This window comes from Streptomyces sp. NPDC002958 (assembly GCF_055563255.1).
In genome coordinates this window covers 1-57,223 of the sequence record NZ_JBVHDS010000024.1, presented here as the reverse complement: position 1 = coordinate 57,223, position 57,223 = coordinate 1, and the positions used below count along the sequence as shown (strand labels likewise).

Below are 57,223 nucleotides of genomic sequence, written 5' to 3'. Positions count from 1 at the left end.
GCGAGAAGACCGTGCTCGACATCGACACGTCGATGGGCGACGGGGCGCAACTCGGCCATACGTCCACGCTGTACAGCGGCCAGGTAGTCCCGGACGGCCAGCGCTGGCACGGATCCCCGGCACAGCTCACGGAGCATGACTACCTGAGGGTCGCACCGGCCAAGTGCGGCACTCTGCGCCGGGCCGGCTTCGGCCTCATCACCGTGCTTCAGCTGTTCTTCCTCTACGTGCCGCTGACTGTCGGGGGCGCGTACATGCTGGTGACCCTGGTTCCGGCGGTCCACGACCGGCTGGGCCCGGGCGCGGCAGGGTTCACATCGCCGGATCTCTACATCGACGCGCTGATCCTTTCGTCCGTGCTGTTCTTCGGATTCGTCGTCGTGGGCCTGGCCGTATTGTTCACCGTTCCGCGCCTGCTGAACCTGGTCATCGAGCCGGACAAGGTCTATCCGCTGTACGGGTTTCATTACTCGATACACCGGGCGATCGGGCGCATGACCAACGTAAAGTTCTTCAAATGGCTGTTCGGCGACAGCTCCTACATCGTCCACTTTTTGCGCGGCCTCGGATACGACTTGTCCCGGGTCGAGCAGACCGGGTCGAACTTCGGCACGGAAGTGCAGCACGAGACCCCGTATCTGTGCTCTGTCGGCAGCGGAACGATGGTCGCTGACGGGCTCTCCATCGTCAACGCCGACTTCTCGAGCACGTCCTTCCGGGTGTCCCGGGCCTCGATCGGGCCGCACAACTTCCTCGGGAACAACATCGCCTTTCCCTCCGGGGCCAGGACAGGCGAGAACTGCCTCCTCGCGACGAAGGTGATGATTCCGCTCGACGGCAAGGTACGCGAGGGGGTGGGCCTGCTCGGCTCGCCGTGCTTCGAGATTCCCCGGTCGGTTGAGCGCGACTCCCGGTTCGACCATCTCCGGAACGGCGACGCGCTGCGTCGCAACCTCGCCGCGAAGAACCGCTACAACATCCGCTCGATGATCTTCTTCCTGCTCGTGCGGTGGCTGCACTTCTTTGTGCTCACCCTGGTCGGCCTGGCGAACGCCGAACTGTACGACTCCTACGGGCAGGTGCTGATCGCCGTGTTCCTGGTGTTCAGCCTTGGGTTCACCGCTGTCTACTTCGTCCTCGTGGAGCGCGGCATCGCGGCATTCCGCGCGCTGCGACCGCGGTTGTGTTCCATCTACGACCCGTATTTCTGGTGGCACGAGCGCCTCTGGAAGGTGCCTGACACGTACCTCGAAGTCTTCAACGGCACCCCGTTCAAGAACGTGATCTGGCGGATGCTGGGGGTTCGGCTCGGCAGCAGGGTCTTCGATGACGGCTGCTATCTGACGGAGCGGACCTTGACCACCATCGGGAACGACTGCACGCTCAATGCGGGTAGCAAGATCCAGTGTCATTCGCAGGAGGACGGCACCTTCAAGTCCGATCACAGCACCATCGATGCCGGCTGCACCCTCGGTGTGGGAGCCCACGTCCACTACGGCGTGACGATGGGCGACGGCGCGGTGCTCGCCCCCGACTCCTTTCTCATGAAAGGCGAGGAAGTCCCACAGCACGCACGCTGGGGAGGAAACCCCGCCACGGAAATGAGAGATGCCCCCTATCAGCCCGAGGCACTGACGCGGAAGCGGTAGCGGTGCCGACCTTGTCGGCGCTGAACAGCTCGGTAGCGAAGGTGAATTGGAGAGTAGCGACCAGATGAAAAAGCACGTACAGGCCGACCGGGAGTTCTGGCGCGCTGTGCTCGTCGCCGGTGGATTCACCGCAATCCCGCGGTGGACGCCCAATCCGGTGACGGGCGTCGGCGAACACGAGGCGACCATCCCGGACGACGTCGTGACAGCGCTGGGCCGGTTGGCCAAGGACCTGGCGGTGCCGCTCGACTCGGTACTGCTGGCCGCGCACGCCAAAGTGCTCGCCGCGCTGTCCGGCGAGCACGAGGTCGCGACCGGCTACGTCACTGTGGACGGCGGCCGACCGCTGCCCTGTCGGCTGACGACCGAACCCGACTCGTGGCGAACGTTGCTGCTGGACACCCATCGAGTCGCGTCAGAGCTGCTGGTGCACAAGGACTTTCCGGTCGATGAGCTCAGGCGCGAGCTGGGCCTGGCCGAACCGTCGATCGAGACCGTGTTCGATTCTCACGGCTTGAGCGGCGAACCAGCCGGTAGCACCCTGCTGTGGGTGGGATTCTCACAACGCGGCGGCCACCTCGTGCTTCGGCTGCGATACCGGACCGACGCGCTCGACGCGGACTGCGCCGTCAGGATCGCCGGATACCACCTCACCGCGCTCGCGCTGATCGCCGCCGATCCGGACGCCGAGCACGGACGGCAGAGCCTGCTCTCCGCCGAGGAACTCCGCTTCCAGCTCGAGGGGCTCGCCGGTCCGCGCCGAGAGCTGCCGGACCGCCGGTTCCACGAGCTGTTCGAGCAGCGGGTGGCGGCGCACCCGGACGCCGTCGCGGCGGTGCACGGGGAGCGGCAGCTGACCTATCGGGAACTCAACGCGCGTGCCAACCGGGTGGGACGAGCCCTGCTGGCGCGGGGGCTGCGCCCCGAGGGCGTCGTCGCGGTGGTGACCGAGCGCAATCTGGACTGGATGGCCGCCGTCCTCGCGGTATTCAAGGCCGGCGGCGTGTATTTGCCCATCGAGCCGCATTTCCCGGCCGATCGCCTCACCGCCATGCTCTCCCGTGCCGCATGCGGGTTCGTGCTGACCGAACCCGGCAGCACCTCCACGCTCGACCAGGCCCTCGACTCGCTGTCCGGGGTCCAGAAGCTCTACGTCGGCGCAGCCTATGCAGAGGACCATGCCGACGACGACCTGGGCCTCCGCGTCGCACCGGATCAGCTCGCCTACATCTTTTTCACCTCCGGCTCCACAGGTGAGCCCAAGGGCGCGATGTGCGAGCACGCGGGCATGCTCAACCACCTCTACGCCAAGATCGACGACCTGGGGATCGGCGAGGGACAGGTGGTCGCCCAGACCGCGCCCCAGTGCTTCGACATCTCGCTGTGGCAACTGGTGTCCGGGCTCCTGGTCGGGGGGCGGACCCTGCTGGTGGAGCAGGAGGTGATCCTGGACGTCCAGCGGTTCGTCGACAAGATCATTGACGGCCGGGTCGCCGTCCTCCAGGTCGTACCCTCCTACCTGGACGTCGTCGTGTCCTGTTTGAACCAGCACCCCCGCGAACTGCCGGACCTGCGGTGCGTATCGGTCACCGGCGAGGCGCTCAAGAAGGAGCTCACGCAGCGCTGGTTCGCCGCCCAGCCCGGGATCAAGCTGGTCAACGCCTACGGGCTGACCGAGACCTCGGACGACACCAACCACGAGGTCATGGACCGCGTGCCCGACGGAGACCGGGTCCTGCTGGGTCCCGCGGTCAACAACGTGCACGTCTACGTCGTCGACGAGCACCTGACCCCGGTGCCGCTCGGCGCCCCCGGTCTGATCGTCTTCTCCGGCGTCTGCGTCGGACGCGGATACGTCAACGACCCCGAGCGCACCCGGGAGACCTACCTGGCCGATCCGCACCGTGCGGGCGCCCGGCTCTACCGGGGCGGCGACTACGGCCGCTGGCAGCCCGGGGGCAAGCTGGAGTTCCTCGGGCGCCGGGACACCCAGGTAAAGATTCGCGGCTTCCGAATCGAGATCGGCGAGATCGAGAACACCCTTTTGCGGGTGCCCGGTGTTCGCGACGGTGCTGTGGTGGTCGCCGAGCGGGCCGACCAGAGCAAGCACCTGGTGGCGTTCTACTCCGGTCGGCGGCCACTCGAGGTCGACTTCCTGCTGGAGCGGCTCGGTGAGTCGCTGCCCGAGTACATGCTCCCGTCGGCCTTCCACTGGCGGGAAAGTCTGCCGCTGACGGCCAACAGCAAGATCGACAGGAAGACGTTGCGGGCGCTCGCCGGAGAACTCGGCGCCGTCCAGGACGACTACCGCGCGCCGAATACGCCGACCGAACAGCAACTGGCGGCCGCATGGGCGAAGGTGCTCGGCATCCCGCAGAACCAGATCGGACGGCGGGACCACTTCTTCGACCGGGGCGGCACGTCGCTGTCGGCGGTGAAACTGGCGATCACCCTGGACCGTGCGGTGTCCCTCAAGGACGTCACCCGTCACCCGATCCTTGCCGATCTGGCCGGGCTGGTCGACGGCAGGTCCGAACGGCGCTCCGGGCTGCTTCAGCCTCTGTCGGAATCGGACGGCGCACCGGCGACTGCCCTGGTGTGCTTCCCCTACGCCGGCGGCAACGCGGTGAACTTCCAGCCGCTGGCCAGGGCGCTGACGGACGGTGGGTTGGCGGTCTACGCCGTCGAGCTGCCCGGTCACGACGTGGCCGCCGAGAGCGAGCCGCTCGCGCCCATGGCACAGGTGGTCGAGCAGGTCGTCGTCGAGATCATCCGGCGTGGCCTGACCAGGGTCCTGCTGTGGGGCCACTCCTCGGGCACCGTGTTGGCCGTGGAGACGGCAAGAAGGCTGCAGGAGCGCGGGGTGGACGTCCAACGGGTGTTCCTTGGCGCGCAACTGCTCGGCGACGCCGCAGACCGGCGCGCCACCATCGCCGAGCTCACCGGGCGAAGCGACGCCGAGATCGCCGCGGAGCTGAGCGCAGACGGCGGGTACACCGAGCTCGGCGAGCTGGATGCGCGGCACGCCGAACACGTCGGTGCCGCCTACCGGCACGACTGTGTATCGGCACACCGCTATTTCGCCGACGCCCTGGACAGCCCGCCGATGCTGAAGCTGTCCGCGCCGGTCACCGTGGTCGTCGCCGCCGACGATCCGAGCACAGCGGAGTACCGGCGCCGCTACCGCGACTGGGAACTCCTGGCCGAGCATGTCGACCTGCACGAACTCACCGACGGCGGCCACTACTTCCTGCGCACCCGTCCGACCGAAGCGGCACATGCCGTGCTGTGCGCCGCCGAACTGTTCGCTTCTTCCTGAGTGGCAACTGAAAGGAAATCGAGATGTCGTTCATTTCCACGGCGTCGCTGGCCGACGTGGAACGGAAACCCGGCAGACCTCCGCTGCTGCGGGTCGAGGCCATCGGCGACGCGCCGAGCTGGGCGGCCGAGCACCGGGACGCGCTGCGCGCTGTAGTCGCCGAGCACGGTTCGGTCCTGGTCCGCGGCCTCGGGCTGCGCGACGCGGCCGAGACCGGCGCCGTCTTCTCAGGGCTGGCCACCGGTCTGATGACCGAGAAGGAGGTCTTCGCGCCCCGACAGACCTATTCCGACGGCGTGTACTCCTCTTCGAAGTGGCCGCCGAACCAGCCGATGTGCATGCACCACGAACTGAGCTACACGCTTGAGTTCCCCGGCCTGATGATGTTCGCGTGTCTCAGCGCGCCCACCGACGGCGGGGCGACCGCGGTGGCCGACTCACCGACCGTGCTCGACGCGCTGCCCGCCGAGTTGACCGAGCGGTTCGAGCGGGAGGGCTGGCTGCTCACCCGCAGCTACAACGACGAGATCGGGGCGTCCGTCGCCGAGGCGTTCGGCACCGAGGACCGTGGCGCCGTCGAGAGCTACTGCCGCGCCAACGCGATCACGTTCGAGTGGCAGCCCGACGGTGGACTGCGCACCAGACAGCGCCGCAGCGCCGTGGTGCGTCACCCGGTCACCGGCCGGCGCTGCTGGTTCAACCAGATCGCTTTCCTCAACGAGTGGACGATGGCCCCCGAGGTGCGTGAGTACCTGGTGGAGATCTACGGCGCCGACGGGCTGCCGTTCAATACCCGTTTCGGCAACGGCGACCCGATCGGCGGGGACGTCGTGGAGCTGCTCAACGGCGTCTACGAGGCCAACACCGCACGCGAGCCGTGGCAGGCCGGCGACCTGATGCTTGTCGACAACATCCGCACCGCGCACAGCAGGGAGCCCTTCGAAGGACCCCGCGAAGTGCTCGTCGCCATGGCCGACCCGGTGCGCCTGGCCGACTGTTCACCGACCGTCGAGGTGACCGCAAAATGATCACCATCGCTTCCACCGCAACAAGGCCCGCGATGGCCGCGCCGATCACCGTGCCACCGTTCGCGGTGATCTCCGGTGCCCAGGTCCAGCGCGCTCTGGACGGACGCGAGAAACGGATCGTGGAGTTGATCGAGGCCACCTACCGGGTGCACGGCGGCGGTGATTCGGTGAACCCGCCCTCGTACTTCCTGCGTTTCCCCGACCGCCCGTCCTCCCGGATCATCGCGCTACCCGCCTCGATCGGCGGGGAGGTGCGGGTGGACGGCCTCAAGTGGATCTCCAGCTTCCCGGAGAACGTGAAGGCCGGCATTCCCAGGGCCTCGGCCGTGCTGATCCTCAACGACCACGACACCGGCTACCCGTTCGCCTGTCTGGAAAGCTCGATCATCAGCGCCACCAGGACAGCCGCGTCGGCGGCGTCGGCGGCCGACCGGCTCAGCCGCGACCGGCCGCGACCGACGCGCATCGGGTTCTTCGGGACAGGTTTGATCGCCCGCTACATCCACTCCTTCCTGGCCGGCACCGGCTGGTCGTTCGAAGAGATCGGCGTGCACGACCTGTCCGCCGACAGCGCAGCAGGCTTCCGGTGCTACCTGGAGCAGTCGGGCACCACCGGCCGGATCACCGTGCACGACAGCGCCGAGCAGTTGATCCGAGTCAGCGACCTGGTGGTCTTCGCCACCGTCGCCGGTCAGCCACATGTCAGCGACCTGTCATGGTTCGCACACAATCCGCTGGTGCTGCACGTGTCGCTGCGCGACCTCGCGCCGGAGATCCTGCTCGCCTCGACCAACATCGTCGATGACGTCGAGCACTGCCTGAAGGCCAACACCTCGCCGCACCTGGCCGAGCAGCTCACGGGCAACCGGGACTTCCTGCACGGCACGTTGGACGACGTGATGGCCGGGCGGGTGGCGGTACCGGCGGACCGGCCGGTGGTGTTTTCGCCCTTCGGCCTCGGGGTGCTCGACCTCGCGGTGGGCAAGTACGTCTACGACGAAGTGGTCCGCAGCGGAGAGTTGCACGTCGTCGACGACTTCTTCCACGAACTGAGCCGGTACGGATGAGCCGCCCAAGAGCTCAGGAGGCTTGTCCAGGGCTGATCCCAGGAGAGATCAGCGGTCATGTCGCAGCATGCAGGACGTACGAGACAGCGGCCCTTGACGCAGGGCCCCCGTCCGGCCCGGTTGGCCACAGGATCCCGCCCGCACAAGCGAGCAGCCCGCCCACGGTCGGACGGACGTTCCGATAGTGCCCTGCTCCAGATAGAGGAGACCATCGTGCCCGTCATTTCCGTTCCCTACGCCTTCAACGAAGAGGATCTCTATGTCGACCTACGGTCGATCTGCGGGCACTCGCTCTTCCTGAAGTGTGAGGGCTTCAACTTCGCCGGCTCGATCAAGTTGAAGGCCGCCACCGAGATGGTGGAGGCCGCCGAGCGGGATGGAATCCTGACGCCGGAATCGATCCTGGTCGAGTCCTCGTCCGGAAACCTCGGCGTGGCGCTGAGCATGGTCGCGGCGAGCAAGGGCTACCGGTTCCTGTGCGTGACGGACTCCCGCGGCAACCTGTCGACCAGAATGATAATGGAGGCGTTGGGCAGCCAGGTGCATGTGATCGCCGGGCGGGAAGCCAACGGCGGCTTCCTCGGCGCGCGGATCGAGTACATCCGTGCGCTGTGCGCCTCCGATGACCGGTACGTGTGGCTCAGCCAGTACACCAATCCGAGCAACTGGAAGGCTCACTACCGCAAGACAGCGCCGGAGATCGCCCGCCAGTTCCCGCGGCTGGACGTGCTGTTCGTCGGGGCCGGCACCACCGGAACCCTGATGGGCTGCGCGCGCTACTTCCGGGAGTGGCACCGGCCGGTACAGGTCATCGCGGTGGACTGCGTCGGATCGGTGTCCTTCGGCGGTGCGCCGGGCCGCCGGATGATTCCCGGCCTGGGGATGAGCATGCGCCCGCCGCTGCTCGACGAGTCGTATGTGGATGAGGTGATACATGTCGAGGAGGCGGACACCATCCGTACCTGCCATCGTCTGGCCAGGCGCGGATTCCTGTTCGGCGGCTCCACCGGCACGGTGGTCAGCGGCGCGACGGACTGGTTGGCCCGGCATGACGCACGCGAACTCACCGCGGTGGCCATCGGCCCGGACCTCGGCGAGCGCTACCTGGACACCGTTTATCACACCAACTGGCTGCAGGATCTCTACGGCGAGGACGTGCTCAATTCCGGCGAGGTGGCAGCCGGTTCCTGGGCACCTTCCCTCTCCCGCCCCACCGACACGGTGGGGCCGACGGCTGGACCTGCAGACCGGCGACCGCAGCCAACACCATCAGCTCCAGGATCGTAGGAGCTAGATGTTCTGTCCATGCAGCCGGGCGGCAGCCCGGCGGGCGTCCGTCACGACGGCCGGGTCGTCAGACTCCCGCGGCTCGCGCCGCCTCGTACACCTCGGCCGCCACGTCGGTCAGCTCCGCGGCGTCGCGCGTCGTGCCCTGGAGATCCAGCACGAACTCCGCTACTCCCGTTTCGGCGTGTGCCACCAGGTCCTCGACGATTTGCGCCACGCTCCCGTGGAAGGGCTGTCGACCCGCGCCCTCGAACGGCTTGGCGCTGTACCGCGCGTTGGCACGGGCGCAGACATCGATCGGACGTTCCCGACCCCGTTCGGCAGCCGCGTCCTGAACCCGCTGCCACTGCGCGGTCAGCCGAGCGGCACCCATCGCCACCGGCATCCAGCCGTCCGCCCGTTCCACCAGCCGACGGGTGGCGCGCGGACTGTTCGCGGCCAGGTAGACCGGAATGGGGCGCACCGGCTTGGGGCCGACTTCGGACGGGGCGATGGTGGTCAGCTCGCCCTCGTACGAGACTGGGTCCGGACCCCAGACGGCCGCGCACACGTCCAGCAACTCGTCCAGGACCGCGCCACGCCTCTCGAAGGGTGCGACGGAAGCGGCTGCGTACTCGTCCAGAGACCATCCTGTGCCGAGGCCGGCGATCACTCGCCCACCGCTCGCGACATCCAGCGAGGCGAGCGAACGGGCCAGCTGGAACGGCACGTGCAACGGTGCGACCAGGACGCTGGTCCCGAGCCGTGCCCGGCCGGTGGCCGCTGCGGCCAGCGTGAGCGTGACCAGTGGGTCGGCGACGCTGCGGTACTGGTCGGGCCACGGCAGCCCCGGCACGCCGTACAGCCCCTGGGTGGCGGGCTCGGGAAACAGGATACGCTCGAAAACCCACAGGCTCGTGTATCCGGTCTCCTCCGCCGCGCGCGCCACGGCGGCCACATCGCGGCCGATGTCGTACTGCTTCATCTGCGGGAGACCGAGACCGAGTGCGATAGTCATGTATGCGCTCCTGGATGACGGCTGTGGAGCAACCACCTTAGAACACCCACTGGTTCCGTACCCGGTGTCCTTACCCTGCGTCGATGGCTTCCGGCTGCCGCGCCACGGTGGGGATGGCCGCGCTTCATCGCGCGGACGGGCTCGCGAACCGGCGCGTGATGACCGCGTGCGACGCCGTGCGCATCCGCGCCGTCCTGGCTGTCGGCCACTCCGTCCAGGCGATCCGCGATGCCGCCCCGCCGACCAGCTGGCACTGGACAGGCTCGACCGGCTGCTCGTGGACACATACCGCCTGTGCGACGTGGTCACGGCTCAGAGCCTGTCGGGTGACTGTGCCGGCCCGGCCCCGCCGAGGAGTGCGCCCGGCTCAACGCCCCGGTGCGGACGTGCTCACACGTCCCGGAACCACCGGCGCCGCGAACCGGTCTGGGCGCGTGTCCCGACGAGGCCCGTCTCTCCGCGTCGAACGCGCCGTGAATGAACTCCCGGCCATGTCCGCGAAGCCTTGGGCACGCACCTGCCCGGATGTCACACGCGGCGCCCGTAGCGTCCTGCCGGCCCGCGACGCCCTGCGTTGCCACCCCGGCGCAGGACAAGAATCGTCCGGAGGATCTTCCGACCCGCCAGGTCCGCGCCCCTGCGCTGCAGTGCGGTCAGCGCGCCACGGTGATCGCGTACACCAAGAAGAACGCGGCGCACAACACGACAACGATCCCGATGGCAACCAGGGGCCCCTTGGCCCAGCCCCGGGTCAGGTCGACAGGTGGTCCCGTTTCCGGCCCCGTACTGCTCTCGGCCGGTGGAGTTTCCCCTGGGGGCACCGTCCGCTCGTGCTGGGCGTGGCGGCCTCTGTGTGGATCAGGATTCGCATCACTCATTCGTTCAGAGTGCCTCGTACCGGACGAGTCGGCAGCGCCGGGGCATCCAATCGTGGACAGCGCCTTGATCCGGCCGGAACGGCGACGGTCCGGTCTCTTCGGCATGCGGTGTGCGACATGCCGGAGCACTCTGATCCTGAAGCTGCCTGTCCCCCGACCGGCAGCCAGCCAGCCAGCCAGGAAAGGGTGACAGCAATGTTCGCGAGGCTGAGTACCTATGAGGGATCACCGGTTCCTGCGCAGGGCGACCTGACCGCGAACTGGAAAGCGACTCTCCAGCAGGTCCAGCAGGTTCCCGGTTTCCGGGGCATGTATTACCTCGTCGACCGAGCCTCTGGGAAGGCCAAATCGCTGACCTTGTGGCATGACGAGCAGACCATGCAGGCCAGCGAGGAAAGGGCAAACCGGCTCCGCGAGGAAGTCGCGCGCAGGGAAGGCCAACGGGTCGTCTCGGTCGAGCGCTTCGAGGTGGGATTCAGTCACCTGGAGCCATAGCATTCATCGCTCCGCATATTGACGGTGCCGAAGGATCGGCGGGCCGACGTCACAGCCGATGACAGCAGAAGGGTTGTACGAGCAACTGGACCCGTGCGCGATCGCGGGCGGCCTGATTTCCCTGTCTTGCTGACGCTTCCGGGGAGCGGTGCTGAGCCATTCGTGTTGTGATCGATGGCGAAGGACACAACGCTGTCGAGAACGGGAGGAAATCATGGCTGAGAAGCTGCGAGCGCGAGACATCATGTCCGGCGGCGTGCAGTGCGTCGGTGCACACCAGTCGCTGTTCGACGTGGCGAAGATGATGCGCGATCTGGGCGTCGGTTGCCTGCCCATCTGCGGTGACAACAACAAGCTCACCGGCTTGATCACCGACCGTGACATCGTAGTCAAATGCTGCGCCGAGGGCGTCGACCCGGCAACCGTGCAGGCCGGATCGCTCAATGCCAAGGTGCACTGGATCGATGCCGAAGCGGACGCCACCGATGTCCTGACGACCATGGAGGAACACCAGATCAAGCGGTTGCCGGTGATCGACGTCCAGAGCGGCCACCGTCTGGTCGGCATGATCACAGAGGCCAATCTTGCGAAGAATCTGAGCGACGAACAAATCGCCGAGTTTGCGACCCGCGTGTACGCGAGTGCGGGGACGGCCGGTAAGTCCGCAGACTGAGGCGTCTCATCAAACCCCGGAAGACAGCCTCCGCCGTCACCCTCCAGCTCATGGCGCAGACGGAGCGCTGCCCGCAGTGCACGCCGCTTTCCGGTAGTGACTGGGTGAATGCCCCATGACGCGCTTGAAAGCGTTACTGAAGGCGCTCTCCGAGCAGTAGCCCCACTCCGCGGCGATCGCCGACACCGTGCGATCGCCCTCTCGCAGTGCCTGTCCGGCCGTCTGCATACGCCGCTTGAGCAGGTAGTCGACCGGTGCGACCCCGACCAGGGTCTTGAACCGCTCCGCGAAGCTTGAACGCGACATATTGACAGCGGTAGCCAGCTCGCGGACGGTCCATCGCCGCGTGACGTCCTCATGCATGAGCATGAGCGCGGCACCGATCTATGGGTCGGCAAGGGCGCTCAACCAGTTGCCGTTTGACGGAGCGTCAAGGGAATCGAGGTACGCCCTCAGTGCCTGCACGAAGACGATCCGTGCGAGGTGGCCGGTCATCAGCGCCGAACCGGGCCGAGGCGCAGCGGTCTCGTAGACGAGCAACTGCACCGCCGCCACCGTTCACGGGACCTGCCTCCCGTCGTTCACGGGACCTTCCTCCCGTCGTTCACGGGACCTTCCTCCCGCATGACGACCCGGACGCCTCCCTGGCCTTCTGTCGCGACGCCCTCGGCTTCGAGGTCCGCAACGACGTCGGATACGGCGGGATGCGCTGGATCACAGTCGGCCCCGCCGACCAGCCCGGCACGTCCATCGTCCCGGAGCCGCCGGCCACAGACCCCGGCGTCACCCGCAACGAGTGCCTCACCATCACCGAGATGATGGCCCGGGGCAATTTCCGAGCTTCCGGTTCGCCCTTGAGCCCGAAAATCCCACCGGGCGATGTGACCCGCGACTTCAGGAGTAAAACCATGACCGGCTCTTCCACTCAAGGAATCAAGACCGTGCTGCATCCCGTGTCCGACCTGGCTACAGCCAAGGCGGTGTACGCCGCCCTGCTCGGCGTACCGCCGCAGACCGACGAGTCCTACTACGTCGGCTTCGAGGCCGCGGGCCAGCACATCGGGCTGGTGCCGGGCGGTGGACCGCAGGACATGACCTCACCGGTGGCCTACTGGCACGTGCCGGACATCGAGGCGAAGCTGGCCGAGGTGACCGCCGCGGGTGCCACCGTCAAGGAGCCCGCGCACGACGTCGGTGGCGGCCGCCTGGTGGCCACTGTCACCGACCCCGATGGCAACGTCCTCGGACTGCTTCAGGACCGATGAGTGCCGACCCCACACCGCTCAGCGTCGTCGCGACACCGAGCATCCGCTCACGCACGACTATGACGTCTGGGTGGCCAGTGCCTCGGAAGACGGTGCGCCGTAGCTGGTACCGCTGTCCTTCGACCGGGACGGCGAGGCGCTGCTGATGGCCACGCCGACGGACAACCCGACCGGCAGGAACCTAACCGGCCCCGGCCCGTTCACCTGGGGCTGGGCCGCACCCACGATGTGTCCATGATCGAGGGCGCAGTCGAGGTGCTCGAAATCAACGCGTTGCCGCAGGAGGGGGGTGACCCGTTCGTCGCGCACAGCGGCTTCGACCCGCGTGCGCCGGCCACGCCGTACCGCTGGTTCCGCATCTCCCCACGCCGCATCCCGGCTGGGCTCGAGGTGAACGAAATGCCCGACCGCGAGCTGATGCGCGACGGCCGCTGGCTGGTCCGACACCTCGGCAGGGCGCCCCGCGCGGCCGGGGCAGGGCTCCACAGGCCGCAGCAGCGTACATGTCTTGGTTCTTGCGCCGAGCCGCCGACACCGCCGATCCGGTAGACAGCGGACCGTTGCCGCGACCGCACCGACGAAGAATGACCAGACATACTGCTCGAATAAGACCGACCGGCAAATGGGGGGTGCGAGAAGGAGCGGTGCTGGGTGCGTGCAGCTGCAAGGCGGAGGAGGGAGGCAACGCGGAGCGTTGTTGACTGACGACAACGCCGCAGATGCGCGTGCCCAGCACCGCGACGCCGCCTCCCATTTGCCGGTCGGTCTAAGGTCAGATCGAGCCAGGCGACGCTGACGGAGACCGCGAAGGCGGCCCCGCCCAACAGATGGAGACACGAAAAGCATGGCCAAGAAGACGGACACGCAGCCGCCTGCCCTGCACGATGCCGACAGCCACGATCTGATCCGCGTGCACGGCGCGCGCGAGAACAACCTCAAGGACGTCAGCATCGAGATCCCGAAGCGCCGACTGACGGTGTTCACCGGAGTATCCGGCTCGGGCAAGAGCTCGCTGGTGTTCGACACGATCGCCGCGGAATCACAGCGGCTGATCAACGAGACCTACAGCGCCTTCGTGCAGGGCTTCATGCCGACGCTGGCGCGGCCCGAGGTCGACGTGCTCGACGGGCTGACGACCGCGATCATCGTCGACCAGCAGCGGATGGGTGCCGACCCCCGCTCCACGGTCGGCACCGTCACCGACGCCAACGCGATGCTGCGCATCCTCTTCAGCCGGCTCGGGAAGCCGCACATCGGCCCGCCCAGCGCGTATGCCTTCAACGTCCCCTCGGTCCGGGCGAGCGGTGCGATCACCGTCGAGCGCGGGGCCAATAAGGCCGTAAAGGCGACCTTCTCCCGCACCGGCGGCATGTGTACGCGCTGCGAAGGCCGGGGCACGGTCTCCGACATCGACCTCACCCAACTCTACGACGACTCCAAGTCGATCGCGGAGGGCGCGTTCACCATCCCCGGCTGGAAGTCGGACAGCTTCTGGACCGTGCGGGTCTACGCCGAGTCGGGCCTCCTCGACCCTGACAAACCGATCTGCAAGTTCACCAAGAAGGAGATGCAGGACTTCCTCTACCGAGAGCCGACCAAGGTGAAGGTCGAGGGCGTGAACCTCACCTACGAGGGACTGATCCCCAAGATCCAGAAGTCGTTCCTGTCCAAGGACAAGGAGGCGATGCAGCCGCACATACGGGCCTTCGTGGAGCGGGCGGTCACATTCACCACCTGCCCCGAGTGCGATGGCACCCGGCTCAGCGAGGGGGCCCGGTCATCGAAGATCAAGCAGATCAGCATCGCCGACGCCTGCGCGATGCAGATCAGCGACCTGGCCGAATGGGTCCGCGGCCTGAAGGAGCCTTCCCCAAGCTCTTCGAGCAGGGGATACCCCATGGTGGCGCCGCTGCTCGCCGCGCTCCAGCACACCCTGGAGTCGTTCGTGGAGATCGGGCTCGGCTACCTCTCGCTCGAGCGGCCGTCGGGCACGCTGTCGGGTGGCGAGGCGCAGCGCGTCAAGATGATCAGGCACCTCGGCTCCTCGCTCACCGACGTCACCTACGTCTTCGACGAGCCGACGATCGGGCTGCACCCCCATGACATCCAGCGGATGAACGACCTGCTGCTGCGGCTGCGGGACAAGGGCAACACGGTGCTCGTCGTGGAGCACAAGCCGGAGGCGATCGCGATCGCCGACCACGTGGTCGACCTCGGCCCCGGCGCCGGCACGGGGGGCGGCACCATCTGCTTCGAGGGCACCCTCGAGGGGCTGCGGGCCAGCGACACCGTCACCGGCCGCCATCTCGACGACCGGGCCACTGTCAAGGACACGGTGCGCAAGCCCACCGGCACCCTGGCGGTCCGCGGCGCGACAGCGAACAACCTGCAGAACGTCGACGTCGACATCCCGCTCGGGGTGCTTGTCGTCGTCACCGGCGTCGCCGGCTCCGGCAAGAGCTCGCTCGTGCACGGGTCGCTCCCCGCCGGCGAGGGTGTGGTCTCGATCGACCAGGGCGCGATCCGCGGCTCGCGACGGAGCAACCCGGCGACGTACACCGGACTCCTCGACCCGATCCGCAAGGCGTTCGCGAAGGCCAACGGCGTGAAGCCGGCGCTGTTCAGCGCCAACTCCGAGGGCGCCTGTCCCAACTGCAACGGCGCCGGCGTCATCTACACCGACCTGGCGATGATGGCCGGCGTCGCCAGCCCCTGCGAGGAGTGCGAGGGGAAGCGGTTCCAGGCATCGGTGCTCGAATTCCACCTCGCCGACCGTGACATCAGCGAGGTGCTCGCGATGTCGGTGACCGAGGCCGAGGAGTTCTTCGGCGCCGGCGAGGCGCACACACCGGCCGCGCACAGGATCCTCGAACGGCTCGCGGATGTGGGGCTCGGCTACCTCACCCTCGGCCAGCCGCTGACCACGCTGTCCGGTGGCGAGCGGCAGCGACTCAAGCTGGCCACGCACATGGCCGAGAAGGGCGGCGTCTACATCCTCGACGAGCCGACCACGGGCCTCCACCTCGCCGACGTCGAGCACCTGCTCGGGCTGCTCGACCGGCTCGTCGACTCGGGCAAGTCGGTCATCGTCATCGAGCACCACCAGGCGGTCATGGCACATGCCGACTGGATCATCGACCTCGGGCCCGGCGCCGGTCACGACGGCGGCCGGATCGTCTTCGAGGGCACGCCCGCCGACCTCGTCGCCGACCGCTCCACCCTCACCGGCGAGCACCTCGCGGCCTACGTCGGTACCTGACCGAGGCCCTCGCGGGCATGGTGCGGCGATCAAGCCCAACACGTCCAGTCGGCGGTGGGCCGCATCGATGCCATCATCTGTTGCCCGCCTGGCATCCCCATGGCCGTAGTGGTGCTGAGCCACCGGAGCGTAGGCAGCGCGTGCTTCCGCATCGACAAGGCCTTCCCCGGCGCCGAGCGTCATCCCCGCGCCGAAAGTCATCGCGCGAACTGACGTAGCGCCGTTGCAGGCTTGGTCGGTGCCGGGCCCAGCCGGTGTCCGGCGCTGCCGCACGCACGACGCCCCAGCCGGCCGCGACCGGACGCCCCAGGGCGTTCGTGCGTGTGCTGGTCACATGGCTCGCTCAATGCTCCACAGCGGCAGGCGCTCGAAGAAGGTGACCGCCTCGTCACGCCACCGTGACCGCCAGCCGGCGGCCTTCGCGGAAGCCTGCTCAGCGTGGCGCCGCATGTCCGCCTGCATCCGGACCGTCACACCGCGGCTTTCACCGATCTCCCGGACGGCAGTGACGGTTTCCGGCGTGCAGGACGGGTCACTGAGGGCGGCTTCCACCACGGCACGCTCGGCGCCGCTCACGGCGGACAGCAGAGCACTCACGGTGTAACTGCGCTTCCCGTCGCGGATATCTGTGCCGGTCGGCTTGCCCATTGTGGCCGCATCCCCGAACAAGTCCAGGTAGTCGTCGCGCATCTGTCCGCTGATGCCGACCAACCGCGCATAGTGGCGCAGTTCCTGCTCGAAGAGCGCCGGCTGCTCACCTGCGGCCAGCAGCCCGAGCTGCATGGGCGCGAGAATCGAGTAGCGGGCGGACTTGTGATCGGCCACGCAGTGCAGGACGTCCTCATCCGGGGCGGTGGCGAAGTCCCGTTCCACGTCGATGATCTGGCCCACGAATGTGTCGGCTGCCGCCCGCGTCTGCACCTCGACCATGGCCTGACGCACCGCGACAGGCACCTTCGCGTCGAGGAGGGTCTGCAAGGACAGGGCGAGTGCGAGATCGCCCGCGAGCACAGTGAGACCGAGGGCCGCCTGCGGGTGGTGGGGGAACTGCCCGCGATAAGCGTAGTAAGTGGAAGGGCCGCCCCGGCGGGTGGGGCTGTCGTCGATGAGATCGTCGTGCACCAGGCCGTGGGTCTGCAGCAGCTCGATGCTCAACGCCGCGGCGTCCAACCCTTCGACCGGCTCCGCAGTCACCAGACGAGCCGCCTCATGAAGCAGTACGACACGCATCCGCTTGCCGCCCCGCAAGGACAGATCTCGCAGCAACTCCAGGCAGTCCGGGGTGAAACGGCTGAACGACGGCGTATCGGGCCTGGTGCTCAACGTGTCGAAATACTTCTCGAAGAGCATGTTGAACCGGCGCTCGTATCCGGCAACACGATCCAGAACCTGCTCGGTCATCACGAGTTCTTCCTGCTCGGGGATAGGTGGCACAGCTGAAGACGCGTGGCAGTGATGGATGGTGCCACGAGCGCTCGGCGGCGTGACGTCAGCACGCCACCACGTCTTCCGATGACCACGCGGCATCAAGAACGGTGCACATTCATCCGTACGCGGTGGTGCACGCATCCGTACGCGGTGGTGCACGTACGTTCACTTGTACGCCGACAAGGCGAGGCGCTCACCGGGGCGTACGTCGTCGACGACTCCCTCCGCGCGCCCGACCACCGGGTCGGAGCCATCGGCGTCCTCGGCATCGCGGTGCTCATGGACGATCCGCCCACCCGGGCGCGCCTCGAAGACGAGTTCGGAGTCGCGGAGGTCGTCGGGCGTCCACCATCGGGCGAGCAGGGCGGCCTCGGTCAGGTGGCGCCGGACCAGCTCGGGACTCTGTCAGAGACCGGAAGAACCTGAACGAGTGGCCGCCCTGATGCGGGGGGAGCACCAGGGCGGCCGGTCAGGAGCGGTTCACGATGGACCCCTCCCAGCGTCTGGCCGGGCGGGGTCCATGGGCGACTGGCAGCGGAGCAGGGGCTTGCGCACAGTCGAGGCGGTGTTCGCCTGGCCGATTCAGTGCTGCTGGAACAGCGCCTGTGCGTGGTTCAGGCCGTACTTGGCGACATCGGTGCCCAGTTTGACCCCGGCCTCGTCCGCGAGTCGGGTGTGGATGCCCAGCCAGACCCGCGCGTCCATGTTCTCCTGCGTGAGCTGGTTCCATGCGGTGTAGGTGCGGACGACGCCTGGTGCGGTGCCGCTGGTCAGGGTGAACGGGGCCGTGCGCGGTCCTACGAGGGCGGTGAGAACGGTTTCCGCCGCGCCTGCGTAGGTGTTGTGGCCGCTGGGGTAGTCCGGGTGCGCCGGGGTGGTGTGCAGTGGGGTCCATGACGGGTCGGCAGGGATGTCGCCGACGCCTGTTCGGATCGCGGTGACGGGGCGCCACAGCGGGTAGGTGTACTTGCTGTCGGAGGTGGCGATCTGGGTGTCCACCAGCGTGGCGTTGGCCAGGGCGACGAGTTCGGCCTGCTTGCGCAGCGGCTGGTGGGAGGTGGCGGCGAGCGCGACGCGAATCGGCTTGGTCCACAGGGCCAGCGAGGAGTCGAACCAGAAGTTGGCAGTGTCGGTCTGCTGCTCGGTGCGCACGGTGCTGTTCAGCTCGCCGAAGTCTCGAACCTCCTTCAGGTCGGTCTGATACCGCTTGGACGTCGGAGCGGGAGGCGCGGACAGTCGGAACTGGCTGGCGCTTTCCAGCAGGAAGGGCTGGGCGAACCGGGTGCCGTTCTGGATGGCGGGGGCGAACGCGGGCGGGGTGGGTTGCCAGACGCCTGGCGCGGCCGGCGGCACGGTGAAGGGGGCGTTCACCGAGGCTGCGTCGAGGCCGTCTCCCTCGCGGTCGTGCAGGACCTTCAGCGCCTGGCGTTCGCCGGCTGCGGCGCCCAAGGTCTCGGCCGGGCCGTCGGGGGTCTGATCCAGGGTCTGTTGCAGGGCGGCATCCAGCTCCGGGGCGCGGGTGGGCACCAGCTCGACCAGGGCGCGGTGCACCGCGGCGGCCAGTGCCGCGTCCTGGTAGTCGCTGCGGTCGACCCCGGACGGCACGTGTTGCAAGGCCTGCGCCGCCGCGATCCAACTGATCGCCCAGGTGCGGTTGTTGGTCACCGGAGGCAGTGACGAGCCGCCTGCCGCGATCGTTTCAGCCGTGGTGTCGTACCAGGCGAGCGCCACAGAGGTGCGATCGTGCTCAGGCGCAGGGGCGGCGGCGACGCTCGGCGCTGCGCCGACGGCGACCAGCAGTGCCGTGGAGGCCGCCAGGGCCGCACAGGTCTTCGGGGACTTCATGGAAGTAGCTCCTCATGGTGGGGTGGGGGGCCGGGTGTCGGCCCGTCCGTCTGGCAGTCAGGTGTGACGGAACGCAGAGAATTGAGGACCTTGCACTGGCCGCAGCAGGTTCCCGGACGAAGCCGTGGGGCCTTGGCCCGGGAACCTGAGGAGCACGGTGGCGTGTCGGACCGGACGCCTGCCCGCGGATGGGGATGCCGCCGCGGGCAGGGGCGGTCTTCGGCGTGGCCGGGCGTGCGCCGGCGATGATGTACCCGGGGAACTGGCGAACCCAGGAAATGCCCAGGCATGTCTGCAGCCGAGTGGCAGGTGTCCACAGGGGACCACGTACGGGGCAGCAGACGAAGACGGGCGAGACGGCATCGTCATCGCGACGTCTCAACAGCATCAGCGCGCACTGCGGCACACGCGCGGGCGTTCACAGGCCCAGCAGCGGCGCCCTCCTGACCTGGCGGGGATCAGGCGGGGTCGGCGTTGATGTGGAAGGGGACGGTAACAATGTTGGAGGCGACGCCCATCACCTTCAGGTCCTTGGCGCCGATCTTCCCATCGCCGTCGAGGTCCTTCACGACACCGGGTGCGTCGTTGTAGATGCCGTCGTGGTTGAGATCGTCGACGACGGCCACGGTCAGGGAGGTGTCGACGTTCTGCCCCACGATGGGGGCGCCGACGATCCAGGTGTCCCACAGTTCAGTCTTGTCCGGGGTGCGGTTGGTGACGCCGGAGAGGTTGAACAGGTTGGCCAGGTTGGTGCCGGGCCCGGAGAAGCCGGGGAGGGTGCTGTTGGTGGTGGAGTCCAGCACGACCAGTCCAGGGATCTTTTCGTCCTGGCCGGTGGAAAACGTGCCGGGGAAGGGGGCGATGTTGTTGTGCGCGGCCGGGCCGGTGAGCTGGAGCCCGTTGTAGCCGGTCTGGGCCAGGGTCTTGCCCCGGAAGGAAAGCTTCAGGTCCACGATCCAGCCCTTGCCCTCCACACCCGCGTGGTCCCCGCGCTTGGGTGCGACGACCTCCACCTTGACCGGGTGCCTTTCGGTGGAGGCGGACGCGTCCACGCTCGAGGCGCTCGCGCTGGACAGCCCGGAGGCCGCGGTGCCCAGGCCGAGGACCATGGCCGTACCCGCGCCGAGGGCCCAGCCGAGCTTCTTCTTCCTCATCACTTGTTCTCCTGAGTGTTGGGAGGCTTGCGGTCATGTGTACGACCACGTGCGGCACCCGGTTCAGCCCGCAGGTCGACCAGTAATTCTTTGTTGGGTGGCGCGCGCCGGGGAGCTGGTCACGGTCGTGTTCCGGCGGTTCTTTGTCCGTACGGCTCCGAACGAGCTGGGCCGTGCACGCGATGAGCCGGAGGCATTCGCCGCAGAGGTTTTCGCTCCCCTGCGGCGCTCGGAGCAGCAGGGCGCGTTCGAATCCCGGGCCCTCACCCTGCACCTGCCAGATCGCCGGATCCAGCAGCACAGGGTTGGCTGCGGGGACGCAGGACCACGCAGGATGCCGTCCAGCGCGCCCATGGTCTCGACGCCGGACCCGCGTCAGCGCTCCCCTACGCACCCTTGCTACAAAGAGCGCCGACGGACCTTCGCTCCAACGGATCGCGAGAACCTGAGTTTGTCGCTGCCTGCAGGTGAACTCAAACCCCCAGCTCGTCGTATACGTAGCCGCAAGGGCACACGATCAGTGCCCTCAGGACATAAGAAACCGCATGTCGCAGCCGTCCTCGAAGACGGTCGGCCGGTGCGGTCACGTACGGAAGTGAGTCGGATGGATGGGATCTGGTTTCGCGCCTCTCCGGGGCGCGGACTGTCCACCGCCTGCAGCCCGGGCCCGGCGATGCTCCAAGCGACCCCAGCCTGCGAGACGAGGACATCGAGCGTGACGCCGGACGAGCAGTTGATGACTGCGTTGTACACCGAGCACCACGATGTGCTGCTCTCCTTCGTGCGCAGGTACGTGCGCAGTCCTGAGCAGGCGGAGGACGTCGTGCAGGAGACGCTGCTGCGGGCGTGGCGCAGCATCGACAAGATCAAGCCACGCCACAGCACCATCCGCTCCTTTCTCTTCACGATCGCCCGCAACGTGCTCACCGACGGCTGGCGCGCTGAGCAGCGGCGTCCGGAACCGCTCTACGACAACGAGGCACTCGCGGCTGTACCTTCTGCCGATGATGTGGAGGCGGCGCTGGAGGGGCACGTGATCACCGCAGCGTTGGAACGCTTGTCCAGCGAGCATCGTGACGTGATCCAGGCGCTGTACTTCGAGGGGCTGACCGTCGCCGAGTCCGCGTCACGGCTCACGATCCCGGAGGGAACGGTCAAGTCCCGCGCCTACTACGCCGTACGCAACCTGCGCGCAGCCTTTGAAGAAATGGGAGTTCTACGGTGAGCACCGACCACGATGACGTGCGCATGCTGATCGGCGCGTATGTGCTGGGCGGTCTCAGCGAGACCGACCGCCGCGTCCTGGAGTCCCACCTGCCCACGTGCCAGGAATGCCGTGACGAGCTCGCGCGCTCGGCCCCGCTGGCGGGACTGCTCCGCCGCACCCCGGGCATGTCCGCGCCCCGCCCCCAGGCCACGCGCGAGGCCGACACCGATGCGGCGCCCCCGGCTTCGTCGGCCGGGCTCGACCGCCTCCTGGAGCAAGTCCACGCCGCCGATGTCGCACGCAGGCGTCGGGCTCGTCGGCAGTGGCTGGCAGTGGCTGCGACTCTGATCGTGGTTGCCGGGCTCGGGCTGGGGTCGATGCTGCCGTTCCGGAACTCGACCGGCCCGGCCACGGCCTTCACCTCGGCCGCCGGGTACTCCGTGTCCGGCCGTGCCACGCTCACGGCCAAGCCCTGGGGCACTGCGGTGAGCGTCACCCTGGCCGACCTGCCCGCAGGAGCACCAGGACCCTTCACCCTCCAGGTCTTCTCGGCAGACGGCCGCAAGGAGCAGGCGGCCACGTGGGCAATCACTCCCAATGGCAGCGCCACCGTGACGGGAGCGAGTGCCCTGCAGCCTACCGACATCCGATCCATCTCCGTGATGGACCATGCGGGACGCCTGGTCGCCACGACCCGACCACTCTGAACTGCCTCGACCACCATCCCGCGGACCGCCCCACTGCCGGGCCCACGGGATGGTCCCTGCTGCCCTGGCGCGGGGCGACAAAACTGCTACGCGGACTGTGCCGCCAAGTGGCCGGCGGTCCCGGCCACCACCGACGTCAAGGGCATCGACCCCAGCCTGCTCGGCTCGGTCACGCGCCAGGACGGCACCAAGCAGCTCACCATCAAGAATCACCCGGTCTACCTCTTCGCGGGCGACCAGGCAGCCGGTGACACCAAGGGCCAGGGAGTGAAGGGTGTCTGATACGCCCTCACCCCCGGGGAGCCGAGATCAAGACGCCAAAGGCTTGATCGTCGGTCTTGGTGCGCGATTGATGAGAGGCCGGCCGCCGCGTGAACCCGGCGCATGCGGGCGGCCTTGTGGTCACGCAGTCGGGGTGGCGTGCCAGGGTGCCCCAGGGAGGGTGGGGCGCGCATCCGGGGCCAGCCGGAGCGCGTACACCGGGCGTTCTCCCGGCACTGGGCCGAGGTAGTCGTGGCCGACCATGTGGCACCAGGCCGGCAGGTCGAGCGGGGCGGCCGGATCGGTGGCGGTCACGTGCACCACGGTGCCCGGCTCTGCCCCCTCTATCTGCTTGCTAAGACGCAGCAGGAGCGTGACGCACAGCAGTCCGGTGCCGTCGACGGTGAGGTCGGCTGCGGGTATCGGGTCGTGGCTCATCGGGGCAAGGTCTGGGTGACGCGCCACAAGTGTCTACGCACTTGTCGGCGCCGCTTGCTGCACGACCTCGAAGGACCACAGTGTGGACCCGCTCGCGGCCGGCTTGGGGCGCTCGCCGCTCTCCGCGTCACCGCTCTGGTGGGCTGTCTTCATGGGGCCCTCCAGCCAGGCCTGGAAGGACTCTTCGTCACGCCACCGCGTGTAGACGAGGTAGTTGTCGGTGCCTTCGACGGGGCGGAGAAGTTCGAACCACTCGAACCCGTCGGAGTTCTCCACGGCATGGGCACGGGAGGCGAAGCGCTTCTCCAGCGTCTCCCGCTGATCGGCGGGGACGGTCAGTACGTTGATCTTGACTACGCTCATGGCCTCATTCTGCCGTACGGCGACCTGCAGGACGAGGAGCGGCTCGTGCATGACGCGGTTCCGCGCAGCGCCGCCCGGCTCGGGACCGGGACCGGGACCGGAGCACGTGACGGCGCCCGCCCGGCTACGCAGCGCAGTCGTGTCCGAGTGCGGTGAGTGAGGTGAGCTGCTCGTCCGTCAGACGGTCGGGCGCGATTCTGATTGCTGAGGAACGCGCAGCCGCACCGATGCGCCGTCGGGAAGTTCTTCGAGATGGATGCTCAGCTCGCTCGGCCCCGGCAGCCCGGGCTGTTGGCTGAAGTTCGACCAGGCGCTCTCGACAAGGAAAACCGATATCCTTACAGTCACGACCTGTCACCCAGAGCAACATCTATTGGGTGTGGAGCTCGGGTGTGGAGCTACTGAGAGGAACCGCCATGAAACGTCGGATCGCCTCGATTCTGAGCGCCACTGCGCTCGCGGTCGGAGTTCTGGGCATCAGCGCACCATCGGCGAGTGCCGCGCCTGGAGGGTGCGCCTACGCCTCGTCGACCTACCGGCCAACCCTGCAGTACGGCAACACGGGGGTGGCCGTGAAGCAGGCCCAGTGCCTATCGAATGTCTGGGGCGGTGTACCCAAACTGACCGTTGACGGCGTCTTCGGCAGTCAGACGCTCACCAAGATCAAGTGGATCCAGGGATGTCACGGCCTGGCCAAGGACGGAATCGTCGGCGCCAAGACCTGGAACGTTCTCTACAACCCTGCTCTCGACTGCTACGACCCCTACCCGGGGTAGAACTGCCCAGAAGATGGCCGGGGCCTGTCCCGCACACACTGGAACGCAGCGTGCGGTACAGGTCGACGGTGTTCTGCGCGAAGCCGACTTCCTCGCACGTCGCACACGTGCCGAACAATGGGCCCGACTGGTTGCCCAAGCACTCCACAGCTGCCGCATGGCAGCACGCTTCGGGCTGATCGGAAATGTCTCAGTGCTTCGAGACGGTGGAAGGCCGTGGCCAGCTTGCTTCTCCAGGACAGGTTGCGGAGATCCGCATGCGCAGAGGCCGCCCGCCTCGGGTGAGGCGGGCGGCGAATCGGTGAAAGCCCCATGCGCCTGTCCGATGCGTGCAAGGGAGACCGGGTCCGCCGTGTGGTCACATCGCTGCACGCCGGGCGCTCCGGTAGTGCCGTACGCACTTGATCCTCGGGCTGTGGCCCGACAGGCTCCGAGGAGCCGGGCTGGCATCGCCGGTGAACCGCGCAACGAAGACGGCACACGCTGATCGGTTTTGCACGGTGCGTGATCTGGCAGCGCCTGCGATGCAGACGGTGAAACTGCAATGGTGCGGACGACCGGGGCGAGGGATGGTGGATGACGGGGGTGTTCTCCGAGATCCTGGAGCAGCCATGGACCGCTATCCCCCCATCGCCGAGCACGGTCTGGTGGGTGACCTGCAGACTGCCGCGCTCGTCTCGTCGCAGGGCGTCGTCGACTGGTTCGCCGCTCCGAGGTTCGACTCCCCCAGCATCTTCGCCGCCCTGCTCGATCACGACCGCGGCGGGTACTTCAGCCTGGCGCCCGAAAACCCCGACGCTGCCTGCAAACAGCTCTACTACCCCGACACCGCCATCCTGGTGACGCGGTTCCTGTCGCCGGATGGCGTCGGCGAAGTGGTCGACTTCATGCCTCCCGACCAGACCCGCACCGCCACGGACCGCCACACCCTGATCCGCGGTGTACGCGCCGTGCGCGGGACCGTCGACTTCACACTCGAATGCCGGCCGCGCTTCGACTACGGCCGGGCCGAGCATCAGCTCCAACTCGGCGGCGACGGCGCCCTGTTCCAAGGTCCGGGGATCGATGGGCACCTGCAGACCACCTTCCCACTGGAACGCGACGGCCAAGACGTGCGCGGCAAGGTGACGCTGAGGGCCGGTGAGTCCCACGGTGCGGTCTTCACCGTCTGCGCGTCCGGCGCCGAGGTGCCCGCCTCCCCCACCGTCGACGGGCTGACAGAACAACTTCAGGAGGTCATCCGCTTCTGGCACCAGTGGCTGCGTCAGTCCCGCTACCGGGGTCGTTGGCCCGAGCTTGTGCACCGCTCGGTCATCACCCTCAAGCTCCTTACCTACGCCCCCACTGGCGCCTTGATCGCGGCGGCCACGATGGGGCTGCCCGAGCAGGTCGGCGGAGAGCGCAATTGGGACTATCGGTTCACCTGGGTGCGTGACGGGGCGCTGTCCGTGCGGGCCATGCTGGACCTCGGCTTCGTCGAGGAAGCCACAGCCTTTGTGCACTGGCTGGTGAACAGATTGCGCGAGCGCGAGGGCGAAAACGGAGAGCCGTTGCAGACCATGTACCGGATCGACGGCAACCCCGAACTGCCGGAAGAGACACTCGATCAATTCGAGGGCTACCGCGGTTCCTTCCCCGTCCGTATCGGAAACGGCGCTGCCGACCAGCTTCAGCTCGATATCTACGGCGAGGCGGCATACGCACTGGCGCAAGGGAGCGAGATCGCGCAGCAGTCAAGCTACCAGGGGTGGAGAGCACTGACCAGAACATTGGACTGGCTCGCCGAGAACTGGAACAGACCGGACGAGGGCATCTGGGAGACCCGCGGCGGCCGAAAGGACTTCACCTACAGCCGGGTGATGTCCTGGGTCGCCTTCGACCGCGGGCTTCGCCTGGCCGAGGTCTTCCGCAAGCCCGCTGACCTGGAAGGATGGCGCAGGGCAAGAGACGCCGTCTTCGAGCAGGTCATGCAACACGGCTGGAGCGAGAGGGAGCGCGCATTCATCCAGCACTACGACGGCGACGTCCTGGACGCCTCGCTGCTGCTCATGCCGAGGGTCGAGTTCATCGCCCCCAGGGACCCCTCCTGGCTGTCCACACTCGACGCGATGGACCGCAGGCTCGTCTCCGACAGCCTTGTCTACCGCTACGACCCGGCGGCATCGCCGGATGGGCTGCGCGGCTCGGAAGGCACCTTCAGTCTGTGCACTTTCCTCTACGTGGACGCGCTCGCCCGGGCGGGCCGGCTGCCCCAGGCCCGCTACACCTTCGAGAAAATGCAGACGTACGCCAACCACGTCGGACTCTTCTCCGAGGAAGTAGGTCCGAGTGGGGAGCAACTGGGTAACTTCCCACAGGCGTTCACCCACCTGTCGCTGATCATGGCTGCCGTCACCCTCGATGAGGCGCTCGACCACGAGCAGGGGCGCTGACTGCTGCTTGCAGCTGGGCAAAGCGGCCGCACGCTGTCATCGCAACTGGTGACTGCTGCAGGGAGCGACGGCAGAGCCCTGCTCCACCGCCGGGGATCAACGCACGGCGGGCCGTGGCATGCCCTTGCATCGGCAATCAGCCGCCCGTGGCGAAGCCGGGAAAGAGCGTCATTCCACCGTCGACATAGAGCGTGGCGCCGACGACATAGTCGAGCAGATCGGACGCGAGGACGACGACGGCGTTGGCGATGTCCGACGGGTCGCCCACGCGGCGGTACGGGATCAGCCGCAGGAGATCGGCCTCGGCCTCGGGGCTTGACCAGGCGTCGCGGTTGATCGGCGTGCGGATCGCGCCGGGCGCAACCGCGTTGACCCTGATCCGCTGAGGGGCGAGCTCCTGGGCGAGGGTCTGCATCAGCATGGCCACACCGCCCTTGGATGAGGCGTAGTTCACATGCCCCGACCACGGGATGATCTGGTGGACCGAGCTCATGCAGATGATTTTCCCGGCTGCGCGGGACACCTCTTCCACCACGCCGCGTCGGACGAACTCTCTGGCAGCCTCCCGGGCGCACAGGAACTGGCCGGTCAGGTTGACGTCGATGACCTTCTGCCACTGGGCGAGCGTCATCTCCGTAGCGGCCGCGTCCCGCTGGAGACCGGCGTTGGCCACCATGATGTCGATGGTGCCGAATTCCTCGACCATCCGGGCGACCATGGCGACCACTTGGGCCTCGTCGGACACGTCGGCCTTGTGGGGGTAGGCACGGACCCCGAAGTCCTTGATCCGCGCCACGACCCTTTCGGCCTCGTCCGCGTCGGCGACGTAGTTCACCACAACGTCCGCTCCGGCCCGGCCCAGGGCGACGGCGGTCGCCAGGCCGATACCCGAGTTGGCACCGGTCACCAGCGCCTTCTGGCCCCTGAGAAGTTGTGCGGACACGGTTCCGCGGCTCTCGTCGACGCTACTTGCCACGATCTCTCCTCAGGCGGTTTCGAAGGGTGCCCCCACCCACGCGACAGGCGCCTACGGGAACAGACGACGCACATGAGAGAGGGGGCATCAGCCTGCCCACCAGGACGGGCCCACAGGAGCTGTCGCAGACCTGCGCACCAGACGAAAGCACCCTGTGCTGCGGGCGGACGGATCGCCGCGCCATACAGCCGTGTTTCGGACGGGCATGTCACGCGGTCGGGTTACGGGCTGCTTCGGCCCTTACCGGCTGTTCCTTCGGTCAAGGTCGGTCAGCCATGTCCGGCGTGGAGCCACCGGACGCCCCCAGCCATCATCCCCCTTGCCGGCATGCGAGCGATATACGCGAGGTATAGGCTTTTGACAATAGTCAGGTTCTCCAGGCGGTGTCGCAGACACCGGTCGCCAGATTTCGTGGACGACCACTTTTGCCTGCGGAGACCTTTGATGAGCACCGTTGTCACCGTCGCATTCGACGGGGTGGGCAACAGCCGAATTCCTCTCTCGGAGACCCGCCCTCGCGTTCTGCGCGTCGACGCGGCGCTACCTCAGGGACCGCAGCTCTGCAGCCCCTGAAACGGAGGGTCGGCATGAGGGTTGTCGTATCTTTCCCGATGCCAGGGATACGCGCAGTGCGCGTTCCTTGCCCCGGACGTGTTCCGGATGCACGGCGAGGAAGCGCTGATGTATCACCCGAACCCCGACGACGCCCAGCGCGAACAAGTGGAACGCGCTGCGGCAGCCTGCCCGCTCCAGGCCATTCTGGTCGACCAGTTGAAGGAGCGGGACGCGCCGGTGGAGGCGTCGCCGTCCACGGCGTCGATCTGCGCTGCGGTGTCAAGGTCACCCAGTTGGAAGGCGACGCGCAGGGGCGGTTGCGCCGCGCTCACTTCTCCGACGGCAGCACTGTCGACGCCGACGTGGCGGTGGTGGCGCTCGGCGGCATCCGCAACCCCGATTGGCTGCAGGACTCAGGACTGGCGGTAGGAGTATGGGGAATCGCCTGCGACTCGGGCTGCCGCGCCTTCGACCTCAACGGCCTGGTCACCGATGACGTCTTCGTCGCCGGAGATGTGGCGCGCTGCCCACATCCGGTCTACGAGTACCGCTTCATTTCCCTGGAACACTGGGCCAACGCCGTGGAACAGGCCGACATCGCGGCACACAACATGGTCAACGCTCAGGCGGACCGCTGGCCGCACCTGGCCATCCCGGCGTTCTGGTCCATCCAGTTCGGTGTCAACATCAAGTCCGTCGGTGTGCCGACCTTCGCCGACGAGGTCGTTGTCACCCAGGGTTCAGTGTCCGACCACCGCTTCGTCGCCGCGTACGGCTACCAGGGCCGCGTCACCGCGGCGGTCAGCTTCAACAACGCGAAGTGGCTGGACCACTACCGAAAGCTGATCGAGACGGCTGCACCCTTCCCGCCGCCCTGCCCCACACCCGACCAACCTGCCGACGCGAAGCCGGTGCCCGTCGACTTCCCCGGCCCCACCCTGCTCAGCCAGGGCGCCACGGTAGTGGTAACCGGCCATGACCCGAGCGAGCGGCACGTCACGGCCGTGCGGACCCACCGGTAGGGCGCGACACGCCTTCGTTCATCAATATCGATCCGCCCGAGCACGACCGCCTGCAGCGCCTGGCGATGCGCCACTTCGGCCCCCCGCGCACCCCGGGGCTGGTGACCAGCATGCAACCCGATCTGACCGCGATCGTCAGCAGTCTGATCGACGATTTCGCGGACAGGCAGCTGATCGACATCGTCGACGACTTCGCCTACCCGTTCCCCGTCACCGTGATCTGCCACCTGCTCGGCGTGCCACGCGAGGACGAACCACGGTTCCACCAGTGGGTCGACGCCATCATCGACTCGCTCGACTACAACCCCAAGAGCGACCCGCCGGAGAAACTGACCCGTGGCGTGCAGGCCAACAAGGACATGCACCAGTATCTCGGCGGGCTGCTGGAGCCACGCCACGACCGGCCCGGCGACGACCTGCTGTCACAGCTGGCCAACGACGACGGGCCCGATGGGCGGATGACCGACGAGGAAATAGTCAGCACCGCCCACCTACTGCTCATCGCCGGCCATGAGACCACCGTCAACCTCATCACCAACGGCGTGCTGACGCTGCTGCGTGACCCGCACGTACTCCAACGGCTGCGCGACGAACCGGACCTGATCGTGCGACTGGTCGAGGAGTTGCTGCGCTACGAACCCCCCGTCCACATCATCCCCTGGCGGGCGGCGTACAGCGACATCACCATCGCCGACACCGTCATCCCCAAGGGCTCGCAGATCATGCTCATGCTCGCCTCCGGCAGTCGCGATCCGGACCGTTTCGACGATCCCGACCGCTTCGTCCCCGATCGACAGGACAACCAGCACCTCGGGTTCGGCAGCGGCATCCACCTGTGCTTCGGCGGCCCGCTGGCCCGGCTGGAAACCCAGATCGCACTGAGCGAACTGGTACGCCGACTCGACCGGCCGCGGCTGGTAGCCGACCCGCCACCGTATCGGCCCAGCCCGGTCCTGCGAGGTCCGATTCATCTGCACATCGAGCAGGGTTGATGGGACCGGACCGCGGCGCCGGTCCCGGTCCACCGATCCCGTCGGCCGCCGGCCTGCTGGTGTGAGACGTGAGGTTCCCCCGAGATGTGGGGCACCTCACGTGGGGCTTCCACCTTGACCGTGGACACGGACGACTGGACGCATGACATCGTGACAACCCGCGAAGCGTCTACGACGGCTGATCCGTCGGCTGGTCAGTGGACCGGCGGGCGCGGCTGCGGCGGTCGTACGCCGCCTGTGCCGCCGCCCGCAGCCGCACGTAAAAGGGGTTGTCCTGGCTGATCTGCCACATGTGCAGATAGATCAGCATTTGGTTGAGCACGGTGTCGTACTCGACCAGCGTGCCGGACGCGTCTCCGGCCGCTTTGCCCCAGCCGACCAGGCGGTCCTTCTGCGCGGTGGTGATCTTGCCCGGTTTCCCTTTGCTCGCCTTCGCGAAGGCTTCCGCGTACCGCTCCAGCTTGTGCGGTTGAGCGCCGTAGACCAGCTTTTCCTCCAGCATCCCTTGCTGGAATTCGTCGAACTCGGGGTTTCCGGCCAGCGCCGCCTTCAGATCGCTGAGCGCCTGCTTGCGCTCGGCGGCCAGCGCCGCGACCTCCGCATCGGTCGCCCCGGACTGCACCAGCTCCATCACCGGGCTGCTGCCGAAAGCCTGGTGGGCCGCGACGTGGGTCAGCTCGTGGGCGATGTGTCCCAGCAGGAAGGAGGTGCCACCCCTGGCCTGGGTGTCGACGTTGAATGTGAACGCCGGGCCGCCACCGTCGGTGGTCTGATTGAGCTTCATGCCCGGCATGCCGCCCTGCGGGTACTGCATCACGGTCACCAGGGGCACGACGGCCATCAGTTCCCCGATGACGGCGCGCGTCTCCTCAGGCAGCGCCTGGTCCTCACGGAGCGCCCCCAACTTCTGGACGAAGTCGCCCATCATCGTGTGGAACCGGTCCGCGGGGACGGCCTGGGCCGCCTTCTGGGCCTCACCGGCCGGCATGCGGATGTCGAGGTCCGGGTTCTGCCCCTCGCTCATCATGCGGTCGACTTCGGTCAGTAGGTCCCGGAAGACAGCCTCGGGGTCCAACTGTCCTTGCGCCCCCTCGGCCTGCTGGCCGAGCTGCTGGGTGCCCCCGACGCGCGCCCCTCCCTCGGTCTTGTGGGCGACGTACTCGCCACACGCCTTGACGATGTCCTTGAGGGCGAGCAGCCGGGCGCCCTGTCTGGTGTCCGGCAGGGCGTAGAACGCCTTGAGCGCGTTGTCCACCTTGGTGATATCGGAGCGGCCGCGTGGTCCGAAGGCCGCTGTGTTCTGCTTGAACTCCCCCTCGGTCATCATCCGGGACACTGTGATCAACTGCGACCCCGCCGTGTTGCCCACGGTGCATTGCAGTTCCGCGAGGGTCCGAGGGCCGCGGCTGTTCCGTACGGGGGACGCGGGCGGCGTGCTCCGTGTCTGCCCGGGGCTCTCGCGGGAGGGTGCGCTCGCGCTCTCCAACGGTGCGGCCATGGCCCGCCTCGCGTTGGCCTCCGCCTCGCGTTCGAAACGGTCCGAAGGATCCGAGACCTTGAGGCCGTTGCCATTGTCCGTGCCGGCGACGGGTCCTTTGCGCTGCTGGATGACATGGGTCAGTTCATGGGCCAGGGTGTGCAGGTCAGCCCCGCCCGCACCGATCACGACGTGGTGGCCGGAGGTGTAGGCACGGGCACCCACCTCCGCGGCGGAGGCGCGTGCCGCACTGTCGTCGTGCACGCGGACGTCGGAGAAGTCGGAGCCGAGGCGTGCCTCCATCTCGGTACGGACGGGCTCGTCCAGCCGCCGACCCGGCGAGCGGAGCACTGCGTGCGCCATGGAGCGCTGAACGGGCTGCGGGTTCTCCTGCCCGAATGCGCTGTACTCGGCCTCTTCTTCGACCATGCGCGCCACGGCGGCGTTGCCGATGGTGCGCTGCAGGTCCATCGCCCGCGCGGGCGTGAGACGGCCGGGTCCGGGCCGGAACACCGGCCCCGCACGTCCGGCCTCTCGCGCCGATGGTCCCGGGCGGACAGCCTTCGCCGACCGTTCGTATGCATACACAGCTGCCAGCCCCTTCCGCCGCGACCGGGGGCGACGACGGTCGGATCGGACGCCGCTCACCCTGTGGGCTCGAGCCTATCGGCGCACTCGACAGGAGGATTGGCCTCGCAGGGCAGAGGCCTTCTCTCCGAGGGCAGCGTCTCCCGCCCTCCGGGTACGCACACCGTCGCCCCGGCCCACACGCCGGTCGGGGCAGGTACGGCCGGGGTTTCCGAAGGCGCTACCCTTCGCCCCGTTCCTGCGCACGGTCCAGCCAAGGGCCGAACTCGCTTTCCAGGACCAGCCGGCCGAGTTTGCGGTACTCCTGGAGCACGGCCGAGACGATCTGCTCCATGCCCAGCGATCTCCCGGATTCCGCCGCAAGGTATGCGGCGGTCACCGCGCAGGCGCGGATCGACCCTCCCGCCAGCTCGAAGCGGCCCGCGCAGAACTCCAGGTCGAGTTCCGCGTCGCGTGGGATCGCCGTCCCGAGGCAGCGGTCCCACAGGGCCAGTCGCTGCTGGGCGTCCGGCATGGGGAACTCCGCGATCACGTCGAGGCGGCGGGTGAAAGCCTCGTCGAGATTGGCCCGCAGATTGGTGGTGAGCACCGCGATCCCGTCGAAGGATTCCATCCGCTGCAGCAGGTAGGCCGACTCCACGTTGGCGTGGCGGTCGTGCGCGTCCTTGACCTGTGAGCGCTTTCCGAAGATGGCGTCCGCCTCGTCGAACAGCAGGATGCCGTTGACGTCGGACGCTTCGACGAAGATCCTTTCGAGATTCTTCTCGGTCTCACCGATGTACTTGTCCACCACGGTGGACAGATCCACGACGTAGAGCTCCATGCCGAGCTCCGACGCCACCACTTCGGCGGACATGGTTTTGCCGGTGCCGGACTCACCGGCGAACAGCGCGATGACCCCTCGGCCCCGGCCGCCTCCCGGCCTCATCCGCCACTGACCGAGCACCTGCTCACGGTGACGTGCGCGCAGGGCGAGTTCGGACAGCTGGCGAAGGGTTGCAGCAGGCAGCACGAGGTCGTCCCAGCCGACCGCGGGCTCGATGCGACGGGCAAGCCGTTCGAGCCCCGCACCGTTCTGTGCCCGAACGGCCGTGCGCAGGTCCTGCGCGTCCACCGGACGCTCCTCCAGGACCGCGAGCCGGGAGGCGACGACGGCGGCCTTGCGCACCTGCTCGGAGTCGAGCCGGTAGGAGGCGGTGGCCTCGATGAGTCCCTCGTCGGCCGACGCGTTCTCGGCGGGCAGCCCGACAGACGTGCCGGCCTCGGCGAGCGCCCGACGCCACTGCCGCGCCACGCCCGCGGGGGCGGGGGGCAGGACGCTGACCGGAACCGGGCTCTCCCTGGTCCACAGTGGATCCCAGTTCTTCTTTCCGAACGCGATCAGGGGAGCACCGCTGACCGCCGCGCAGAGACCACCGAGCAACTGGGCTCCCTCGGGCCGCTCGGGGGCGAGCGATTCGAGCGGCCCGAGGACGACGCCGCTGCGACTCAGCCGGGCCTCGGCCGCCAGGGTCCGTACAAGCTTCGCCGGTTCGGGAGCGGCGCCGAGTGCCGCGATGTCGACCACCAGCGGACGGCGCCCTGCGGCGTGAAGCGCCTCGACTGCCAGCTTGCCGGGGTCGCCTCCCCGGTCGAGCAGATGCACCAAGCCGCTGCCCGTGCCCAGTGCCGCTGCGACCCGCAGGGCCTCCGGTCCCGTGTCCGGCTCGTGCTCGGGCCCGACCACCCGGACGAGCCCGCGCAGCCTCCCATCGGGCTCGTCGTCGCCGAGCAGGTACGCGGTGATCCGGTCCGGAACCCGCAGCACCCGCGAGAGCAGCGGGCGGTCGGCTTCCAGGACCTCCAGCAGCCCGCCTGCGATCAGCGGGGCGGACGGCGAGAACCGGAAGCGGCCGGAGCTCGCGGCGGGCAGCCCGCAGAGTTCCAGTGCCAGGCCGATGGCCGGTCTGCGCCGGGTGAGGTCGTCGTTGAGGTAGCCATAGAGCCGCTCGAACCGGATGTCGATATCCGGGGCCATCGCGACCAGCAGGAGGTCGACATCCAGCGGTACCAGGCCGAAGTTCTCGGCGAGGTGCCGGATCCGGCTCCCGGGCGGGGAGTGCGGCGAAGGCTCGGAGCCGTACGCCGGTACGGGCGCGAACGCGTCGCGGGACGCCATGATCCGCTCGACCGCCTCGGGGGTGAGGTACTGCCCCCGGTACGGATCGTCCGGTTCCGGGTCGACGGCCCGCCGGGCCGCCACGGCGTGCCTGACCCGTTGCTCGACGTGGATCAACCGCTCCCAAAGGTCCTCGATGCCCACCGTCGGGGTGCCGGGCAGTTCACGGACGGCATGGGTGCCCTGTGTCGTGGTCATCGAGCCGCGCCCCCGCGCCTGCGCCGGCCGGGCGGCAACTGCCGTTCACGTTCTGCGGCAAAGCCCTGCCCACCGGGGTCGGACGCCCCGTCGTAGCGCAGCCGGCGCCCCGGCCCCGCCCCGTCGCCATCCCGTGCGGCGGCGGCCTTCACCACCAGCCCTTCGGTGACCGGCGGGCCGGCGGAAGTCCGTTCGCCGGCCAGCGGTGCCCACACACGCAGGTCGATCGCGGCCTTGAGCTCACCGCCGAGCGCGGACCACACGTCCGAGGCGGACGGCCCGTCGGTGCCCGGACCCGCCGCCTCGATCTCCACGGTCAGCCCGAGTTCGGCAAGGCTGCCCGTGTGCATACGGGCAGGCAGGACGTCCGACCGTACGAGGCAGCGCAACACCTCGGAAAGCAGGCGGTGTTCATCCTGTGGGCGGTTGGTCCAGGCCGTCACCAGATAAGTCAGCTCGAACCAGCGCGGCGGGGTCCGCCAACCGATGACTATTCCTTGGTCGTCGTGCTCCTCGGCCGTGCCGGTACGGCGGCGGGCCGCATCCTCACGGATGCCGTGCAGGAAGACACTGATCGTGGGGGCGTTGCGCCGGCCGGACCAGTCCTTCGTCGGTGCGTCGAAGACCAGGTCCACGCCGCTCTCCTGGAGGCCGGCGTCGACCAGTAACAGCCGCAGCCCCTCGTCCACTTCGTGGATCACCGGCGTCCCACCTCGCCCGGCGGGACCATGGTGCCGTCGACCACCAGGAAGGGGGTGGTGACCGGGCTGAACCCGGGCCCCGTGGCGGTGATGGTGCGCGGCCCCGTCCGGTCCTTCATCAGGATCAGCAGCTGCGCGATGAACATGCGGTCCGCGCTCGGGACGGTGGGCGGCGCGGCCGCCGTGATCCCCGGTTTCCAGGTGAGCCGCACCAGGGCTCCCGGCGGGAAGTCCTTGCCCCGTACGGAGGTGACGAACCCCGGTTTGCCGACGGCGGGCACCGCGACGATGCGGGGTTGAAGGATGCGCAGCGGGGTCCTGGCGACGTTGTCGCGGGTGTCGGCGTCGGTACCGGTCGTGGTCAGTGTGCCGGTGATGGTCGTTCTCCGTGCCCGGTCGGGCGTGAGCACGACCCGGACCACCGTGGAGGCTCCCGGAGCCAGGTCGGGCAGTGTGCACACCCCGGCCGTGCAGCCCGCCGGAAGCGGACCTGCCGGGATGCGTGCGGGCAGGCCGAGCTTCAGCCGCAGCCCGGTGGCGAGGGCGTTGCGTCCGTTGCGCACGGTGTACGTCACCACCACCCGGCCGCCGACGAAGCCGGGGCTGGGCTGGGCCCGCACGACGACGCCGGGGCCCGCATCGGGCTCGGGCGGCAGGGGGGCCGGGGGTGGGGGCGGGGGCGGCGAGGTCGTAGGGGTCGGGGTGGGAGTGGGTGCCGGTGCGTCCCGGACCGGGACGACGGTCCCGGTGGCGTTGTCCGTGGGGTTCGGGTCCAGTACGGCGCCGGCGACCGACCAGCCGATCCGCTGGTCCCCCGCCGTCACCCCGGTCAGCCGGGCGGTGACCGTCACGCTCTGGCCGGGCCGAAGCACCCCCAGCTCGCACTGGGGCGACCCGGCGGCACAGGACCCGGCCGGGGCGGTGAGCTCCTCCAGGCGCACCCCGGGCGGGGCGTCGACGGTGAACACGGAGCCGGGCGAGGAGGCGGGCCCCCGGTTGGTGACCGTGACCGTCACCTCCCCGGTGGCCCCGGCCTCCACCGGGGGGGCGGTGGGCGGCGCGGTCAGGGACAGGTCGACCGACTGCTGGAAGGCGGGCTCCTTCTGCCGCCCGGTCAGCCGCTCGCCGAACGGCGTCAGGGTGCCGGAGGAGAGGTCCAGCACGGACAGCTGCTCCGGGGAGTTCGGTCCGGACGCCCGGCGTGAACTCATCACCAGCCGCCCCCCGTCCGGCGACCAGGCCACGTCACGGGGCTGGAAGGGGCCGGTCGGTGAGGTGTCCGGGAGTTCCTGGTGGCAGGCGTCGGGGTTGTCGCGCTGGACGGACGGGAGCACCACCCGGCACTCGTCACCGTTCAGCGAGGTGACCACGATGCCGCCGCGCCCGCTGCCCTGGTCGTTGCCGCCGTCCTTCCGGTTGAAGGCGATGGTGGTGCCGTCAGGGGAAAAGGCGGGGCTGTCGTCGATCTTCTTGCACTCATTGGGGCAGATCGTGGCGCTGAGGTCCCGCTGCTGGTCGAGCGCGGCCACCGGCACGGTCCAGATGTGCTTGATGCCGCCCAGGCCCCGGATCACATGGTTGCGGGTGAAGGCGAGGGTGGTGCCGTCCGGCGACCAGGCCGGCTGCGCGTCCTGCCCCGCCAACTGCCCCGCCGGGGGAACGACCTTGCCGATGATCGCGCCCGTGGCGACATCCGCGATGAGGATGCTGCTCGGCCCCGCTTTCTCGCCGACCCCGCCGGGCGAGGTCCTGGTGAACGCCAGCTTGGTGCCGTCCGGCGAGAACGTGGGGTCGGTGTCCCAGTCACGGGGACCGCGTCCGGCGAGCGGCATCGCCGTCTCGTGGGTGCCGTCGGCGTCGGCCAACCAGATCCGCTCGAAGCGTGCGTCTTCCAGACCCTCGAAGCGGGTCACGACGATGCGGCGGCCGTCCGGTGTGTAGCTCTGCCGCTCGGTCCACGGGTCGTACGTGGCCTGCGGGTTGAACAACGGGTCATCGTCGGGGTTGGTGTTCGTGGTGGCGTCGGGATCCTCCCGCAAGATGGAGAGCCCGAGGTCCCGCGGGTCCGAACCGTCCTGCCGGACGTCCTGGAGCGTCACGTCGACCGCCTTGCGCGGCGTTCGCCGGGTCACGATGACGGTCCCGGTGTCCAGGGGGCCGGTCCAGGTGGGCGATTCGACCGCGCGGTCCTCGTCGAGTTCGATCGTCGGCTCGGCCGGGTCGAAGGCGATCGTCCGGTAGACACGGTCGTATTCGCACCCGCATGGGGCGCCGGGGCCGAGGAAGAGCAGGCCGTTCCCGTCCGCCAGCCAGGCGGCCGAGCGGGCGCGCCAGCCGACATGGGCACCGGCGAGCAGCGGGCGGTCGGTGCCGGGGCGGCCCTCGGTCACCCGCAGCTGCGGCTGCGCGCCGGCCTTCGCGGTGAGGGTGTACGCGACCTGGGCGCGGTGCGCGTCGTCGTCCACCGGGTTCCACACCGGTTCGGTCGCGTCACCGGCCGCTTCGTTGATGACCCTCGCCGAGCCGCCGGACACGGCCCGCTCGTAGATGAGTCCGATGCCCCCGTCGCCGGAGTCGCAGGAGTACGCGATGCGCGTGCCGTCCGGGGAGAACGTCGGGGAGGTCTCGTTGTTACGGGTGTCCGTCAGCCGCCGCAGACCGGTGCCGTCGACGCCGACAGTCCACAGCTCGCGCTGGACCACGCCGTCCGCGCCCCGCTCCGCAGAGTCGAACACCACGGTCCGCCCGTCCGGGGAGAGTTCGGGGTGCGCGGCATCCCGGTCGGCCGTGAGCTTGCGTACCGCTCCGTCCGCCGCGCGCACGTACACCTGCGGCCGCACACTGTCGCGCAGGCTGGTGAAGACCATCACGTCGCCGCGTACGAACGGGTCCTGGTCGTAGTGGGCCGGACCGGGCCCGAACAGCGGGTCGGAGTTGGACATACTGGTGACCCGGCCAAGGCTGCGGTGCTCGGTCCCGGCGTAGGTGATGCGCCCGGCGTCGACCGGGGTCTCGTCCGCCGCCGCGGCCGGCCGTGGCGCTCGCTGCGGAGCGGACGCGGAGCCCGCCACCAGGAGCGGCGCCAACAGCACCACCACGCCCGCCAGTCGGTGCAGCCGGTTTCGCCTCGCCGGGCCAGCAGTGCCGGTCACGGCCCACCTCACAGTCTGGTTGATGACGCTCCCCTCGCCAGCATCCCGCTCGCCCGGAACCGGGAACAGGCCCCGAGTACCCGGGCCGGGGGAAGGATCCGCTGCCCTTTGCGTCCGCCCCTCCGGCTCCCCTCTCCGGGAACGCCGACGCGCTCCCGTGCGGCGGCATCGGCACACCGTCCGCACGGGAGCGCGAGGTGGGACTCAGATGAGTCCGTGCCTCATGGCGTAGCCGACGGCGTGGGCCCGGTTACGCAGTTCGAGGCGTGTTGCCACCTCGTGCAGCACGTTCTTGACGGTGCGTTCGGAGTATGAGGTCTTCTGTGCGATCTCCGCTGTGTCGAAGCCCTCCGACACCAGCCTGATCATCTCCGCCTCCCGCGTCGTGAGGGTGGAGAGCGAGAGCCCCCGGGGGTCGAGGACGGTGCGCTGGAGACTGCTGACATGGTCGAGGAGCTTTCCGAGCAGGTCACCCGGCAGCACGCCTTCACCGTTCGCCATCGCCGTCACCATGTGGACAAGACTGTCCTGGTTGGCCTCCCCGCGCCTCAGCACGGCGGCGACGCCGCACTCGATCATGGTCTGGAGCGCGCCCGATTCGAAGAATCCGACGACGAGTCCGGTGCGGGTCGCACTGTTGCGTTGAAGGCGGTGCAGGAGCTGGATGGTGGGCTCGTCCACCATGTCCACAACCACTAAGGAGACTTGGGCCCGGTCGGCCTCGGACTCCGCTATCAGTTCTATCTCGGGCCGCAGGCGCAACTGGTGGACCATGCCGGTCTGCAGGATCAGGTCCTCCGCGTACACCGCTACGGAGACCCTGCCCCCGGAATCCCCCTTGACGCTGCCCTCGGCCGACCGCCCCGATGGAGCGGGCCTGCGGTACTGGCCGCGTTCCGCCGCTCTGTTCTTCATGTCCGTCGTTGTCATCGTTCCGTGCCTGTCTTCCTCAGATACTTCCCACCGATGTGCCTGTTGCCGCTCTCGACCGCACCGGCCTCCGGCACGGGGATCGGGCCCGGGGAGGGGTCGCGGGGACACCGTGCCGGTGTGCCGTCGGGGCACCACCCCTGCCCGCTTCTTGCCCTTGTGTCTCTGCTGCGGAAACGCAGGGGCGGCTTAACGTCGCACCGTGACCACATATGCCGAACTCGAAATGCCCACAGTGACGGTGTCGCCCGGCGCTGAAGCGACGACGACCCTGACCGTGCGCAACGACGGCGACATCGTCGAGGCCTACACGCTCGAAGTGGTTGGCGACTGCGCCGCGTGGAGCACCGTCGAGCCAGCGCGTGTGTCCCTCTACCCGGGCACTTCCGAGGTGGTGACCGTGCGGCTCGCGCCGCCCCGGTCCCACGAGGTCCGGGCCGGCGAGATACCCCTGGGTGTCCGCGTTCTGCCCACGGAGCACCCCGAGTCGGTGGCGGTCCCCGAGGCCACGGTAATCGTCGAGCCCTTTCACGAGCTCCGGGCGGAGCTGGACCCGAGCCGACGTCGCGGCTGGCTGGAGGCCCGGTTCCGGACCTCGGTGCAGAACAAGGGGAACACCGCGATCGACGTCGCCCTCACCGGCAAGCAGGCCGGGGAGGAACTCCGCCTGGCACTCACTCCGGGCCAACGGCGCCTGGAACCGGGCGAGTCCACCGAGATACGTCTGCGGGTCCGGGCCCGGAAACTGATCTGGTTCGGCGAGCCGGTCGCCTGGCCGTTCGAGGTCGAGGCTGCCGAAAGTACCGAGCGGGACGCCAACAACGAGCAGCCCGACCGGCCCGAGGCGCTGCCGGGTGAGTTCGCTCAACTGCCCGTGCTGCCCAAGTGGCTGCTGATCGTCCTGGCCGCGCTGCTCGCGCTGCTGATCGCGTGGTTCACGCTGGTGCGGCCCGCGGTGCGGAGCACCGCGAAGCAGGCGGCGACCGAGGCCGCGCAGGAGAAGACGCCCGGCAACGGGCAACAGGGTTCGGCAACGGCGGGCGGCACGGGCGATCCGGGCGGTGGCCAGGGGGAGGAGAACGAGGAGCAGGGGAACGGTGCGGACAAGCCGGACGCGTCCGGAGGCTCCGGTTCGGGAACGGGCGGGGGAGCCGGGGGCACCCAGCAGAGCTCGGCGACGATCGATGTGCAGACCGGGTCCAGGGCGAAGAAGAAGGGGACGTACCGGGTTCCGCAGGGAAAGGTATTCGGTATCACGGACATCGTGGTGGCGAACTTCCAGGGCGACGAAGGTGTACTGACCATCTCCTTCGGGGAGCGGAAGATCACCACCATCGCTCTGGAGACCTTTCGCAACCAGGACTATCACTGGGTCACCCCCATCCAGATTCAGGAGAACGACACGGTCACCGCGTCCGTCGCCTGCGCCAAACCTGGCACGCCGGCGACCGGAACTCAGGCCTCCGAATGTCACCAGGTACTCAATGTCAGCGGCGTGCTGAGCGATCTCGCACCGTAGACACAAAGCGTCCGGCCTCCTCTGTCCCCCCACGGGGGACGAGAACAGCAGAAATCCCGCTCCACGAAAACCCGGCTTCCGGTCTTTGGCAGTTTCCTTCTCCTGTGCACATGAGAGGTAGACCGGACTGCCCGGGTTCCTGTGACATCGGCAGTGAGTGAGGAGATTCCGGTCACAGACCCCTCGGGGAACGCCGCCACGGTGGGGCGGTCAAGGACCGGATTCGGACAGCGAATCCCGATCGGACAGTCGAGGCCTGCGAATTCTGGCTGAATTCCGTCGAGTCCCCTGCCGGCGGACGGCTTCCGCAAATCCGGAGTCCACCTTTCTGTCACGCGCCCGAACCGGGAAATGAGGCGACCGCCGAACCCCGTCCGCAAAGGGAAGCATTTCCTGTCCCGCGGGTGCCTGGGAAGGCAGCATCCTTGCCCCGTGTCCAGGACTTTGAGACCTACTGTCCGTCACAGCCACCGAGGAAGACTCGGCGGTGAACGAATGACCACGCGAAGGAGCGAGCATGCCGTCGTACCTCACCCCCGGTGTTTACGTGGAGGAGGTGCAGTCCGGAGCGCGACCCATCGAGGGAGTCGGCACCGCGGTCGCAGCCCTCGTCGGTTTCGCGGAGACCGGCCCCTTCCACCAGCCGACGCTGGTGACGAACTGGGACCAGTACGTCCAGACCTTCGGCACCTTCACCGCCGACACATACCTGACCCCCGCGGTCTACGGCTACTTCGCCAACGGTGGCGGCGCCGCCTACATCGTGCGCATCGGCGGTCCCGCGCAGGACCCGGCGCAGAAATCCGCGTCCGGGACGGTACCGTCCGCCGCCATCGGAGGGTTCCTGATCTCCGCACGGCCCGGTACGAGCGGAGAGCTCTCCGTCGAGGTCACCGACGCCGAGGGCGAGAACCCTCCGGAGGACCGGTTCCGGCTGCTGGTGCGGCAGGCCGGCAAGGTGGTGGAGACCCACGACGTCTCCACCCGCAAGAACGTCAAGGGCTATCTCGTCACCCAGGCCCGCCAGTCCAAACTCATCGAGGTCACCGAGCAGCCCGGTGCGACCCAGACCCGTCCCGAGAACCAGAGCCTCTCCCTCGCGCCCACCGCTGCCGCCCCCGGAGCCGGCGTCGCTCGGATCGACCCGGCCGAGTACGTCGGCGACGCCGCCGCCCGCACGGGGTTCGCGGGCCTCGAAGCGATCGACGAGATCACCATGGTCGCCGTTCCGGACCTGATGAGCGCCTACCAGCGCGGGGACATCGACGCGGAAGGCGTCAAGGCCGTCCAACTGGCGGTGATTTCGCACTGCGAGCAGATGGGCGACCGGGTCGCCGTCCTGGACACCCCGCCGGGCATGAACGCCCAGCGTGTCCGTACCTGGCGCAACGACGACGCCGGATACGACTCGCGCTACGCGACCGTGTACTACCCGTGGCTCAAGGTCTTCGACCCGGCGACCGGTCACAACTCCCTGGTGCCGCCGAGCGGTCACGTCGCCGGCGTCTGGGCGCGCAGCGACGGCGAGCGCGGGGTGCACAAAGCTCCCGCCAACGAGGTCATCCGCGGTGCGCTGGACCTGGAGATCCGCCTCAGCAAGGGCGAGCAGGACCTGCTCAACCCGATCGGTGTCAACTGCGTGCGCGCCTTCCCCGGTCGCGGCATCCGGATCTGGGGCGCGCGCACCCTCTCGTCCGACCCGGCCTGGCGCTACCTCAACGTACGCCGCCTCTTCAACTACCTGGAGGAGTCGATCCTCCTGGGCACCCAGTGGGTGGTGTTCGAGCCGAACGACGACCGCCTGTGGTCGAGCATCCGGCGCAACGTCACCGCCTTCCTCACCGAGGAGTGGCGCCGGGGCGCCCTCTTCGGCCGCACGGCCGAGGAAGCGTTCTACGTGAAGTGCGACCGCGACAACAATCCGCAGGAGTCGATCGACCTCGGCCAGGTCGTGTGCGAGATCGGCGTGGCTCCGGTGAAGCCCGCGGAGTTCGTGGTCTTCCGCCTCGCGCAGTTCTCCGACAGCACCAGCCTCGTCAACGAGTGACCCAGCAGGGTCCGCAAACGGAACAGGTGACACAAAGTCATGGCAGAGGGCGACGCTCTTTCCACCCACGTCTTCGGCGTGCAGCTCGGCGGCTATCTCGTCGAGTCGATCCAAGAGATCAGCGGCATGACCGTCGAGGAGGAAGTCGTCGAGGTCCGTCAGGTGACCGCCGAGGGCAAGCAGATCATCCGCAAGCAGCCCGGCGCCCGTCAGGCGGGCGAGGTGACGATCACTCGCGGACTCGACAAGAGCAGCGAGTTCACCAACTGGATCAAGGAGACGCTCAACAACGGGGCTGTCGACACCGCGCGCCAGAACCTGACCATCGAGATCAAGGACTCGAAGGGTGAGACGGTCCGGCGCATCCAGCTGATGCAGGGGTGGGCCAGCAAGTGGGAGGGCCCCTCACTGAAGGCCGGCGAGTCCAGTGCCGCCACCGAGACGGTGACCATCACCTTCGAGGAGATCGTGGTCGAATGAGGCGCAGGACCGTTACGTCGGGCGGGCTCGACGAACTCCTCGACGGCCTCGCATCCGCCCCGCCCGCCGCACGCGAGGAGGCTCCCGCGCCGTCTTTGGCCCGGGACCGTGACCGCGACCAGCAGGAGCTGCGCACGGAGTTCGACTTCGAGCTCCCCCGTGGTTACGTCGACGACGAGGGCCAGGTCCACCGGCGCGGCTCGATGCGGCTCGCGACGGCCCGGGACGAGCTGCGCCCGCAGATCGACCTGCGGGTGAAGGAGAACCCGGCGTACCTGTCCGTGGTGCTGCTGAGCCAGGTGATCACCCAGCTCGGCACCATCACCGATGTGCACGCCGGGGTCGTCGAGCGAATGTACGCCACGGACGTGGCGTTCCTCCAGGACTTCTACCGCCGGATCAACAGTGAGGGTCACACTCATGCCGCGGTGACCTGCCCGCTGTGCCACGGATCGTTCGAGGTGGACCTCTCGGGTGGGCGCCTGGGGGAATCGTGACGTACGCGCTTCCCCGACTGCGGGAGGAGATCGCGTACGTCGCCTACCACTTCCATTGGCAGCGAGAGGACATTCTCGACCTCACCCACGGCGAGCGTCAGCAGTGGGTGCGGGAGATAGCGCGGATCAACACCCGCGTCAACGAGAGCGGGTGATCGTGTGGGTTTCGGAAACTGGTTCCGCCGAGAGGACCGGCAGCAGCCCGGAACGTCCTCCCGGGGCGGGGCCGAAGCCGTCACCGGGCGCAGTCCGGAACTGGAAGCCGACCGGAGCGACAGCGGGGTCGATCAGCGGGACAGTGGCTGGGACGGCGGCTGGCGGCAGGTCGCGCCGCCGACGGTGACCGTCGCCCGGTCCTCGATCGGGGTGAGTGACGGACTGCGGTTCAGGTCCGGCCTCGCCTCGTGGCAGAACCTCACGTTCGCGGGCGAACTCGGCCATGCCGTACTGCCGTCCGCACCGGTGGGCCTCATCCACGGCGTCGCCCGTCCGGGCGGCGGGCGTTCCGCGTCTCCCGGCGGACCGCTGCTCCTGCGTGCCGCCCGGACCGGTGCGGACGGGGAGGCGGAGCCTGCGGCGGACCTGACACCTCTCACGGCGGGCAACGCGATCGGCAGCGGCAGGGCCGGCGGGAAGCCGGCCGCCGCAACCGTCCAGCGGTCGAGCGGTAGGACGTCACCTCGCTCCTCGTCCCCCGGCTCCTCCGGGAGCCGGGCACCGGGGCGGCAGAGCGGCGGGGACGGCGCAACCACTCCGGAAGCCAGGGCAGGGGCGGCCCCGGCGAAGGGCACGGCGTCAGTCGCGGGTCCGGGACCGGCTGTGGGCCCGGCCGCCGCACCGGCGTCGCAGCATTCCGCGAACACCGCACCGGCACCGGATTCGCTCCAGCGGGCCCGGCCCGCCGCCGTACGTCCGCGGCGGACCGCCCCGCCCCTGATCGTTGCCCGCCGTCCGGCGATGGCACTGCGGCACATCGCCGGGATCCCGCCGGCCGCGGCCTCCGCACCGGCCACGCCCGTCACCACCGCCACCACCACCGCCGTGCAGCAGGGCGTGTCGCAGCGGACCGCGCCCGCCCCGCCGGACGGTTCCGGCCGAGCGGCTCTTGCTGCCCCGCCGGAAACCGCACCGACACCGGACAGCACCACCGACCGTCCCACCACCGCGACGGTGCGCCCCGCCCTGGGCAAGCCCCTGCGGGAACTGCCCACCGGGGTCGTGCCCTCCGACCCGGCAGCGCGGAGCGGGGTCGTACCGTCCGCCCCGGAAGGGCAACAGTCAGCGGGTATGCCCGTGCTCCAACGCCAGGCACCGGACGCGGCAACCCCCGCGGTGACCGCGCCTTCGCACGAGGCACCGAAGCCGTCGGTGCGTCAGCAGCCTTCCCCGGAGGCTCGGACCCCCAAGCCGCCCCGGACGCCCCGGCTTCCCCTGCCGATACAGTCGGCACCGGCACCTCTTCCGGCACCTGCTCCGGCTCCGGAACAGTCATCGGTATCCGGGCGGGAACGGACGCAACACCCCAGCGGGCACGAGCCGTCGAAGCCTTCGGTCCCTGCGCGGTCGCCGAAGTCGCCACAGCCCCACGGAGCCGGCTCACAGGCTCGTATCCGTGGCGGGATCGGCACCCCCCTCCCCTCGCTTCCGTCGACAGCCAGGCTCCGGAACGACGCTCCGCTACTCGGTGACCGCCGTCGGGCACAGCCGGGAACCACGGGCCCGCGACAGGGCACGACATCGGCGGGGAATCCCGCGGTGCCCCCGCCTTCCGCAGCAGCTGAGCCCACACTGATGCCGACGCCCCTGAACAATCCTTCCGAGATGCCGGTGCGCTCGTCCTCCGTGCCTGCTCCGCCCGCTGCGTCCTCACCGGAACCTGGGGCTGTCCAGCGCACGGTGCAAACCACGCGTACGCCTACGAGCACGCCCGTCACCCCTCCTTCCCCCTCTGCTCCCTCTGCTCCCGTACGTATCCAAAGGATTGCCCCCGAGCGGGCGGAGGGAAGGGCATCCGGTCTTGCCGCCGGCACCGGGGAGCCGTCGCCCGCCGTCCCGCGGTCGCGGAACCTGCTCGCAGGCAGGGCTCTGAAGGTGAGCACCGGGTCCGGTGAGGGCTTTTCCGCGCCGCCGGCGACAGCAGGCACAACCCGGCCGGTCGTGGCAGCCACCTGGCGTCGTGATGTACAGCAGCCGGGGTCCGGCTTGCCGTCGCCGGGGATCGGGAGTTCGACGACCGGGGAGCACCGGACGTCATCGGGTGCGGCAACCCGGCAGGCACCTCCGCGCACGCGCACCCGCCCCACCGAGCCCGCGGAGCCACGACCCGCCCACCGCCCCGGACCGCTGTCCCCTGCGCCACGACCCGCACCTGCCACCCCGTCCGTGGCCCCCTCCACCCCGTCCGTGCGGTCCGCCGCTCAGTCGGTACCGGTCGCGCGCCCGCATCCGCCCGCACCGGACCGGCCCGGAGCAGCCGCCGCACCCGTACAGCGGATGGCGATGCCGGTGGTGCCCGAGTCCGCCGGTCCCACCGCCACCGGACCGGCGGCCGGAGGCGGTGCTCCGGTCACCGGACCACCGAGCCTTTCGGTACGGGTTCCGCAACGCGCACCCGCTCCGGCCGCCGGAGCCGGCAGTTCCGGGACCACAACTCAGGCGCTTCAGCGCGCGGCGGCCGAAGCCGGAATCACCGGAGTTCCGGTGAGGGCGGCCCCGGTGAGGCCCGCCGAGCCGTCGGAAAGGACCGGATCAGCCGGCCCGGCCACCGCAGACGCTCCGCCCGCGAACCGGGTCACGGGGGCGGACATCGAGGAACTGGCCCGCCGTCTGCTCGATCCGGTGAGTCGGCTGATCCGCGCGGACATGCGCAGAGGTCGGGAGCGTGCCGGACGGTTGTACGACGGTCGCCGCTGACGGCGGGTCCGCCTGGCACGGCATGACACTTGGTGAACAGCAGAGAAAAAGAGAAGCACATGACGGACAACATCTTCGCAACGAGTGTGTTCTTCAAGCTCGTCATCGGTGGCAGCGACCTGGGGGCCTTCCACACCTGCTCGGGTCTGGGCGCCGAGGTGGAGATGGAGAGTTACGCCGAGGGCGGCAACAACGGTTTCACCTGGCAGCTGCCGGGGCGGATCACTTGGACCAACATCACGCTGACCCGCCCGGTGACCGCCGACACGCTCAAGATCGCGCGGTGGCTGAACGAGACGATCCAGCGGGTCGAGCCCAAGGACGGTGAGATCGTCGCGCTCCGTCCGGACCTCAGCCGCATCATCAGCTGGCAGGTGCACGGCATCGTACCGGTGCGCTGGCAGGGTCCGTCCTTCGACCCCGCCAGCTCCCAGGCGGCGATCGAGACGCTGGAGATCGCGCACGAGGGCCTGGAGCCTTCCTGATGAATCGTCATATTCCTTGACAGGTACAGGTAGCAGAGAAGATCGGGAAGGAGGAGCGCAATGTCACCCGCTGTCCGTACGAGCCGTGCTCGCGCCCAGCTGACCATCATGGAACCGCCGGCGACCGTCGGCGCCAAACCGGGCGGGAGTCTCGCCCGGCTCACGTTGCAGTTCAACCCCGCGAAGCTGTCGCTGAGCAAGAGCACCGAGTGGCGGCGCACTCCGTCCCGGATGGCCGGGCAGTCCGCGCTGCCCGAATTCGTGGGCAGCGGGCCCCGGGCACTGTCCCTGGAGGTCTTCCTGGACGCCACGGCCACCCATGACAACTCGGTGGAGAAGGCGGTGGAGCAGCTGATGCTGGCCTGTGTTCCCACCCCGAGCAGCCTGGCCCGCAAGACGCCCGCCAGCCCCTGGGTGCGCTTCGACTGGGGCACGTCGAAGACAACCTCGTTCGACGGCGTGCTGTCCAACCTCTCCGTCTCGTACACGCTGTTCGACGTCGACGGGAAGCCGCTGCGCGCCACCTGCTCCCTTTCGATCGAGGAGGCAAGCGTCGATCCGGCCGGTCAGAACCCCACGTCGGGCTCGCGGGAGGCACGTCGTACCCACCGGGTCGTCGCCGGTGACAGCCTGCCGCTGCTCGCCTGGCGGGAGTACGGCGATGCCACCGCGTGGCGCACGATCGCGGACGCCAACGACATCGACGACCCGATGCAGTTGATCCCCGGCAGGGAGCTGGTCGTACCCGGACTGGAAAATCACGCTCCGGAGGGCGGCCGGTGACCGCCCCCGGCCGCTCCTTCGCCGCGGATCCGATCGTCGAGGCCCCTGGTGAACTGCCACCCGCTTGGGCCGCCCAACTGGTGAGCTGCGTGGTCGACGAGAACGTCGGTCTGCCGGACACCGCCGTGCTGATGTACCGGGACCCCGATCACAAGCTGCTCACCGCCACCGGTCTCACCATCGGCACCCCGCTGAAGATATCCGTGGTCACCGTGCAGGAGCGGGTGCGCGAGCGGCTGTTCACCGGTGAGGTCACGGCGGTCGAGCTGGACAGCGACACCACTGGTTCGTTCACGGTCGTGCGCGCCTTCTCGAAGGCCCACCGGCTTCAGCGCGGACGGAAGGTGGTGGCCTTCCGCAACATGAAGACCGCGGACATCGTCCGCAAGGTCGCTGCGGGCGCCGGGCTGGCCTGCGGAAGGATCGAGGCCGCGCCCATCACGTACAAGCAGCTGACCCAGCCCAATGTCTCGGACTGGGAGTTCCTCCAGTACCTCGCGGGCGAGAGCGGCGCGCACGTGCGGGTGGACGACAAGGGCCTGTTGCAGTTCGTGAAACCGAAGCCCGCCGCGTCGGCACCCTCGCCCGCCACTTCCGCCACCCGGCACCCGATGGTCCTGGAGTACGGGCGCAATTTGCTGGCCCTGCGGGCCGTGCTGACCGCTGCCGACGGGGCGGACAGTGTGGAGGTGCGCGGCTGGAACGTCGACACCAAAACACGACTGGTGGCCCGCGAGCAGTCCATCCGCAGTGACACGGTGTCCCCCGGGATGAGCCCATCGCTCGCGGCCGGGGCGTTCGGCCCGAACGCCCGGATGACGGTCACCGACACCCCGTACCGGACCCAGGCCGAGACCAGGGCCGTGGCCGGATCGGTGGCCGCTTCGGTGAGTTCCGGGTTCGGCGAGATCGAGGCGGTCGCCGAGGGCAATCCCCAGTTGCGGGCAGGCGAGCCGGTGACCCTCGGCAACGTCGGGCCCGCGTTCGCGGGGCGTTACACGGCGACCGCCGCGCACCACGTCCTCGAACCGAACGGCGGCTACCGTACGACCGTGTTGGTGAGCGCGGCGTCCGACCGCTCGCTGGCGGGACTGAGCAGTGGCTCCAACGCACCCTCGCGCGGACCGCGCATCCCGGGTCTCGCGATCGGCGTGGTCACCGACATCCGTGAGGGCAAGGCCGAACGGGGCTGGGTCCGGCTGAAGTTCCCCTGGCTCGACGACACCTATGTGACCGACTGGGTCCGTACCGTGCAGTGGGGCGGCCAGGGCGGCGGCGGGGTGTTCAGCCCCGAGGTGAACGACGAGGTGCTGGTCGGATTCGAGCAGGGGCTGCTGGACAGCCCGTATGTGCTGGGCGGCCTCTACAACGGGGTCGACAAGCCGTCGCCCCACGACGTTCCGCTGGTCGACCCGACCAGCGGCAAGGTCAACCGCCGTTCCCTGGTGTCCCGTTCGGGCAACCGGATGGAGCTGCTGGACGCCCCGAGCGGACCGTCCGGTGTCCGGCTGGCCACCGGCGACAAACGCCTCGAAGTCACCCTGGACGAGCGGCGGAGCGAGATCGCGCTGACGGTGTACGCCCGCGGCGGCACCCGGGCGCTGAGCTCCGTGACGCTCTCCGCGTCCGGGATCACACTCGACGCCGGAACGGGCGACGTGAACATCAAGGGCAGCTCGGTGACCGTCAACGGCAAGACGGGGGTCACGATCGACGGCGGACTGCTCGGCGTACTCAAGGCCAAGCTCATCAGGATCAACTGACAACCCCACCAACCGTCCGATACCTCCAGAAGTCCCTTTCCCAGCAAGGAGAACACCGGCCATGCCCCCCGCAGCCCGCACGGGCGACAGCACCGCCCACGGCGGCCTCATCGGCACCCCGCCCCCGGGTGCGGTGGCCGTCGCCACCGTGCTGATCGGCGGCCGGCCCGCGGCCGTCACCGGGAGCCTGCACGTGTGCGTCGTCCCCCCGCACGCCGCGCTCGGGCCGGGAAACGTGATCATGCCCAACCCGGCCGCCGCGGTCACCGGTCAGGTACTGATCGGCGGGCTGCCCGCCGCCCGGATGCGGGACAACACCACCTGCGGCGCGCCCATCATCAGCGGTGCGCTGAACGTACTGATCGGGGGCCCGATGTGAGCGGCGGCGGATTCATCGGACGCGGTTGGGGCTTCCCGCTGCGGGTCGGCGCCACGGGCGGCATCGGCATGGTCGAGCGGGACCGGGAGATCGAGGAGGCGATCGGGCTGGTGCTCGGCACGGCGCCGGGCGAGCGGCCGATGCGCCCGGAGTTCGGCTGCGGCATCCACGACTACGTCTTCGCACCCGGTGACGGCGCCACCGCCGGGCGCATCGCGCACGAGGTCCGTACGTCGCTGGAGCGCTGGGAGCCGCGCATCGACGTGACCGATGTGGTGATCGCGTTCGACGCTGTCGAGGAGGGCACCTTGTACATCGACGTGCGCTACACCGTGCGGGCCACGAACGACCTGCGCAACCTCGTCTTCCCCTTCTACACCATCCCGTCCTCCGAGGGCTCCGAAGAAGTGGGAGTGCGCTGATGGCCCTGCCCTCACCCAACCTGGACGACCGGCGCTTCCAGCAGCTCGTCGACGAGGCCAAGCGATATGTACAGCAGCGCTCTCCCGAGTGGACCGACCACAATGTGTCGGACCCCGGGGTCACGCTCATCGAGACGTTCGCGTACATGGTCGACCAGCTGCTGTACCGGCTGAACCGGGTACCGGACAAGAACTACTCGGCCTTCCTCGACCTGCTGGGCGTCACGTTGTTCCCGCCGTCGGTGGCACGGGCGGAGGTCGACTTCTGGCTGTCCGCGCCGCAGCCGGAGACCGTGCGGCTCCCGGCGGGTACGGAGGTCGCCACTTCACGCGGCGACGCCGAGGAGGCAGTGGTGTTCTCGACCTCCGAAGACCTGCCGATCGTGCCGAGTTCGCTGGTCCGGCTGGTCACCGCGCCGGTGTCGGGCGAACAGACCGACCGCACCGCACCGCTCGGCGCGGGCAAGGACATCCCGTGCTTCCAGTCCCGGCCGGAGCCCGGTGACGCCCTGCTGTTCGGGCTGCCCACCGCCGTCCCACGGTGCATCGTCGCCGTACGTCTGGACAGCCGCGTGGAGGGCGTGGGTGTCGACCCGCGGCAGCCGCCGCTGGTGTGGGAGGCGTGGGACGGTGCCCGCTGGGTCACGTGCCAGACCGGCACCGACAGTACCGGCGGGCTGAACAGGCCCGGCGAGGTGATCGTGTTCGTCCCGGCCGGGCATACGGCGTCGGTGGCCGCGGGGACCCGGGCGGGGTGGCTGCGCTGCCGGGTCACCGCGCCAGAACCTGGCCAGCCGTTCTATTCCGAGTCGCCGACGATCCGGGAGGCCGAGGTGTTCACCGTCGGCGGCACCACGGGCGTCGAACACGCGGAGACCGTCCTCGACGTCCCGCTCGGCATCTCCGAAGGCGTCGCCGGGCAGAGATTCTCCGTGGGCAGGGCGCCGCTGCTTTTGGACGGAGAGCCGCCGGTCGTCCAGGTGTCCTCCGCGGAGGGCTGGCAGATCTGGACCGCCGTGGAGCACTTCGGCGCCTCCTCCCCCGACGACCGGCATGTGCGGATCGACGCCGTCTCCGGCGAGTTCGCGTTCCCGCCGGAAGTACGCGAGCCGGACGGGACGATGCGTGCCTACGGTGCAGTGCCCGAGAAGGGCGCACAGCTGCGGGTCCCCCGCTACCTGACGGGCGGCGGGGCGGCCGGGAACGTCGCCCGGGGCGCCATCTGTGTGCTGCGCAGCTCGGTGCCGTACGTGGCGGGCGTGGACAACCGCGAGGCGGCCCGGGGCGGGGTCGACGGCGAGACCGTGGAGAACGCGAAGGTCCGGGCTCCCAACATCCTTCGGGTGCAGGAGCGAGCGGTCACGGCCGAGGACTACGAGGTCATCACCCGCGAGGCCGCGCCTTCCCTGCGCAGGGTCCGATGCCTGCCCGCCGTTGCGGGCGAGGGCGGTGCGGTACGGGTCCTGGTGGTGCCCGACGCGGTCGCCGACGAGAGTGGGCAACTGCGGTTCGAGCAGCTGATCCCGTCGGACTCCGTGCTCTCGGCGGTCGCGGCGCGGCTCGACGAACGGCGGCTGGTAGGCACCCGGCTGATAGTGGAACCGCCCGCGTACCAGGGCGTCACCGTGGTCGCCGGCCTGGTGGCGGCCGGTGGTGACGTGGACCGTGTCCGCGCGGAGGCGCTCGCAGCGCTGTTCCGCCACATCGACCCACTGCGGGGCGGGGCGGAGGGGACCGGGTGGCCGTTCGGCAGGCCGGTGCAGTACGGCGAGGTCTTCGCCGTACTCCAGGGCGTTCGGGGAGTGGGACTGGTGGAGGAGGTTCGCCTGTTCCCCGCGGACCCGATCACCGGCCGACGCGGAGCTGCGGTCGAGCGGATCGACATCGCCCCGGGCGCCCTGACCTTCTCGCACCAGCATCAGGTCGTGGTCACCGCGAGCGGGGCCGGTGACGGCTCGTGACCAGGGCTGCGGTACCCGGACTGGCCAGCCGCTATCCGATCGGCGGGCTGCTGCCCGCTCTGTACGCGGACGACGACCTGGCCCAGCGGTTCACGGCGGGCCTCGACACCGTCCTCGCGCCCGTCCTGTCCACCCTGGACAACCTCCCGGTCTACTTCGACCCGTCGCTGGCCCCGGCCGACTTCCTGCCCTGGCTGTCGACCTGGGTGGGCGCCGACATCGACCCGGCGTGGCCCGAGGAACTGCGGCGGGCCGTCGTCGCCCGCGCCGTCGAGCTGCACCGGTGGCGCGGCACCCGCCGCGGCCTGATCGAACAGCTCCGGCTCTGCTTCGGCATGCATGCCGACATCCAGGACGGCGGCGGCGTCGCGTGGTCGTCCGAGCCGGGCGCGGAGCTGCCTCCGGCTCCGACCGGAGAACTGCTGGTGCGGGTCTGGGCGGCGCGCGGGGGGCCGGTGGACGCGAGCCGCGTCCTGGACGTCGTCGCCGCCTCGTGCCCCGTACATCTCACATGCCGGGTGGAGATCCTGCCGGGCCCGCCAGACGAAACAGGAGGCTGACGCGATGCGCTCGTGTCCGGCGTGCGGTACAGCCAACGGCGAGGACGACGACTTCTGCGGGAATTGCGGTTCCTATCTGGGCTGGTCCTCCCGGGCATCGCGAAATCCTCCCGTCGCCCCGGAACCTGTCGGCCCCTCAGAACCAGCAGACCCCGCAGCCGTTCCCGCGGCCGGTACCGCGCCGGAGACCGCGGGTCCTGCGTCCGGGGCCCCGCCCTCCCCGCCCCCCGAGCCACCGGTGGAACCGACGCGGTCCCGCACACCGGAACCTGCCGGGCCGCCCCCCGAGGAGCCCGCACCGGCCCCGGAGCCGCCCCCGGGACCGGCGCAGCCCGCCCCCGTACGGCCTGAACCACCGGCACCCGACGCGCCCGTGGTCGCGGTGCAGCCGGCCAAGCCCATCGCCCGGCGGCCCATCGTGAGGCCCGTGGCAACGGACGAGAAGCCGGACGGGCCACCATGCCCGGCCTGCGGCACCCCGAACCTGCCGGGACGCCAGTTCTGCCGACGCTGCGCCGCACCATTGCACACCCGGGAGCAGCCGGCGCCATTGCCGTGGTGGCGCACGGTGTGGCCGTTCCGCCGCCGGGTGCGGGGCGGATCGGGCCGGGCGCTGCGGCGGACCCTGCTGGGGCTGGTGGTCGTCGGGCTACTGTTCGCGGGCTTCCTGTTCCTGCCGGCCGGGCGCTATCTCTTCGAGGACGTGCGGGACAAGCTCGGCGGAACGGCGGAGATCAGCCCGGCCGAGGTCACCGCGAGCGCCCAGGCTCCCGGCCATCCGGCGACCGCGGCCGTCGACGGACTGACCAACAAGTACTGGGCGGCACCCGAGCTCGGCTCCTCACTGACGTGCGTCTTCGACAAGCCGTTCCGGCTGGTCGGTGTCGTGGTGCACACCGGTGTGTCGAAGGAGACCCAGGAGTTCCGGCAGGGGGCCAGGCCCACCCGGGCCGATCTGATCGTCACCACGGCGGACGGCGAGGTCCGCGAGAAGGCGGTGACATTCACCGACAAGCCGGGCCCGCAGACGGTGCGGACCGGCATCAGCGATGTCGTCTCCGTCCGGCTCGTGCTGCGGGCCGCCTCCGGCCAGCGCGAGGGGCGTCCCATCGCGGTCGGGGAGGTCGAGTTCTTCAAGCGCACCTGAGGGCGTTGTCACGTTGTTGGGTGCGTGGGTGTCTGACGGTGCGTCGAGGTGTGGTGGGGCCGGATGCCGACCTGGGCTCAGGCCGCGGCAGGTCGGCCGGTGACGCCGGTGATCTGCTCCCAGATGGTGAAGCGGATGGTCATTTCGGCTCGGTGTTCGGATGCGGTCATCGGCACTGTCACGTTGACTGACAGGGTGGGATGATCTTCGGGTTGGTCATTCTGGGAGGGGTTGTCCGTGGGCAGTACTCCGCCGTCGTACAAGGGGCACCGGTACCCGGTCGAGATGATCTCCCGCTGCGTGTGGCTGTACTTCCGCTTCCCGCTGTCATTCCGTGAGGTGGAGGAGCTGATGCTCGAGCGCGGCGTGATCGTTTCGTACGAGACGATCCGGCGGTGGTGCGCAAAGTTCGGCCAGATCTATGCGAATGAGCTGCGCCGACGCCGGCCACGGCCGGGTGACAAGTGGCACCTGGACGAGGTCTTCGTGAAGATCAACGGCGAGCAGAAGTATCTGTGGCGGGCCGTCGACGCCGACGGTAACGTGCTCGACATCCTTCTCCAGGGCCGCCGGGACAAGGCCGCGGCCCCACGCTTCTTCCGCACACTGCTCAAGAAGATCTGCTCGGTGCCGCGTGTGGTGGTCACCGACAAGCTCCGTTCCTACGGCGCGGCCCACCGCGAGGTGATGCCCTCCGTCGAACACCGTTCCCACAAGGGTCTGAACAATCGGGCGGAGAACTCGCACCAGCCCACCCGGCAGCGCGAACGGGCGATGAAGGGCTTCCGCTCCGCCGGCGCCGTACAAAGATTCCTGTCCGCCTTCAGCGGCATCTCACCCCACTTCAGACCCCGCCGCCACCTGATGACCGCCGCCCACTACCGCGCCGAGATGACCATCCGCTTCGCGATCTGGGACCAGATCACCGGCGCGACCGCCCTGCCTGCCGCGGCCTGAGCCCGGAGCCGGAACCCAGCCCCACCACCCCCGACACACCGTCAGGCACTCACACGCTCCACAACGTGACAGCACCGCGCGAAGCGCCCCCGCTCCGCCGCCTCGCGCGCCCTGACCTCGTCCCACTGCCGCCACGGCGGCCCGTACGGCGCGGGGTCGACGGCGTAGGACCCGGCCTCCAGCAGTGGCGGGTGCAGCGTCTCCCAGTGGGCGTCGGCCAGGTGGATCGGCAACGCCACCTCCGACACCGCCGCCGTCAGGACCGCACCGCAGCCCGCACACCCGAACACCGCCAAGCCGTCCCCTCCCGCCCTCGAAGCCCCTGCATCCCACCAAGCAGGCGGACCGGGGAGCAAGGGGTTTTCAGACGACGCTAAACCTTGATCTACCGAGGCGGTTTGAGGGTGATCTGCTGCCCGGTTGTTGAGTTGGTTTTGTGCGGGTGGCTGGGTGTGGGCAGGTGGTATCTGCTGGTCTGCCCAGCTTTTCCACGTTCTTCGGTTCCGGTTGAGCCCTGGTGGGCGGGGTGGTCAGGGGCTGTTCGTGTCAGCCGGGTGGGTCGTGGACGGTGTCGAAGAGGTGTGTCCAGGCTTGCTGCCAGGGCCAGTTGTGGGGCAGGTGCAGGGTGATGCGTCGTGCGGAGCGGGCGATGTGGGCCGGGACGTGGATCAGGTGGGCCCGGAGGGTGGCGGTGGTGGCCTTGGCATGGAACGCGGAGGTCAGGGAACCGGCGGCCCGCAGCAGGTTGTAGGTCATCGCCCACAGGGTGAGCCAGGCCGCGTTGGCGTGGAAGTGCCCGGACGGCAGATGGGCGAGGGCGCCGGCCTTGCTGTCCGCGATGACCTGCTCGATCACGGCGTGGTGGCGGTGTTCCCGCTCGGCCTGGAGCGTCGGGGCTGGCTGGTCGGTGAGGAAGGGGTGGTAGCGCCAGACGGGAAACAGCTCGCCCTGCTCGCCCACAACCGGCGGTTTGGCCAGGTCACGGACCCGTCGCACGATCAGCCGGGCGGTGACCCGGTCTGCTTTCTTCCGGCTGGCGAACGCGGTGTATTCGGGTAGTTCGGCGACTTCGGCGTCCGAGATGAGTTCGCCGGTCTCGGGATCGGGCACCGCGGTCGGGTAACTGATCTGCTGCCAGGCATCGTCAGGGATGCCGAGGACGGCCCGCTTGATGGAGGGGTTCATCCCGGTGGTGATCGAGAAGTGGGCGCCGGCCCGGCGGCAGGCGGCGATCACACCAGCGTTGTAGAACTGCGAGTCGGCCCGCAGGATACGGGTCCCGGTGCAGCTGGCCTCGACGGCGGTGGCCAGGGCCTCGCTCACGAATTTCGGGGCACCCCGGGAGTCTGCCGCTTTGCCACGTCGCATCCGCACTCCGGCGATCACCGGCCTCGACTGGGGGGTGCAGACCGTGGCGAGGAGCGGGTGCAGGGTGCGGATGCCCTTGAACCGGCCGTACTCGGCGCCTTGCTTGGCACGTCCGTAGACGCGTTTGTGGGTGGAGTCGACGTCGACGAACGCCACCTCACCCGCGCCCGGCAGCATCGGGGTGCGCGCGGCGAGTGCGGCGAGGAACCTGCGGTGCACGGCGTGGAGTTGCAGAGCGTGTCCGTGGGTGAACGCACGCAGGAACGTGCCCAGCGTGGACGGGGCGCGGATACCTCCGAACACCGCCGGCATCGCCCCGTGACGCAACATCGCCAGGTCATCGATACTGTCCGCGCCCGCTGCCATGCCCGCGACGATGCTGGTGACCTTGGCGTCCGCCGCCGCACCCGCCCTCGTTCCTCGCCCCGGTCAGCTTCACCTTCTCCGTCACCAGTCGCGACAGCCCGCACCGCTCGGCCAGCCGCAGCACCGGGACCAGCCCAACCTGCGCGATCAGATTCGGATCATCGAACACAGCGGAGACCGCCGCCGGCGTATGGGAAACTTGCATCGGAAGTGCCTTGCTGATCGTGCGTGCTGGAAGCCTGAAGAACTCCCATCATCGCAGGTCACGAGGCACTTCCTCGTTTCAAGAAGAGTTATCC

48 protein-coding genes and 6 pseudogenes (1 of these 54 cut by a window edge) are annotated in these 57,223 nt (G+C 69.0%); 34 read left to right on the top strand and 20 right to left on the bottom strand.

The window, feature by feature from the left end:
• The 5 genes from ACZ3IC_RS28335 to sbnA all read left to right on the top strand — a co-directional run.
• A protein-coding gene (locus ACZ3IC_RS28335) for a Pls/PosA family non-ribosomal peptide synthetase (RefSeq protein WP_467420637.1) crosses the window boundary here: on the top strand, positions 1–1,649 show its 3' portion. The gene continues 886 nt to the left of window position 1, outside the view; only the last 1,649 of its 2,535 coding nucleotides appear in the window; its start codon lies off the left edge, out of view; it ends in the stop codon at positions 1,647–1,649.
• Positions 1,650–1,713: 64 nt separating this feature from the next.
• Positions 1,714–4,968: a non-ribosomal peptide synthetase gene (locus ACZ3IC_RS28330; protein ID WP_467420635.1), complete on the top strand. Its 3,255-nt coding sequence runs from the start codon at positions 1,714–1,716 to the stop codon at positions 4,966–4,968.
• Positions 4,969–4,991: 23 nt separating this feature from the next.
• Positions 4,992–5,996 (top strand): TauD/TfdA family dioxygenase, encoded by a 1,005-nt coding sequence (locus ACZ3IC_RS28325; protein ID WP_467420633.1) that lies wholly within the window; start codon positions 4,992–4,994, stop codon positions 5,994–5,996.
• Entirely contained in the window at positions 5,993–7,063 is a 1,071-nt protein-coding gene (sbnB, locus tag ACZ3IC_RS28320; protein WP_467420630.1) for a 2,3-diaminopropionate biosynthesis protein SbnB, read from the top strand. Before ACZ3IC_RS28325 ends, sbnB begins: the two co-directional genes overlap by 4 nt.
• Before the next feature lie 213 nt (positions 7,064–7,276).
• Positions 7,277–8,350: a 2,3-diaminopropionate biosynthesis protein SbnA gene (gene sbnA / locus ACZ3IC_RS28315; protein WP_467420628.1), complete on the top strand. Its 1,074-nt coding sequence runs from the start codon at positions 7,277–7,279 to the stop codon at positions 8,348–8,350.
• 67 nt (positions 8,351–8,417) lie between these two features.
• Here sbnA and ACZ3IC_RS28310 read toward each other — a convergent pair whose 3' ends face one another.
• Both ACZ3IC_RS28310 and ACZ3IC_RS28305 read right to left on the bottom strand, forming a co-directional pair.
• Positions 8,418–9,347 (bottom strand): LLM class F420-dependent oxidoreductase, encoded by a 930-nt coding sequence (locus tag ACZ3IC_RS28310; RefSeq protein ID WP_467420626.1) that lies wholly within the window; start codon positions 9,345–9,347, stop codon positions 8,418–8,420.
• Between the two features lie 653 nt (positions 9,348–10,000).
• Positions 10,001–10,225 (bottom strand): DUF6480 family protein, encoded by a 225-nt coding sequence (locus tag ACZ3IC_RS28305; protein WP_467420624.1) that lies wholly within the window; start codon positions 10,223–10,225, stop codon positions 10,001–10,003.
• 117 nt (positions 10,226–10,342) lie between these two features.
• Between ACZ3IC_RS28305 and ACZ3IC_RS28300 the strand changes: the two genes are divergently transcribed.
• On the top strand, positions 10,343–10,720 hold the full coding sequence (locus ACZ3IC_RS28300) for a hypothetical protein (protein WP_467420622.1): 378 nt from the start codon (positions 10,343–10,345) through the stop codon (positions 10,718–10,720).
• A 214-nt stretch (positions 10,721–10,934) separates the two neighbouring features.
• Positions 10,935–11,393, top strand: coding sequence for a CBS domain-containing protein (locus ACZ3IC_RS28295; protein WP_467420619.1), 459 nt, complete (start codon positions 10,935–10,937; stop codon positions 11,391–11,393).
• A 48-nt stretch (positions 11,394–11,441) separates the two neighbouring features.
• Here ACZ3IC_RS28295 and ACZ3IC_RS28290 read toward each other — a convergent pair whose 3' ends face one another.
• Positions 11,442–11,756 carry a helix-turn-helix domain-containing protein gene (locus ACZ3IC_RS28290; protein WP_467420696.1) on the bottom strand — a complete coding sequence of 105 codons (315 nt, stop codon included), beginning with the start codon at positions 11,754–11,756 and terminating at the stop codon, positions 11,442–11,444.
• Between the two features lie 21 nt (positions 11,757–11,777).
• The gene (locus tag ACZ3IC_RS28285) at positions 11,778–11,939 is read right to left on the bottom strand and encodes a cupin domain-containing protein (RefSeq protein WP_467420618.1); all 162 of its coding nucleotides are present in this window, start codon (positions 11,937–11,939) and stop codon (positions 11,778–11,780) included.
• A gap of 98 nt (positions 11,940–12,037) precedes the next feature.
• On the opposite strand from ACZ3IC_RS28285, the pseudogene ACZ3IC_RS28280 reads away from it, so the two are divergent.
• From ACZ3IC_RS28280 to ACZ3IC_RS28265, 4 genes and pseudogenes are all read left to right on the top strand, one after another.
• A pseudogene (locus ACZ3IC_RS28280) lies at positions 12,038–12,229 on the top strand (VOC family protein); the annotation flags it as partial.
• A gap of 72 nt (positions 12,230–12,301) precedes the next feature.
• Positions 12,302–12,658 (top strand): VOC family protein, encoded by a 357-nt coding sequence (locus ACZ3IC_RS28275; RefSeq protein WP_467420694.1) that lies wholly within the window; start codon positions 12,302–12,304, stop codon positions 12,656–12,658.
• A gap of 234 nt (positions 12,659–12,892) precedes the next feature.
• Positions 12,893–13,207 (top strand): hypothetical protein, encoded by a 315-nt coding sequence (locus ACZ3IC_RS28270; RefSeq protein ID WP_467420617.1) that lies wholly within the window; start codon positions 12,893–12,895, stop codon positions 13,205–13,207.
• A 295-nt stretch (positions 13,208–13,502) separates the two neighbouring features.
• The gene (locus ACZ3IC_RS28265) at positions 13,503–15,917 is read left to right on the top strand and encodes an ATP-binding cassette domain-containing protein (RefSeq protein WP_467420614.1); all 2,415 of its coding nucleotides are present in this window, start codon (positions 13,503–13,505) and stop codon (positions 15,915–15,917) included.
• Positions 15,918–16,247: 330 nt separating this feature from the next.
• Here ACZ3IC_RS28265 and ACZ3IC_RS28260 read toward each other — a convergent pair whose 3' ends face one another.
• The 4 genes and pseudogenes from ACZ3IC_RS28260 to ACZ3IC_RS28245 form a co-directional block, all read right to left on the bottom strand.
• Positions 16,248–17,318: a polyprenyl synthetase family protein gene (locus ACZ3IC_RS28260; RefSeq protein WP_467420692.1), complete on the bottom strand. Its 1,071-nt coding sequence runs from the start codon at positions 17,316–17,318 to the stop codon at positions 16,248–16,250.
• A 210-nt stretch (positions 17,319–17,528) separates the two neighbouring features.
• Positions 17,529–17,775: pseudogene (locus tag ACZ3IC_RS28255) on the bottom strand (SRPBCC family protein); the annotation flags it as partial.
• Positions 17,776–17,927: 152 nt separating this feature from the next.
• Positions 17,928–19,190 carry a vanadium-dependent haloperoxidase gene (locus ACZ3IC_RS28250; protein ID WP_467420612.1) on the bottom strand — a complete coding sequence of 421 codons (1,263 nt, stop codon included), beginning with the start codon at positions 19,188–19,190 and terminating at the stop codon, positions 17,928–17,930.
• A gap of 458 nt (positions 19,191–19,648) precedes the next feature.
• The gene (locus tag ACZ3IC_RS28245; RefSeq protein WP_467420609.1) at positions 19,649–20,344 is read right to left on the bottom strand and encodes a hypothetical protein; all 696 of its coding nucleotides are present in this window, start codon (positions 20,342–20,344) and stop codon (positions 19,649–19,651) included.
• 715 nt (positions 20,345–21,059) lie between these two features.
• On the opposite strand from ACZ3IC_RS28245, the gene ACZ3IC_RS28240 reads away from it, so the two are divergent.
• The 3 genes from ACZ3IC_RS28240 to ACZ3IC_RS28230 are packed head-to-tail and all read left to right on the top strand — an operon-like array spanning position 21,060 to position 22,540.
• Positions 21,060–21,569 (top strand): sigma-70 family RNA polymerase sigma factor, encoded by a 510-nt coding sequence (locus tag ACZ3IC_RS28240; RefSeq protein ID WP_467420607.1) that lies wholly within the window; start codon positions 21,060–21,062, stop codon positions 21,567–21,569.
• A complete protein-coding gene (locus tag ACZ3IC_RS28235) occupies positions 21,566–22,258 on the top strand; it encodes an anti-sigma factor (RefSeq protein ID WP_467420606.1) in 693 nt (230 codons plus the stop codon). The genes ACZ3IC_RS28240 and ACZ3IC_RS28235 overlap by 4 nt, the downstream gene beginning before the upstream one ends.
• A gap of 15 nt (positions 22,259–22,273) precedes the next feature.
• The gene (locus tag ACZ3IC_RS28230) at positions 22,274–22,540 is read left to right on the top strand and encodes a COG4315 family predicted lipoprotein (protein WP_467420690.1); all 267 of its coding nucleotides are present in this window, start codon (positions 22,274–22,276) and stop codon (positions 22,538–22,540) included.
• 120 nt (positions 22,541–22,660) lie between these two features.
• Here ACZ3IC_RS28230 and ACZ3IC_RS28225 read toward each other — a convergent pair whose 3' ends face one another.
• Complete coding sequence (locus ACZ3IC_RS28225; protein ID WP_467420603.1) at positions 22,661–22,957, bottom strand: sulfurtransferase TusA family protein; 297 nt, start codon at positions 22,955–22,957, stop codon at positions 22,661–22,663.
• Positions 22,958–22,990: 33 nt separating this feature from the next.
• Positions 22,991–23,320 (bottom strand): antibiotic biosynthesis monooxygenase family protein, encoded by a 330-nt coding sequence (locus ACZ3IC_RS28220; RefSeq protein ID WP_467420688.1) that lies wholly within the window; start codon positions 23,318–23,320, stop codon positions 22,991–22,993.
• Between the two features lie 416 nt (positions 23,321–23,736).
• Here ACZ3IC_RS28220 and ACZ3IC_RS28215 point away from each other — a divergent pair, with 416 nt between their 5' ends.
• Positions 23,737–24,096 (top strand): peptidoglycan-binding domain-containing protein, encoded by a 360-nt coding sequence (locus ACZ3IC_RS28215; RefSeq protein ID WP_467420602.1) that lies wholly within the window; start codon positions 23,737–23,739, stop codon positions 24,094–24,096.
• 611 nt (positions 24,097–24,707) lie between these two features.
• Entirely contained in the window at positions 24,708–26,528 is a 1,821-nt protein-coding gene (locus ACZ3IC_RS28210) for a glycoside hydrolase family 15 protein (protein ID WP_467420599.1), read from the top strand.
• Between the two features lie 136 nt (positions 26,529–26,664).
• On the opposite strand, the gene ACZ3IC_RS28205 is transcribed toward ACZ3IC_RS28210, so the two are convergent.
• The gene (locus ACZ3IC_RS28205) at positions 26,665–27,504 is read right to left on the bottom strand and encodes an SDR family oxidoreductase (protein ID WP_467420597.1); all 840 of its coding nucleotides are present in this window, start codon (positions 27,502–27,504) and stop codon (positions 26,665–26,667) included.
• Between the two features lie 587 nt (positions 27,505–28,091).
• Here ACZ3IC_RS28205 and ACZ3IC_RS28200 point away from each other — a divergent pair.
• From ACZ3IC_RS28200 to ACZ3IC_RS28190, 3 genes and pseudogenes are all read left to right on the top strand, one after another.
• Positions 28,092–28,284 (top strand): annotated as a pseudogene (locus ACZ3IC_RS28200) (ferredoxin); the annotation flags it as partial.
• Positions 28,285–28,310: 26 nt separating this feature from the next.
• Positions 28,311–29,081: pseudogene (locus ACZ3IC_RS28195) on the top strand (oxidoreductase C-terminal domain-containing protein); the annotation flags it as partial.
• Positions 29,082–29,101: 20 nt separating this feature from the next.
• Positions 29,102–30,073, top strand: a complete 972-nt coding sequence (locus tag ACZ3IC_RS28190; RefSeq protein WP_467420686.1) for a cytochrome P450 — start codon at positions 29,102–29,104, stop codon at positions 30,071–30,073.
• A gap of 169 nt (positions 30,074–30,242) precedes the next feature.
• Here ACZ3IC_RS28190 and ACZ3IC_RS28185 read toward each other — a convergent pair whose 3' ends face one another.
• From ACZ3IC_RS28185 to ACZ3IC_RS28165, 5 genes are all read right to left on the bottom strand, one after another.
• Entirely contained in the window at positions 30,243–32,021 is a 1,779-nt protein-coding gene (locus tag ACZ3IC_RS28185) for an eCIS core domain-containing protein (protein ID WP_467420594.1), read from the bottom strand.
• Positions 32,022–32,358: 337 nt separating this feature from the next.
• Entirely contained in the window at positions 32,359–34,494 is a 2,136-nt protein-coding gene (locus ACZ3IC_RS28180; protein WP_467420592.1) for an ATP-binding protein, read from the bottom strand.
• A complete protein-coding gene (locus tag ACZ3IC_RS28175; RefSeq protein WP_467420589.1) occupies positions 34,491–35,195 on the bottom strand; it encodes a Pvc16 family protein in 705 nt (234 codons plus the stop codon). Before ACZ3IC_RS28175 ends, ACZ3IC_RS28180 begins: the two co-directional genes overlap by 4 nt.
• A complete protein-coding gene (locus ACZ3IC_RS28170; RefSeq protein ID WP_467420587.1) occupies positions 35,192–38,347 on the bottom strand; it encodes a hypothetical protein in 3,156 nt (1,051 codons plus the stop codon). The genes ACZ3IC_RS28175 and ACZ3IC_RS28170 overlap by 4 nt, the downstream gene beginning before the upstream one ends.
• A gap of 204 nt (positions 38,348–38,551) precedes the next feature.
• Positions 38,552–39,262 (bottom strand): helix-turn-helix transcriptional regulator, encoded by a 711-nt coding sequence (locus ACZ3IC_RS28165; RefSeq protein WP_467420585.1) that lies wholly within the window; start codon positions 39,260–39,262, stop codon positions 38,552–38,554.
• 241 nt (positions 39,263–39,503) lie between these two features.
• On the opposite strand from ACZ3IC_RS28165, the gene ACZ3IC_RS28160 reads away from it, so the two are divergent.
• The 5 genes from ACZ3IC_RS28160 to ACZ3IC_RS28140 all read left to right on the top strand — a co-directional run bounded on the left by ACZ3IC_RS28160 (position 39,504) and on the right by ACZ3IC_RS28140 (position 43,975).
• On the top strand, positions 39,504–40,796 hold the full coding sequence (locus tag ACZ3IC_RS28160; protein WP_467420685.1) for a COG1470 family protein: 1,293 nt from the start codon (positions 39,504–39,506) through the stop codon (positions 40,794–40,796).
• Positions 40,797–41,313: 517 nt separating this feature from the next.
• The gene (locus ACZ3IC_RS28155; protein ID WP_467420582.1) at positions 41,314–42,843 is read left to right on the top strand and encodes a phage tail sheath family protein; all 1,530 of its coding nucleotides are present in this window, start codon (positions 41,314–41,316) and stop codon (positions 42,841–42,843) included.
• Between the two features lie 39 nt (positions 42,844–42,882).
• Entirely contained in the window at positions 42,883–43,323 is a 441-nt protein-coding gene (locus tag ACZ3IC_RS28150; RefSeq protein WP_114242518.1) for a phage tail protein, read from the top strand.
• A complete protein-coding gene (locus tag ACZ3IC_RS28145) occupies positions 43,320–43,820 on the top strand; it encodes a hypothetical protein (protein ID WP_467420578.1) in 501 nt (166 codons plus the stop codon). The genes ACZ3IC_RS28150 and ACZ3IC_RS28145 overlap by 4 nt, the downstream gene beginning before the upstream one ends.
• Positions 43,817–43,975, top strand: a complete 159-nt coding sequence (locus tag ACZ3IC_RS28140; RefSeq protein WP_397888423.1) for a DUF6760 family protein — start codon at positions 43,817–43,819, stop codon at positions 43,973–43,975. The genes ACZ3IC_RS28145 and ACZ3IC_RS28140 overlap by 4 nt, the downstream gene beginning before the upstream one ends.
• 132 nt (positions 43,976–44,107) lie before the next feature.
• Here the strand turns inward: ACZ3IC_RS28140 and ACZ3IC_RS28135 are convergent, their stop codons facing one another.
• Positions 44,108–44,980, bottom strand: a complete 873-nt coding sequence (locus ACZ3IC_RS28135; RefSeq protein ID WP_467420576.1) for a hypothetical protein — start codon at positions 44,978–44,980, stop codon at positions 44,108–44,110.
• Positions 44,981–46,202: 1,222 nt separating this feature from the next.
• Between ACZ3IC_RS28135 and ACZ3IC_RS28130 the strand changes: the two genes are divergently transcribed.
• The 9 genes from ACZ3IC_RS28130 to ACZ3IC_RS28090 all read left to right on the top strand — a co-directional run bounded on the left by ACZ3IC_RS28130 (position 46,203) and on the right by ACZ3IC_RS28090 (position 54,233).
• Positions 46,203–46,733 carry a hypothetical protein gene (locus ACZ3IC_RS28130; RefSeq protein WP_467420574.1) on the top strand — a complete coding sequence of 177 codons (531 nt, stop codon included), beginning with the start codon at positions 46,203–46,205 and terminating at the stop codon, positions 46,731–46,733.
• Positions 46,734–46,792: 59 nt separating this feature from the next.
• Complete coding sequence (locus ACZ3IC_RS28125; RefSeq protein WP_382951065.1) at positions 46,793–47,218, top strand: phage tail protein; 426 nt, start codon at positions 46,793–46,795, stop codon at positions 47,216–47,218.
• A 60-nt stretch (positions 47,219–47,278) separates the two neighbouring features.
• Positions 47,279–48,001, top strand: a complete 723-nt coding sequence (locus ACZ3IC_RS28120) for a CIS tube protein (protein ID WP_467420570.1) — start codon at positions 47,279–47,281, stop codon at positions 47,999–48,001.
• Complete coding sequence (locus ACZ3IC_RS28115; protein ID WP_467420568.1) at positions 47,998–49,764, top strand: VgrG-related protein; 1,767 nt, start codon at positions 47,998–48,000, stop codon at positions 49,762–49,764. Before ACZ3IC_RS28120 ends, ACZ3IC_RS28115 begins: the two co-directional genes overlap by 4 nt.
• 61 nt (positions 49,765–49,825) lie before the next feature.
• Complete coding sequence (locus ACZ3IC_RS28110; protein WP_189544364.1) at positions 49,826–50,143, top strand: PAAR domain-containing protein; 318 nt, start codon at positions 49,826–49,828, stop codon at positions 50,141–50,143.
• A complete protein-coding gene (locus ACZ3IC_RS28105) occupies positions 50,140–50,565 on the top strand; it encodes a GPW/gp25 family protein (RefSeq protein ID WP_467420564.1) in 426 nt (141 codons plus the stop codon). The genes ACZ3IC_RS28110 and ACZ3IC_RS28105 overlap by 4 nt, the downstream gene beginning before the upstream one ends.
• Positions 50,565–52,526, top strand: coding sequence for a putative baseplate assembly protein (locus ACZ3IC_RS28100; protein ID WP_467420562.1), 1,962 nt, complete (start codon positions 50,565–50,567; stop codon positions 52,524–52,526). Before ACZ3IC_RS28105 ends, ACZ3IC_RS28100 begins: the two co-directional genes overlap by 1 nt.
• Entirely contained in the window at positions 52,523–53,086 is a 564-nt protein-coding gene (locus ACZ3IC_RS28095) for a phage tail protein I (RefSeq protein ID WP_467420559.1), read from the top strand. The genes ACZ3IC_RS28100 and ACZ3IC_RS28095 overlap by 4 nt, the downstream gene beginning before the upstream one ends.
• A 427-nt stretch (positions 53,087–53,513) precedes the next feature.
• Positions 53,514–54,233, top strand: coding sequence for an NADase-type glycan-binding domain-containing protein (locus tag ACZ3IC_RS28090; protein ID WP_467420557.1), 720 nt, complete (start codon positions 53,514–53,516; stop codon positions 54,231–54,233).
• A 77-nt stretch (positions 54,234–54,310) separates the two neighbouring features.
• On the opposite strand, the pseudogene ACZ3IC_RS28085 reads toward ACZ3IC_RS28090, so the two are convergent.
• A pseudogene (locus ACZ3IC_RS28085) lies at positions 54,311–54,403 on the bottom strand (IS6 family transposase); the annotation flags it as partial.
• Positions 54,404–54,518: 115 nt separating this feature from the next.
• Between ACZ3IC_RS28085 and ACZ3IC_RS28080 the strand changes: the two are divergent.
• Positions 54,519–55,190, top strand: coding sequence for an IS6 family transposase (locus tag ACZ3IC_RS28080; protein WP_467420683.1), 672 nt, complete (start codon positions 54,519–54,521; stop codon positions 55,188–55,190).
• 41 nt (positions 55,191–55,231) lie between these two features.
• On the opposite strand, the gene ACZ3IC_RS28075 is transcribed toward ACZ3IC_RS28080, so the two are convergent.
• The gene (locus tag ACZ3IC_RS28075) at positions 55,232–55,486 is read right to left on the bottom strand and encodes a hypothetical protein (protein WP_467420555.1); all 255 of its coding nucleotides are present in this window, start codon (positions 55,484–55,486) and stop codon (positions 55,232–55,234) included.
• A 250-nt stretch (positions 55,487–55,736) separates the two neighbouring features.
• Positions 55,737–57,129: pseudogene (locus ACZ3IC_RS28070) on the bottom strand (IS1380 family transposase).
• Between the last annotated feature and the right edge of the window lie 94 nt (positions 57,130–57,223).

Bases quoted from the DNA above. Each gene is read 5' to 3' on its own strand.
- sbnB (WP_467420630.1), top strand. From the start codon at position 5,993: ATGATCACCATCGCTTCCACCGCAACAAGGCCCGCGATGGCCGCGCCG.
- ACZ3IC_RS28185 (WP_467420594.1), bottom strand. From the start codon at position 32,021: ATGGACCTGCAGCGCACCATCGGCAACGCCGCCGTGGCGCGCATGGTC.
- ACZ3IC_RS28330 (WP_467420635.1), top strand. From the start codon at position 1,714: ATGAAAAAGCACGTACAGGCCGACCGGGAGTTCTGGCGCGCTGTGCTC.
- ACZ3IC_RS28145 (WP_467420578.1), top strand. From the start codon at position 43,320: ATGAGGCGCAGGACCGTTACGTCGGGCGGGCTCGACGAACTCCTCGAC.
- ACZ3IC_RS28260 (WP_467420692.1), bottom strand. From the start codon at position 17,318: ATGACCGAGCAGGTTCTGGATCGTGTTGCCGGATACGAGCGCCGGTTC.
- ACZ3IC_RS28275 (WP_467420694.1), top strand. From the start codon at position 12,302: ATGACCGGCTCTTCCACTCAAGGAATCAAGACCGTGCTGCATCCCGTG.
- ACZ3IC_RS28270 (WP_467420617.1), top strand. From the start codon at position 12,893: ATGATCGAGGGCGCAGTCGAGGTGCTCGAAATCAACGCGTTGCCGCAG.
- ACZ3IC_RS28295 (WP_467420619.1), top strand. From the start codon at position 10,935: ATGGCTGAGAAGCTGCGAGCGCGAGACATCATGTCCGGCGGCGTGCAG.
- ACZ3IC_RS28180 (WP_467420592.1), bottom strand. From the start codon at position 34,494: ATGACCACGACACAGGGCACCCATGCCGTCCGTGAACTGCCCGGCACC.
- ACZ3IC_RS28305 (WP_467420624.1), bottom strand. From the start codon at position 10,225: ATGAGTGATGCGAATCCTGATCCACACAGAGGCCGCCACGCCCAGCAC.
- ACZ3IC_RS28125 (WP_382951065.1), top strand. From the start codon at position 46,793: ATGACGGACAACATCTTCGCAACGAGTGTGTTCTTCAAGCTCGTCATC.
- ACZ3IC_RS28150 (WP_114242518.1), top strand. From the start codon at position 42,883: ATGGCAGAGGGCGACGCTCTTTCCACCCACGTCTTCGGCGTGCAGCTC.
- ACZ3IC_RS28215 (WP_467420602.1), top strand. From the start codon at position 23,737: ATGAAACGTCGGATCGCCTCGATTCTGAGCGCCACTGCGCTCGCGGTC.
- ACZ3IC_RS28220 (WP_467420688.1), bottom strand. From the start codon at position 23,320: ATGAGCGTAGTCAAGATCAACGTACTGACCGTCCCCGCCGATCAGCGG.
- ACZ3IC_RS28160 (WP_467420685.1), top strand. From the start codon at position 39,504: ATGCCCACAGTGACGGTGTCGCCCGGCGCTGAAGCGACGACGACCCTG.
- ACZ3IC_RS28310 (WP_467420626.1), bottom strand. From the start codon at position 9,347: ATGACTATCGCACTCGGTCTCGGTCTCCCGCAGATGAAGCAGTACGAC.
- ACZ3IC_RS28290 (WP_467420696.1), bottom strand. From the start codon at position 11,756: ATGCATGAGGACGTCACGCGGCGATGGACCGTCCGCGAGCTGGCTACC.
- ACZ3IC_RS28155 (WP_467420582.1), top strand. From the start codon at position 41,314: ATGCCGTCGTACCTCACCCCCGGTGTTTACGTGGAGGAGGTGCAGTCC.
- ACZ3IC_RS28120 (WP_467420570.1), top strand. From the start codon at position 47,279: ATGTCACCCGCTGTCCGTACGAGCCGTGCTCGCGCCCAGCTGACCATC.
- ACZ3IC_RS28325 (WP_467420633.1), top strand. From the start codon at position 4,992: ATGTCGTTCATTTCCACGGCGTCGCTGGCCGACGTGGAACGGAAACCC.
- ACZ3IC_RS28210 (WP_467420599.1), top strand. From the start codon at position 24,708: ATGGACCGCTATCCCCCCATCGCCGAGCACGGTCTGGTGGGTGACCTG.
- ACZ3IC_RS28300 (WP_467420622.1), top strand. From the start codon at position 10,343: ATGCCGGAGCACTCTGATCCTGAAGCTGCCTGTCCCCCGACCGGCAGC.
- ACZ3IC_RS28250 (WP_467420612.1), bottom strand. From the start codon at position 19,190: ATGAAGTCCCCGAAGACCTGTGCGGCCCTGGCGGCCTCCACGGCACTG.
- ACZ3IC_RS28080 (WP_467420683.1), top strand. From the start codon at position 54,519: ATGATCTCCCGCTGCGTGTGGCTGTACTTCCGCTTCCCGCTGTCATTC.
- ACZ3IC_RS28265 (WP_467420614.1), top strand. From the start codon at position 13,503: ATGGCCAAGAAGACGGACACGCAGCCGCCTGCCCTGCACGATGCCGAC.
- ACZ3IC_RS28110 (WP_189544364.1), top strand. From the start codon at position 49,826: ATGCCCCCCGCAGCCCGCACGGGCGACAGCACCGCCCACGGCGGCCTC.
- ACZ3IC_RS28165 (WP_467420585.1), bottom strand. From the start codon at position 39,262: ATGAAGAACAGAGCGGCGGAACGCGGCCAGTACCGCAGGCCCGCTCCA.
- ACZ3IC_RS28100 (WP_467420562.1), top strand. From the start codon at position 50,565: ATGGCCCTGCCCTCACCCAACCTGGACGACCGGCGCTTCCAGCAGCTC.
- ACZ3IC_RS28225 (WP_467420603.1), bottom strand. From the start codon at position 22,957: ATGAGCCACGACCCGATACCCGCAGCCGACCTCACCGTCGACGGCACC.
- ACZ3IC_RS28245 (WP_467420609.1), bottom strand. From the start codon at position 20,344: ATGAGGAAGAAGAAGCTCGGCTGGGCCCTCGGCGCGGGTACGGCCATG.